Raw genomic sequence first — 55968 nt, forward strand, 5'->3', positions numbered from 1 at the left:
CTTCGGGGTGGAGGCTGCGGCCGAGCTCGGGGTGGATCTCGAGCGGACCATTGTGGTGCCCCGGCCGAAGGACTCCTGGCTGGAGGCGACCGCGGCGCTGGTCGACGTGACCACGCTGGTGCTGGTCCGGCCGACCGGACGGGTGACGCCCGCCGTGGCCGAGAAGATCGGCGCCCGGCTGCGCACCCGCGGCGCCGCGCTGGTCGCGCTGGGCGACTGGCCGAGAGCAGACGTACGCCTCCGGGCGACCGAGCCGAGCTGGGTCGGGCTGGGTGCCGGCGACGGCCATCTGCGGGCCCGGCGGATGGTGGTCGAGGCGGTGCGCGGGACGGCCCCGCCGCGGCGTACGGCGCTGTGGTTCCCGGGTCCGGACGGTGCCACCCGGAAAGTCATGGAGCCCGTCGCGGACATCGCCGACCTGCGGAAGCAGGAGTCGGCATGAGCCGCACGCTGGTGGTCTGGTGCGCCGACTGGCCGGTCGCCGCGGCGCTGGGTGAGCAGGGGCTGCCGCGCCACCTGCCGGCGGCCGTCTTCGCGCAGAACCGGGTCCAGGCCTGCAACCAGGCGGCGCGGGAGTTCGGGATCAAGCGCGGGATGCGGCGCCGGGACGCGCAGGCGCGCTGTCCCGAGGTGCAGGTGCTCGCCGCCGACGACGCCCGCGACGCGCGGGTCTTCGAGGAGGTGCTGCTGCGCCTGGAGGAGCTGCGTCCCGGGGTCATGCCGCTGCGTCCCGGGCTGGCCGCGCTGCGTTCGCCGGCCCGCTTCTACGGCGGCGAGGAGGAGGCCGGCGCCGCGATCGCCGAGTGCGTGGTCGGGCTCGGGATCTGGGACGTCCGGATCGGCATCGCCGACGAGCTCTTCACCGCCGAGCAGGCCGCCCGCAGCGCCGGTCTGCAGGAGACCTACGCGGTCCCGGCGGACGGCGGATCCACCGCCTTCCTGCGCGCCCTGCCGGTGCACGTGCTCGAGGATGCCAACGCGGTCAGCCTGCTGCAGCGGCTCGGCCTGACCACGCTCGGCGGTCTCGCCGACCTGCCGGGTGCCGACGTCAAGGCACGTTTCGGGGCGCAGGCCGCCTGGGTCCGCCAGGTGATCCACGGCGAGGGTGCGCGCCCGGTGACGGGGCGTACGCCACCACCCGAGCTCGCCACCGAGGTGGCCTTCGAGCCGCCGCTCGACTCCGCGGAGGCGGTCTGCTTCTCGGCCCGGCAGGCGGCCGAGGGGTTCGTGAAGGGGCTGGCCGCGCGGCAGGAGGTCTGCACCGAGGTGCGGATCGAGATCGTCATGGAGGACGTCCCGGACGCGGTGCGCACCTGGGCGCACCCGCGGTGGTTCTCCGCCGCCGACCTCATCGACCGGCTGCACTGGCAGCTGGCCGGGGTCAGGACAGGATCGACAGGCCCGGCCCGCAAGGGTGGCGCCGTCATGACCGTCCGCTTCGTCCCCGAGGTCGCCGTCTCCGAGGCGGTCCACGCCGACGGCCTCTGGGGCGGCACCGACGAGCGCGTCAACCGGGGCATCGCGCGGGTGCAGGGGCTGCTCGGCCACGAGGCCGTCGTCGCCCCCGTGGTCCAGGGTGGCCGGAGCCCCCGCGACCGGCAGGCGTACGTCCCCTGGGGCGACCGCCCCAGCACCCTCCGCGACCGCACGCTCCCGTGGCCGGGCTCGATCCCACCCCCGGCGCCGGCCCGGGTGCTGGCCGACCCGTGGCCGGCGGAGGTCTGCGACCAGGCCGGGCGGCCGGTCGTGGTGCTCCCGCGCGGCGGTCTCTCCGGCGACCCGGCGCGCTATCGGCCGGCGGCCGGCTCGGGATCAGCAGAGCCCTGGCAGCGGATCGCCTCCTGGGCCGGCCCGTGGCCGGTCACCGAGGCGTGGTGGGAGCCGTCGGCCGGGCGCCGGGTCGCCCGGTTCCAGCTCGTCGGGGTCGACGGCCGCGCCTGGCTGGCCACCTTCGACACCGACCACTGGCTCACCGAAGCCAGCTATGACTGAGGCAGCTATGACTGAGCCAGCCCACAGAGGAGCGCGCTGATGGGCTGGAACAACCCAGGGATCCCCTGGAAGGAGCTGGAGCGGCGGCTCTCCGGCCGCCCGCCGCGCGACCCCTACGGCGACGCACCGATCTCGCGCCGCAAGAAGCGGCTGGGCGATGAGGAGGTGCACGGGCCGGAGGGCCCGGTGGTGCCCTACGCCGAGCTCCACGCCCACTCCGACTTCTCCTTCCTCGACGGAGCGAGCTCACCCTCCGCCCTGGTCGCCGAGGCCATCCGGCAGGGGCTGCACGGCATCGCGATCACCGACCACGACGGGTTCTACGGTGCTCCGGCCTTCGCCGAGGCGGCCCAGAAGCTGGCCTCGACGAGCTCGACCACCGATGGGCAGCTGAGGACCATCTACGGCGCCGAGCTGTCGCTGGGTCTGACCAAGCCGCAGAACGGCATCGCCGACCCCGAGGGCAGCCACCTCCTGGTGCTGGCCCGGGGCGTCGACGGCTACCGACAGCTCGCCGGCGCGATCACCGAGGCCCAGCTGAGGGGCGACGAGAAGGGCCGGCCGACCTACGACCTCGACGAGCTCGCCGACCGGGCGCGAGGCGGTGACTGGCTGATCCTGACCGGCTGCCGCAAGGGCACCGTCCGCCAGGCCCTCACCAGCTCCGGCCCGATCGCCGCCGCCCGCGAGCTGCGCGCGCTCACCGACCGGTTCGGCCACGACAACGTCGTCGTCGAGCTGACCGACCGCGGCCACCCGACCGACTCCTACGACAACCACATGCTCGCCGACATCGCCCGCGAGGTCGGCCTGCCCACGGTCGCCACCAACAACGTCCACTACGCCACCCCCGAGCGCCACCGGGTCGCCGACGCGCTCGCCGCGGTCCGCGCCCGCCGCACCCTGGGCGAGATCGCCGGCTGGCTCCCGGCCGGCCCGACGGCGTACGTCCGCTCGGGGGAGGAGATGCAGCATCTCTTCCGGCGCTACCCGGGAGCGGTGGAACGCAGCGTCGAGATCGCCGAGGAGTGCGCCTTCGACCTGCGCAAGGCCACCCCGAGGCTGCCCAAGCGCGGCATCCCCGAGACCCACACGCCCGCCAGCTGGCTGCGCCACCTGACCGAGCGCGGTTTCGCGGAGCGTTATGCGCGGGCGTACGCCTCCGACCCGGAGTTCGTCGAAAGGGCCCGGGAGCGCGTCGAGCACGAGCTCGAGGTCATCGAGCGCAAGGACTTCCCGGGCTACTTCGTGATCGTGCACGACATCGTCGAGTACGCGCGGAGCCAGAAGATCCTGTGCCAGGGGCGAGGGTCGGCGGCCGCCTCCGCGGTCTGCTACGCGCTCGGGATCACCGCCATCGACCCGGTCTTCTACCGGCTGCCGTTCGAGCGGTTCATCTCCGAGCACCGCGAGGAGGAGCCCGACATCGACGTCGACTTCGACTCCGACCGGCGCGAGGAGGTGATCCAGTGGGTCTACCGCCGCTACGGGCGGCGCAACGCGGCGCAGGTCGCCAACATCGTCGGCTACCGGCCGAAGATGGCCGTACGCGACGCCGCCAAGGCCCTGGGTCACTCACCCGGCCAGCAGGACGCCTGGTCCAAGCACATCGGCTACTCCCGGGTCGAGGCGCCCGAGGAGATCGGCGTACCCGCGCCGGTGCTGGCGCTGGCCACCGAGATCCACGGGGCGCCGCGCCACCTCGGCATCCACTCCGGCGGGATGGTGCTGACCGAGGAGCCGATCGGGGAGGTGGTGCCGATCGAGCGGGCCCGGATGGAGGACCGCACCGTGATCCAGTGGGACAAGGACGCCGCCGAATACATGGGCCTGGTGAAGTTCGACCTGCTCGGGCTCGGCATGCTGGCGGCGCTCGACCACATGATGCGGCTGGCCGCGGCCCACCTCGACGAGCGCTGGACGCTGGCGACCATGCCCAAGGAGGAGCCGGCGGTCTACGACATGCTCTGCCGGGCCGACTCGATCGGCGTCTTCCAGGTGGAGTCGCGCGCCCAGATCGGCACCCTGCCGCGACTGCAGCCGCGGTGCTTCTACGACCTGGCCATCGAGATCGCGCTGATCCGGCCCGGGCCGGTCCAGGGTGGGGCGGTCCATCCCTACGTACGCAGGGCCACCGGGAAGGACCCGGTCAGCTATGCCCACGAGCTGCTGATCCCGGTGCTCGAGCGCACCCTCGGAGTGCCGCTGTTCCAGGAGCAGCTGATGGAGATGGGACGCGTGCTCGGTGACTTCAGCGTCGATGACGCCGACCTGCTGCGCCGGGCGATGGGCTCCAAGCGGGGCGTCGAGCGCATCGACTCCCTCAAGGAGAAGCTCTACCGCGGCATGCGGGCCAAAGGGATGACCGATACCACCGCCCAGGCGGTCTACACCCAGATCCTCTCCTTCGCGAACTTCGGCTTCGCCGAGTCCCACGCGCTGAGCTTCGCCAAGCTCGTCTACGCCTCCTCGTGGTTCAAGCTCCACTACCCGGCTGCGTTCCTGGCCGGCCTCCTCCGTGCCCAGCCGATGGGCTTCTACTCGCCGCAGTCGCTGACCCAGGACGCCCGCCGCCACGGTGTGGAGGTACGCCGCCCCGACCTGCTCCGCAGCCAGGCGGCCGCCGATCTCGAGCCCCTCGCGGAGGTCGAGCTCGGCACCGGTCCGGAGGTCGAGCCTGTCGAGATCACCGGGCTGGACGAGTGCCTGCACGACGGGGAGAAGACCGCCTGGGTGCCCGGCACCCCCGACCCGACCCCGGTCCACCGGCGCGACGGCAACCTCGCGGTGCGGCTGGGGCTCGACTCCGTACGCGGCATCGGCAAGGACGTCGCCGAGCGGATCGTGAAGGCACGCGAGGAGGCACCGTTCAAGGACTCCCTCGACCTCTCCCGCCGCGCCGGTCTGGAGCGGGCCCAGCTCGAGGCGCTGGCGACCGCGGGCTGTCTGGAGGTGTTCACCTCCAGCCGCCGTCAGGCGCTGTGGCAGGCGGGCTGGACCGAGAGCGAGGACCAGCTCGAAGGGGTGCGGTTCACCGCCGAGGCGCCCGCACTACCCGGCCTGGACCCGGTCGAGGAGACCCTCGCCGACCTCTGGGCGACCGGAGTCACCCCCGGCAGCCACCCCTTCGCCCATCTCCGCGCGGGCCTGACCGCGGCCGGGCTGCCGAGGATCGGCGACCTGCCCGAGGCCGAGGCCGGCCGGCGCATCACCGTGGCCGGCCTGGTCACCCACCGCCAGCGTCCGGGCACCGCCGGTGGGGTCACCTTCATCAACCTCGAGGACGAGACCGGCATGCTCAACGTCATCTGCTCGGCCGGGCTGTGGAGGCGCCACCGCAAGATCGCCGTCTCCACCTCGGTGATGCTCATCCGCGGCATCCTCGAGCGCAACGACGGCGTGACCAATCTCGTCGCCGACCGCCTCGCCCCGCTGGAGGAGATCCACCCCGAGGCGGCCCGGGCGACCTCCTCCCGCCACCGCTCCCGCGACTTCCGCTGACCCCTCAGCTCGGCGCGCGGAAGAGCTCGAAGGTCGTCCGCCGGCGCACCTCGAAGCCGAGCCGTTCGTAGACGGAGATGGCGGAGGTGTTGTCGACGGCGGCGTGCATCAGGGCGCGGCGGCCCCGGGCGTGAATGTCGGCGGTGACGGCGCGGACGAGGCGGCTGGCGAGGCCGCGGCCGCGGGCCTCGGGCGCGGTGCAGACCGCGCTGATCTCGACCCACCCGTCCGGGTGCATCCGCTGACCGGTCATCGCGACGAGCCGGCCCTCGTGGCGCAGGCCGAGGTACGTACCCATGGTGTGGGTGGACTTCCCGAACGGTCCGGGCTCGGTGCGGGCGACGAGGTCGAGCATCTCGGGGACGTCCGCATCGCCGAGCACGACCGCTTCCGGATCCTGGGAGCCGACGACCCGGGGCGTGTCGACGAGCTGGACGCCCTCACCGCCGCTGACCATCTCCCAGCCCTCGCTGCAGACCCCGCCGGCGCCGGTGATCAGCACGGTGCCGCCCGGGCCGACCACGTCGGCGAGGTCGCGCCAGGCCTGCGGGTCGTGCGGGTCGGAGACCCCCGCGAAGATGGAGACGTCGGGCCGGTAGCGCCGACCGAGGCCCGAGCCCTCGGCCAGCGCGGCGTGCACGCCGGTCAGCGAGTGCCAGGCCGGGTTGTCGAGGACGTCGTCGCGGATCAGATCTGGTCGGGAGAGGGACACATCCGGATTTTCCCCCACCGCTCCAGGCACGGTTAACCCTTTTCGCCAGGTGGATCGATAATGGATGGATGCCTTCCGCCCTGCCTCCCGGCGACCCCGCCCCCGCCGACGGCTCCCTGCCGGCCGAATCGCTGAGCACGCTGGGGGAGAAGGGCCTGGGCTTCTACGTCCATGTCCCGTTCTGCACGGTCCGGTGCGGCTACTGCGACTTCAACACCTACACCGCGATCGAGCTGGGCCCCGGCGTGAGCCGGCAGACGTACGCCGAGCAGGCGATCGAGGAGGTCCGGCTGGCGCGCCGGGTGCTGGGCCGCGACAGGCCCGTGGACACCGTCTTCTTCGGCGGCGGCACCCCGACCCTTCTCCCGGCGAGCGACCTGGTCGGCATGCTCGGCGCGATCAGGGACGAGTTCGGGCTCGCCGACGACGTCGAGGTGACCACTGAGGCCAACCCCGACTCCGTCGACCTCGACTACCTGCGCGCGCTGCGCGAGGGCGGCTTCACCCGGCTCAGCTTCGGCATGCAGTCGGCCGTCCCCCACGTGCTGAAGACCCTCGACCGCACCCACGACCCCGAGCGGGTCCCGCTGGTGGTGGAGTGGGCCCGGCAGGCCGGGTTCGAGCAGATCTCGCTCGACCTCATCTACGGCACCCCCGGCGAGTCGATCGACGACTGGCGCACCAGCCTCGAGACGGCGCTGGCCAGCGACCCCGACCACATCTCGGCCTACTCCCTGATCGTCGAGGACGGCACCGCCCTGGCCCGCCGGGTGCGGCGCGGCGAGATCGAGATGCCCGACGAGGACGACCTCGCCGACAAGTACGAGCTGGCCGACGCGATCCTCGGCAAGCAGGGCCTGACCTGGTACGAGGTCTCCAACTGGGCCACCGACGCGACCCAGCGCTGCCGCCACAACATGCTCTACTGGCAGGGCGGCGACTGGTGGGGCGTCGGCCCGGGCGCCCACAGCCACGTCGGCGGCACCCGCTGGTGGAACGTCAAGCACCCCGCTGCGTACGCGGACCGCATCGGCGCCGGGACGAGCCCGGCCCACGCCCGCGAGGTCCTGGCCGCGGAGGACCGGCGGGTCGAGCGCGTGCTGCTGGAGCTCCGGCTCGCCAACGGGCTCTCCACCGCGGCCCTCGACGAGGAGGGGCAGGCCGCGCTGCCGGAGCAGGTACGCCGCGGCCTGGTCACCGTCGCCGACGGCACGATCGTCCTCACCGACACGGGCCGGCTCCTCGCCGACGCGGTGGTCAGGGACCTGCTGCCCTGACCATTCCTGAGGAGCCCTGAGGCCGGGACGTTGGTCCTGACCGAAGGATCAGGGGTGATCCTGATTGGTCAGGAGCCTCCGACAAGGGAGAGTGGAGCCATGGCAACCACAACTCTTTCCCGTCCCAGCAACGACAAATGGATCGCCGGCGTCTGCGGTGGCCTCGGCCAGCGCTTCGGCATCGACTCGAACCTGATCCGGCTGGCGTTCGTCCTCTCCTGCCTGCTCCCCGGACCGCAGTTCATCGTCTACATCGTCCTGTGGATCATCATGCCGAAGAAGTCGGCCTACTGATCACTGCTCTCACTGCTCCACGGTCACGAAGTCGATCAGCTCTTCGACCCGGCCGAGCAGGGCCGGCTCGAGGTCTCCGAACGAGTTCACCCGGCCGAGGATGTGCTTCCACGCCCGAGCGATGTCGGCCTGATCGCGGTGGGGCCAGCCCATGTGCTGGCAGATGCCCTTCTTCCACTCGATCGAGCGCGGCACGCTCGGCCACGCCTCCAGGCCGAGGCGGGCGGGCTTGACCGCCTGCCACACGTCGATGAACGGGTGACCGACGATCAGCACGTGCTGGCCGACCGCCGAGCGTCGGATCGACTCCGCGATCCGCGCCTCCTTCGACCCCTTGACCAGGTGGTCGACGAGCACCCCGACCCGGCGCTGCGGCCCGGGCTTGAAGTCGACCAGGTGGTCGGCCAGGTCGTCGACGCCACCGAGGTACTCGACGACGACGCCCTCGATCCGCAGGTCGTCGCCCCAGATCTTCTCGACCAGCTCGGCGTCGTGACGGCCCTCGACGAAGATCCGCGACTCCCGCGCGACCCGAGCCTTGGCGTCCGTGACGGCCACCGAGCCGGAGGCGGTACGCGTCGGCTTGGCCGGCGCCGCGCGGTTCACCGGCGGCGTGAGGATGACCGGCTTGCCCTCGAGCCAGAAGCCGGGCCCGAGCGGGAACGTACGCCGCTTGCCGCGCCGGTCCTCGAGGGTCAGCGTGTGCAGGTCGCGGTCGATGCGCACGATCTCACCGACGAAGTCGGTCTCGACCTCCTCGACGACGGCGCCCAGCTCTGCGGGCGTCTCGACGGCACGCCCGTGCTTGGGCTTCTTCCAGTCACCTGCGAGGACGTCGGAGCCGTAGCGATCGTTCATCCGGAGAAGGGTAGTGACCTCAGGCGTGAGAACCGGTGAGCACGCGCCCGAGCTGCTCGAGAACCTCGTCCGGGGTGGCAGCGGCCTCCGGGAACCGGAAGGTCGTGTGGTGGCCACCGTCGATCGTGATCCAGGAGACCTCGACGCTCTCCGAGGTGAGGTGGGAGAGGCGTACGCCCACGATGTGGCGGGGTCGCAGGCCGAGCCGTGCCGAGAGCGAGTAGCGCAGGTCCGCCTGGTGCTCGTCGCTGGCGTGGGCCGCGATGCGGACCAGCAGATCGTTGGTGATCATGGACTCTCCAGTGGGGGCAGAAGCAGCGAATCGGTCTCTCTAAGGTCAGCCTAACCTAAGGCTCTCTCGATGACGAGAGGTGTGCGCTCTCTCACGGCGGAAGGCATGCGCGAGCAGCCACCGGAAACTGGTCCCTGTGTCACGAACCGGTAGGATTGGCACTCGCACAGAATGAGTGCCAGGCAGCCAGGGTGATAGGAGCGCAGATGCAGAACGAACGCAGGCTCTCCGTCCTCCGGGCGATCGTCGAGGACTACGTGAAGACGGAGGAGCCGGTCGGCTCCAAGGCTCTGGTGGAGCGTCACGGGCTGGGCGTCTCGCCTGCGACGGTACGCAACGACATGGCCGCGCTGGAGGAGGAGGGCTACATCACGGCCCCCCACACCAGCGCCGGCCGGGTGCCCACCGACAAGGGCTACCGTCTCTTCGTCGACCGGCTGACCACGGTCAAGCCGATGACCGCGGCCGAGAAGCGGGCGATAGCCGGTTTCCTCGAGGGCGCGGTCGACCTCGACGACGTCGTCAGCCGCTCCACCCGGCTGCTCTCGCAGCTGACCCGCCAGGTCGCGGTGGTGCAGTACCCGACGCTGAGCCGCTCGACGGTCCGTCACGTCGAGCTGGTCGCGCTGGCGCCCACGCGCCTGCTCATCGTCCTGATCCTCAGCACCGGCCGCGTCGAGCAGCGGCTGCTCGAGGTGACCGAGGAGGTCTCCGAGGAGACCCTGGCCTCGCTGCGCACCCAGATCAACTCGGCGGTCGCCGGCGTCGTCATCGCCGAGGCCGGCGAGGCTCTGCAGGCGATCGCCCAGCCCGCCGACCAGCCTGCCGGCGCCCCGCGTGACCCGCTCGCGGCGGCGGTGGCGGAGACCCTGATCGAGGCGATGAACGACCATCGCTCCGACGAGCGGATCTCCATCGGCGGCACCAGCAACCTGGCCCGGTTCGGTGACAGCTTCGACACCGCGGTCCGGCCCCTCCTGGAGGCGCTCGAAGAGCACGTCGTGCTGCTCAAGCTGATGGGTGAGGCGACCGCGGGTGGGCTGGTCACGGTGCGGATCGGCGCCGAGGGCCCCTATGAGGAGCTGTCGCGCACCAGCGTGGTCGCGACCGGCTACGGACCAGGTGACGAGGCGCTGGCCACGCTGGGCGTGGTCGGCCCGACCCGGATGGACTACCCCGGATCCATGGCTGCGGTGCGTGCGGTGGCGCGCTACCTCTCCCGGATCCTCGACGAGGCTTGAGCAGCAGACTCGATTCAAGAAAGATCAGCGAACTTCGATGGCAGGAAGAACGACGTTGGACCCCTATGAGCTCCTCGGTGTCGACAAGGACGCCGACGACGCAACGATCAAGAAGGCGTACCGCAAGCTGGCGCGCCAATACCACCCTGACGTCAACCCGGACGCCGAGTCGCAGGAGAAGTTCAAAGAGATCTCCCACGCCTACGAGGTGCTGAGCGACCCGCAGAAGCGGGCTGCGTACGACCGCGGCGGCGACCCGTTCAGTGGCGGCTTCGGCGCGCAGGGCGCCGGATTCTCGTTCACCGACATCATGGACGCCTTCTTCGGTGGCGCCGGTGCCGGCGGAGGTGCCGGCCGTGGCCCGCGTCCGCGCGTGCGCCGCGGGCAGGACGCTCTCATCCGGCTCGACATCGACCTGGCCGAGGCGGCCTTCGGGGTCACCCGCGACCTCAAGGTCGACACCGCTGTCGTCTGTGACACCTGTGGCGGCGAGGGTGCCGCCGAGGGCTCGCACCCGGTGCCGTGCGAGACCTGTCACGGCCAGGGCGAGGTCGCGATCGTGCAGCGCTCGTTCCTCGGCGAGATCCGCACCCTGCGCCCGTGCTCGGCGTGCAACGGCTTCGGCACCGTCATCCCCGACCCCTGCCGCGACTGCAGCGGCGAGGGCCGGGTGCGCTCCCACCGGACCCTGACCGTCAAGATCCCGCCGGGTGTCGACGACGGCACCCGCGTCCAGCTGGCCGAGCAGGGCGAGGTCGGGCCAGGTGGTGGCCCCGCAGGCGACCTCTACGTCGAGATCCACGTCGCCAAGCACCCGACCTTCACCCGGCGCGGCAACGACCTGCACTGCACCGCGAAGGTCCCGATGACCGCGGCCGCGCTCGGCACCACCCTCAACCTGCCGACGCTGGAGGCCGATCTCGACGGCGCCGAGGGCATCGACCCCGAGGACGCCTCGATCCAGATCGACCTCAAGCCCGGCACCCAGTCAGGCACCGACCACGTCCTGCGCGGCCGGGGCGTACCCGGGCTGCGCGGCGGTCGGGGCGACCTGATCGTCACCGTCAACGTGGAGACCCCCACCAAGCTCGACCTCGAGCAGGAGGCGCTGCTGCGCCAGCTCGCCGAGATGCGCGGTGAGGAGTCCGTCCAGGGCCAGCTGAAGGCGGCCCACAAGGGCGGCGTCTTCTCCTGGTTCAAGGACACCCTCAACGGGCACTGAGCACGAGCACTGAGAACGAGCACCGAGACATGACCCTTCCCGTTCACCTCGTCGAGTCGCTCGCCGGCGTACGCGTCGGTGACGACGTCGAGGTGAGCGGTGACGAGGGTCATCACGCCGTCGTCGTACGCCGCCTGCGCGTCGGCGAGGAGGTCGTCCTCACCGACGGCGCCGGCGAGGGCGTGACCGGCTCCATCACGGCCACCACCAAGAAGGCGATGACCGTACGCGTCGAGGAGATCATCCTCGGAGACGCCCCGCCCGAGCCTGCTCTCGTGGTGGTCCAGGCGCTGCCCAAGGGCGACCGCGGTGAGCTCGCCGTCGAGATGCTGACCGAGATCGGCGCCGCGCGCATCGTCCCGTGGGCGGCCACCCGCTCGGTGGCGGTGTGGAAGGGCGAGCGCGCGGTGAAGTCGCTCGCCCGCTGGCGCGCCACCGCCCGCGAGGCGGCCAAGCAGTCCCGGCGGCTGTGGCACCCCGAGGTGGAGCCGCTGGCCTCCACCGACGCCGTCGTCTCCATGATCGAGGCCGCCGACGTCGCCGTCGTGCTCCACGAGGAGGGCACCCTCCCGCTCGGCGCCGTACCCGTCATCGACGACGGCACCATCCTCGTCGTCGTCGGCCCCGAGGGCGGCCTCACCGAAGATGAGATCGCCCTCTTCGAGAAGGCCGGCGCCACCACCATCCGTCTCGGCGGCGAGGTCCTCCGCACCTCCACCGCCGGCGTAGCCGCCTCCGCCGCCCTCCTGGCCCGCACCCGCCGCTGGGCCTAACCGCCGACCCGTCAGAATTCGACGCCGAGAGGTCGGTAATCGGCGCCGAGAGGTCAGAATTCGACGCCGAGAGGTCGGAAATCGGCGCCGCACCGTCGGAAATCGGCACCCGGACGTCGATTTTCGACATCGAATGGCGCCGTCAGACGCTGACCACTCGATGTCGATATGTGACTACTCGACGTCGAGTTCCGACCATTCGGCGCCGATTTTCGACGTCTCGGCGTCAGGGTTCGACCTCTCGCGGTCAGAAACCGACTCTTCGGCGTGGTGGGTTTCTGGTTCGGGGGTGGGGGGTGACGATGGGGGCATGAGGAGCACACGTACGTTCCTGGCGCGCCGGGTCGCTGCCATCGTGTTCGCCGGCGCGCTGGTCGGGGTGGCCGCGGGGTGCGGGGGTGACGATGCCGTCGCCGAGGACCCGGAGGTCTCTACCCAGCCGTCCGACCAGCCGTCGGAGGAGCCGTCGACGCTGCCGCGTACGGCCGAGCTGATCACGCTCGCCGCACCGGCCGAGGGGGCGAAGGTGTCGGGGAGCTTCACGGCGTCGGGCAAGGCCAACTCGCCGGAGGCGAACGTGCCGTGGGAGGTCCGGGACACCACCGGCGAGCCGGTGCTGGAGGGCGCCGCGACCGCAGACGGGTGGATGGACAAGCTCTACCCGTGGACGGCGACGGTCGACGTCTCCGAGCTCGACCCCGGTACGTACCTCTTCATCGCGCGCACCGACGACACCTCCGACGACGAGGGGAAGCCGGTGGAGGAAGTCGGTGCCAGGATCACGGTCGAATAGGCCATCATCGCTACCGTGATCCTCACCGAACGGCAGCTCAACCGCACCCTCCTGCTCCGCCAGCACCTGCTGTCGCGCACCACGCTGACGGCCCCCGAGATGATCGAGCACCTGGTCGGTCTGCAGGCGCAGGAGTCGCTCTCGCCGTTCCTCGCGCTGGCTGCCCGGCTGGATTCCTTCGACCCGTATGCGCTGAGCGCCCAGCTCGAGTCGAGCGCGGTGGTACGGCTCTCCTCGCTGCGCTCGACGATCCACATGCACACCGCCGCCGACGCCGCGCTGATCCGGGCCTGGACCCAGCCGGTCCACGACTTCTACACCCAGCGGGTCGACGTCGTTCGCCCCGCGGCGCAGCTGGAGGGCTTCGTGGAGGCGGCCGAGGACGTACTCGCTCTCGGTGCCCTGCCCAACGCCGCTCTCGAGGCCGGGCTGGTCGAGCACTTCCCGGGCGTCCCGGCCAAGGCGCTCGGCCTGCGGGCGCGCAACGAGCTGCCGCTGGTGCAGCTGCCTCCTCGTGGCCTGTGGAAGGGGTCGGGCGGGCTGGTCTACGACCTGCTGCCCCGCTGGACCGGGGTGTCGCCGGTGGCCGTCGACGACGCGGTCCCCACGCTCGCCCCCGAGATCGTCCGCCGCTACCTGCTCGCCTTCGGTCCGGCGACGGCCGCCGACATCACCACCTGGTCCTCGCTGACCCGGCTGGCTCCGGTGATCAAGCGGATCGAGGGGCTGGTGACCTACCGCGACGAGGCCGGCAAGACCCTCTACGACGTCCCGGACGCGCCGCTGGCCGACGGCGAGGAGCACGCTCCGGTGCGGCTGCTGGGCAAGTTCGACAACGTCTGGCTCTCCCACGCCAACCGCGAGCGGATCACCGCCAAGGGCACCCGTAAGGAGTGGGGCATCGGGGGCGGCGGCCTGGTCATCCTCGCCGGCGGACATCTCGTCGGGCTCTGGAAGCCGGTCGACGGCAAGGTCGAGGTCGTCAAGATGCTTCGCGACCTGACCCCCGACGAGCGTGAGGAGCTCGCCGAGGAGACCGACCGGGTCGAGTCGCTGCTCGCGAGCTGACGCCACGACTATCCAGTAGGAACCGTGCCGGGCGCCCGCGTACCATGGAATCAACACCGCCGTGATGAGAAAGGGCCCGCCCGGGCATCCATGACCGATCGAGAACCAAGTCCGCTCCCGAACGAGACGTCGACGACCACGACGAAGCACACGGTGGTCGTCCCGAGCAGCGTCGACATGGTGACCGTCCTCGGCCCGGCCGACGAGCATCTCGGCATCATCGAGGCCCACTTCGACGCCGACGTGCACGTACGCGGCAACCGGATCACCCTCCACGGCGCCCCGAGCGAGATCGCGATGATCGAGCGGGTGCTGGAGGAGATCGTCCAGATCATCCGCACCGGGCAGGGCGTCAGCGGCGAGACCGTCGAGCGCGTGATCAGCATGCTCCGCGCCGACACCACGGAGAAGCCGGCCGACGTGCTGAGCCTCAACATCCTCTCCAACCGCGGCCGCAGCATCCGTCCGAAGACGCTCAACCAGAAGCGCTACGTCGACGCGATCGACAAGCACACGATTACCTTCGGCATCGGCCCCGCCGGCACCGGCAAGACCTATCTCGCGGTCGCGAAAGCGGTCCAGGCGCTGCAGTCCAAGCAGGTCAACCGCATCATCCTGAGCCGGCCCGCGGTCGAGGCCGGGGAGAAGCTCGGCTTCCTGCCCGGCACCCTCACCGAGAAGATCGACCCCTACCTGCGCCCGCTCTACGACGCGCTCCACGACATGATGGACCCGGAGCTGATCCCCAAGCTGATGGCGTCGGGGACCATCGAGGTCGCCCCGCTGGCGTTCCTGCGCGGGCGCAGCCTCAACGACTCCTTCATCATCCTCGACGAGGCGCAGAACACCACGCCCGAGCAGATGAAGATGTTCCTGACCCGCCTCGGCTTCGGCTCCAAGATCGTGGTCACCGGCGACGTCACCCAGACCGACCTGCCGTCGGGCCAGCGGTCCGGGCTGCGGGTGGTCGAGAACATCCTCGACGACGTCAAGGACATCAGCTTCAACAACCTGACCAGCCACGACGTCGTACGCCACCGGCTGGTCGCCAAGATCGTCGCCGCCTACGAGGAGCACGACGTGCAGAGCCAGGCCAAGCGCGAGCGCGCCTCGGGTGAGCCTCGATGAGCACGGAGATCATCAACGAGTCGGAGCAGGAGATCGACGTCGAGCACGTCGCGAAGCTGGCCCGGTTCCTGCTCGAGCAGCTGCGGGTGCACCCGCAGGCCGACCTCCGGATCAAGTTCGGCGACGAAGCCACGATCACCGAGCTCAACGAGCGCTACTTCGACACCGAGGGCCCGACCGACGTGCTCTCCTTCCCCGGCGACGAGCTGCTCCCGGGCCGCCTCGACGAGGAGCCCGAGGAGGGCGACCTGGGCGACATCCTCATCGCCCCGACGATCGCGGCCAAGCAGGGAGAGGCAGCCGGCCACGGCACCGTGGCTGAGATCGAGCTGCTGACCACCCACGGCATCCTCCACCTGCTCGGTTACGACCACGTGGACCCCGAAGAGCACGCCGAGATGTTCGGGCTGCAGGCCAAGCTGCTCAAGGCCTGGGGCTCCTCGGCCACCCCACCCGAGTAGGAGCTCGACCCACACTCATGGACGATGCGAGGCTGCTGATCGCAGCCGCAGTTCTGGTCCTCATCGCCGGCTTGTTCTCGGCCGCCGACGCAGCACTCAGCGCGTTCTCGCGCGCCCGGGCCGCTGAGCTGGTCTCCGAGGGCCGCGCCGGAGCCAAGCGGCTGGTGGCGGTGGTGGGCGACCCCGCCCGCTACCTCAACACCGTGCTGCTTCTCCGGATGCTCAGCGAGATCGGCGCCACGGTGCTGGCCGCGCTGTGGGCCTATGACACCTACCAGGGGAGCTGGTGGCCCACCGTGCTCATCACGACCGGGGTGATGACGGTGGTCTCCTTCGTCGTCATCGGCGTCGGACCGCGCACCCTGGGACGCCAGCACCACGAGCGCATCGCGCTCGCCGTCGCCGGCCCGATCGGTGCCATCACGGCTGTCCTCGGCCCCATCCCGAGCCTGCTGATCATGCTCGGAAACGCGCTCACCCCGGGCCGCGGCTTCCGCAAGGGGCCGTTCTCCACGGAGACCGAGCTGCGCGAGCTGGTCGACATCGCCGAGGCGACCGACCTGATCGAAGAGGACGAGCGCCGGATGATCCATTCGGTCTTCGAGCTCGGCGACACCCGCGCCCGCGAGGTGATGGTGCCCCGCGGTGACATCGTCTTCCTGGAACGCCGCAAGACGCTGCGCCAGGCGCTCTCCCTCTTCCTCCGCTCCGGATACTCCCGGATCCCGGTCATCGACGACAGCCTCGACGACATCATCGGCATGGTCTACCTCAAGGACGTCGTGGCCCGCGACTTCGAGGCCCCCGAGGTCGAGACCACCCAGCGGGTCGAGTCGCTGATGCGTACCCCCACCTGGGTGCCCGACTCCAAGCCCGTCGACGAGCTGCTCGCCGAGATGCAGCAGCACCGCCAGCACATCGCGGTCGTCGTCGACGAGTACGGCGGCACCGCCGGCCTGATCACGATCGAGGACATCCTCGAGGAGATCGTCGGCGAGATCACCGACGAGTACGACGTCGAGGACCGCGAGCCGCTCCACCTCGGCGACGGCTCCTGGCGGGTTCCCGCACGCTTCCTGGTCAGCGACCTCGAGGAGCTCATCGGCTTCCCGGTCGAGGAGGACGACGTCGACTCCGTACGCGGCCTGATGGCCAAGCATCTCGGCCTGGTGCCGATCCCCGGCTCCCGTGTCGAGGCTCACGGCCTCAGCTTCGTGGCCGAGGAGACCGCCGGCCGACGCAACCGGATCGGTACCGTACGCATCAGCGCGGTCGTCCCCGCCGAGCCCGAGCCGGACGAGGAGGACGGGCCGAGCGAGAAGAGCGACCGGTCGCGCCACGACAGGCACGACCGGCAGAAGAACGACAAGCCCAAGAACGACAAGCCCAAGAGCGACCGGTCCAAGAGCGACCGAGCCAAGACGGACAGGACGAAAGAGGCCCATGCCTGAGCAGAGTGAGCTGTCGGCCGAGGACCGCAAGCTGGTGACGCTGGCCCGCGCGACGCGCGCCCGCACCGGCGCGGCCGAAGGAGCAGCCGTACGCGACCTCGACGGCCGCACCTACGCCGCCGCGACCGTGGACCTGCCCTCGCTCCAGGTCTCCGCCGTCGGTGTCTGCGTGTCGATGGCCGTCGCCTCGGGGGCCAAGGGCCTCGAGGCGGTGGTCGTGCTGGGTGAGGCCGAGGAGGCCTCGGCGAGCGACCTGGCGATCGTCAGGGAGTTCGCCGGCGAGGACGTCCCGGTGCTGGTCGGCGACGCCCGCGGCAACCTCCGCTGAGGAGCCTCAGCGAGCGGCCCGGTGGCCGCCGGCCTCGGCGACCAGCGGCAGGGTGCCGAGCTCGATGGTGACGTGGATGCCGTCCTCGTCGCGGTAGGCGGTGAGGCCGTTCATCGTGGCCATGTCGACGCCCTTCTCGCGCATGTGCACGACGATCTGGTCGATGGCCAGCGCGAGCCGCGCCTGCGAGACGGACTTGTTGCGCCACTTGACCTGGTTCTCGGTGAAGTAGGGCGTTGCCTTCTCGGCGAGCGTCGAGACCGCGTCACGATGGGCAGCACTGGACATGAGGACCCTCCAGGGTGCGCGAGATGGGGGAGTCCGACGGGAGCAGTCGGGGCTTGTGACTGTAAGCGAACGAACACGAAAATCGAAACCCGAGATTCGCATGCGCGAGTAAAGTGCGTCGAGTGACGGGTGAGACTGGTTGGCAACGACACACCGAAGCCGTCGAACGGCTGACGAACTCCTACGAGCAGATCCCTGACGGCGCTCCCGTCAGGTTGGCCAAGCGCACCACCAACCTCTTCCGGGCCCGGGCCGCGACCACCGCGCCCGGGCTCGACGTCTCCGGGCTGGACGGCGTGATCGAGGTCGACACCGAGGCGGGCACCGCCGACGTACAGGGCATGTGCACCTACGAGGACCTCGTCGACGTCACCCTGGCCTACGGGATGATCCCCTACGTGGTGCCGCAGCTGCGCACGATCACGCTCGGCGGCGCGGTCACCGGGATGGGCATCGAGGCCACCTCGTTCCGCAACGGGCTGCCCCACGAGTCGGTGCTGGAGATGGACATCCTGACCGGCGCGGGCGAGGTCGTCACCACCACGCCCGGCGAGGACCTCTTCAACACCTTCCCCAACTCCTACGGCTCGCTGGGCTACGCCACCCGGCTCAAGATCAAGCTGGAGAAGGTGCCCGGGTTCGTGGCCCTGCGCCACCTCCGTTTCGACGACCTCGGCCTGCTCACCAAGACGATCGCGCAGATCACCGAGACCGGGAGCTACGACGGCACCCAGGTCGACGGGCTCGATGGCGTCGCGTTCGAGCCGGGGGAGTACTACCTGACCCTGGCGACCTGGACCGACCGGCCCACCCAGGCCCCGTCCGACTACACCGGCCAGCAGATCTACTACCGCTCGATCCAGGAGCGCGAGACCGACCTGCTGTCCACCTACGACTACCTGTGGCGCTGGGACACCGACTGGTTCTGGTGCTCGGGCGCCTTCGGCGCGCAGAACAAGTACGTCCGCCGCCTCTGGCCGCGGCGGCTGCGGCGCTCCGACGTCTACATGAAGCTGATCGGCCTCGACCGCAAGTTCGGCATCGCCGACAAGCTCGACGCGCGCGCCGGCCGGCTCCTGCGCGAGCGGGTCATCCAGGACATCGAGGTGCCGGTCGAGAACCTCCCGGCCTTCCTGGAGTGGTTCGACGCCGAGATCGGGATGCGGCCGGTCTGGCTGTGCCCGCTGGTCTCCCAGGGGGTCTCGACAGGCTCGACCACCGAGGGGACGAAGTGGCCGACCTACCCGCTCGAGGTGGTCCGGACGTACGTCAACGTCGGTTTCTGGGGGACGGTCCACGTCGGCCCCGGTGCCGTCAACGCTCCCAAGAACCGCGCGATCGAGTCGCGCGTGCACGAGCTCGGCGGCCACAAGTCGCTCTACTCCGAGGCGTTCTACGACAAGGAAGTCTTCGACGCTCTCTACGACGGGGACAACCTCGCCGCCGTCAAGGCGAAGTACGACCCCCGCAACCGGTTGACCGATCTGTACAGCAAGGCGGTGAAGAGACTGTGAACCATATTGCAGAGACCATCAACGAACTCTTCGACGGTGGGCTGCCGATCAAGCTCACCGCCTACGACGGCAGCGCCGCCGGTGACCTGAGCTCCGAGTTCGGGATGGAGATCCTCAACCCGCGCGGGCTCGCGTTCCTGCTGACCGCACCGGGCGACCTCGGTCTCGCCCGCGCCTACGTCAGCGGCGACCTGGCCCTCCACGGCATCCATCCGGGCGACCCCTACCCGCTGCTCTCCCTGGTCCTGGAGAAGACCGACTTCAAGCGGCCCGGTCCGCGCGAGACCATCGACCTGGTCCGTACGCTCGGGGCCAGCAACTTCGTCCCGCCCAAGCCGCCGCCGCAGGAGCACCTGCCCGCGTGGCGGCAGCGGGCCGAGAACGTACGCCACCTCTCCGGTCGTGCGCTCGGCGCGCTGCCCTGGACGCGCCACTCGCCCGAGCGCGACGCCGACGCGATCCACCACCACTACGACGTCTCGAACACCTTCTACGAGTACGTCCTGGGCCCGTCGATGACCTACACCTGCGCCCTCTACCCGACCGACGACGCCACCCTCGAGGAGGCTCAGGCCGCCAAGTACGACCTGATCTGCCGCAAGCTCGGGCTCGAGCCCGGGATGCGGCTGCTCGACATCGGCTGCGGCTGGGGCGGGATGGTTCGTCACGCCGCCAAGCACTACGGCGTCAAGGCGCTCGGCGTGACGCTGTCGCGCGAGCAGGCCAACTGGGCCCAGCGGGCGATCAAGGCCGACGGTCTCGACGACGTCGCCGAGGTGCGCTTCTCCGACTACCGCGACGTCGAGGCGGGCCAGTTCGACGCGGTCAGCTCGATCGGCCTCACCGAGCACATCGGCGTGGCCAACTACCCGAGCTACTTCGGCTTCATCAAGGGCAAGCTCCGCGACGGTGGTCGTCTGCTCAACCACTGCATCACCCGCCCCGACAACGTCTCGCGGGCGAGCGCGGGAGCGTTCATCGACCGCTACGTCTTCCCCGACGGCGAGCTGATCGGCTCGGGCACCATCGTCACCGCGATCGAGAACACCGGTCTCGAGGTGCAGCACCACGAGAACATCCGGGTCCACTACGGCAAGACCCTCACCGCCTGGAACAAGAACCTCCGCGACAACTGGGACGCCTGCGTCAACGAGGTCGGCCTCGGCACCGCCAAGGTCTGGGGCATCTACATGGCCGGCTCGCGGATCGGCTTCGAGCGCAACAACATCCAGCTCCACCACGTGCTCGCGACCAAGACGGTCGACGGGAGCTCCGGCTACCCGCTGCGCCACACCTTCTGAGCAGAGTGGGCGAAAGTGGCAGGTCGGACTGCGGTCCGGCTGCCACTTTCGCCCACTCTGTTCAGAGGTCGGGCAGCCGCCAGGTCGCTCGCATGCTCGCTGTCCCGGGCTTGGAGAAGAGCGACGCCTCCAGGAGCCCCCACCATGGCCGGATGTCGTCGACGGAGAGGTCGCGGCCGAGAGCGTCCGTCGCCGTGCGGAGGATCAGCCAGCTGTCGTGGATGACTTGGCTCGCGACCCATCCGTGGCGTACGTAACCGGACTTGGCGAGCGCTGCGTCCCGGCCCCGGTCGCGGCGGTACTGCCCACGCTCGCGGTGCTGTGCACCGTCGTACTCCTGCAGGGTCCTGGTCCCGGTGACCAGCAGATCCGCCCGCCCGATGAAGACGCCGTGGGCATCTCGGAGGTCCACCTGTGGCTCCACCTCGACCCCGCACGCGGTGTGCAGGATTCGCAGGAGGGACTCCCACGCGGACTCGGCCCGTCCGTCGCACCAGCGCAGCGCATCGCTCAGACGGCGGGAGCCGGGCCGTCCTGAGGTTGCGACGTCCTCGAGGTCGGCGAGCGTGCACTTTTTCAGGTGGAGAGCACTGTCGAGCAGCACGACCAAGTCGAGCACGCCGAGGTCGCGGGCGCATGCCAACGCTGCTTCGGCGACCGGCGCGACCCGCAGGTCATCGAGCAGGACCGCCGCCGGCGGCTGTGGGTGCCGGCTGACCCGCAGCTCGGGTCGGCGGATCCGCCGCGACGACTCATGCACCGCCACGAAGGTCGGCAGGTCGTCGGGCGGCGGTGGCAACCAGAGCCCGCGGAGCCGCATCGCGGTCAGACCTGTGAACACGGTCGAGTCGGGCAGGACCTCCGCCCAGGCCGCCAGCCCTGCTCGCCAGCGGGCGTCACCATCGAGCCCACTCGGGACGTACACGCCGTTGCCGATCCGCTCCCACCGCGGACCGCGACGCCGCGGCTGACGCTGTCGGCGTTGGCGACGAGGTGCGGTGGCGGTGTCCATGTGCTCAGCATCGCGGCGACCACCGACATACCAGCCGAACCATCCACACGAGTGGGCGAAAGCGGCAGGTCGGACGGCGGTCCGGCTGCCACTTTCGCCCACTTGCCGTCAGGCCGCAGCAGGGCCGCCGCCGATGCCGATCTCGTTGCCGTCCGGGTCGCGGAAGAGGGTCTTGCGGACCCCGTTGTCGTACGTCTCCTCCGACTCCGGCAGCAGGCCGCGGTCGGCGACGGCGGCGAGGTGGGTGTCGAGATCGTCGACGAAGAGGGTCACGAACCCGTGGCCGGCGATCGACGGCTTCTGCTCGATGTAGACGTAGCGGTGCTCGTCGGCCTCGAAGACCGCCTCGACCTCGTTCGGGTGGAACGGTGCCACACCGAACAGCTGCTCGTACCAGGGCACGGAGGCGGCGATGCTCGTCACCGGGAGCCCGGCGAAGAGGTCGGCCATCAGAACCTCCAGCGGGTGGCGCCGTAGGGCTCGACGCACTGGACCGCGTGGGCGGAGGTGGCCTCGAGGCGGTGGACGTGCCACGGCGGGGGACCGGCGGTCTGGGCGTTGAAGGACGCGGTCACCGCGTCGCGGGACTGGTCGACCTCGGCGGGCCAGCCCTCGTTCGCGCGGTAGCGCGCCGCCACCTGGGCGAGCTGGTCGCCCAGCACGCGGGTCGCGTGCCCCTCCACGACGAGGTCGAACTCGCGCACCGTGAGCGAGACGGCACAACGGGGGTCGCGGGCCAGGTTGCGGCCGCGACGGGTCTGCGGACCGGTGACGAAGTGGAACGCACCGTCGAACCAGATCGCGCCGACCGCGTTGACGTGCGGCCCGCCGTCGGCGTTGATGGTGCTCACCCAGGTCGTGTAACGCCCGGGCTCGCCCTCCTGCGACCCCGGACCCTGGTTGAACCCGGCCTCGAGCCGCGTGGTCACCTCCTCCCAGGACATGGTCGGGGCGTCGTGCATCTCGGCGAGGTTGTAGGTCTTCATGAGGTGTCTCCTTCGACTGAACAGGACTATCCACCTGCTCCACGAACGAGTCACGCCCAATTCGACAGTCGCTGATGCGGGTGGGGGAGCCCGGCGCGGATAACCTTGGGGCGATGAGTGTCAAGGCCCAGCAGTACGCCGCGGAGGTGCTGCGGCGCGAGCAGATCACGCCCCACCTCGTACGCATCGTGCTCGGCGGCCCCGGGCTGGCCGGGTTCGAGTCGACCGGGATCCCCGACGAGTGGGTCGGGCTGATCGTGCCGGGACAGTTCCAGTCGCGCTACTACACGGTGCGTTCCTGGCGAGATGGCGAGCTGACCCTCGACGTGGTCGTCCACGACGTCGGGCTGGTCACCGAGTGGGCCACTCGCCTCGACCCGGTCGGTCAGACCGTGACCATCACCGAGCCCAAGGGCTCCTACGCCGCCCCCGAGGGTGCGCAGTGGCTGCTGCTGGTCGGCGACCTGACCGCGATGCCGGCGATGGCGCGGATCGCCGAGACCACCTCGCTGCCGACCCGGATCTGGGCGGAGACCCCCGACGACCTGCCCGGATACCTCCCCGACTCGGTCGAGGTGACCTGGTCGGCGCCGCCGTCGGAGACCACCTCCGACCTGGCCGCGGCCGTGGAGAAGATCGAGTGGCCCGAGGGCGACGGCTACTTCTGGATGGCCGGGGAGTCCAGCCAGATGCGGGCGATCCGCAAGCATCTGATGCGCGAGCGGAAGCTCGACTCCCACGCCTACGACGTGATGGGCTACTGGCGCGGAGGCGGCCAGAAGCGGCAGCCGCGCGCGGTCGACCCGGGACCGGTGTGGCGTGAGGGCAAGGCCCAGGGGCTCACCGACGAGCAGATCTGGCAGCGATACGACGAGCAGCAGGAGCAGCAGTGACCGAGCCGGAGATCCAGCCAAGCCCGGCTCCGCCAGCACAGGAGTTCCGGAGCGGCTTCGTGTCGTTCGTCGGACGTCCTAACGCCGGCAAGTCGACCCTCACCAACGCGCTGGTCGGCACCAAGGTGGCGATCACCTCCGACAAGCCGCAGACCACCCGCACCGTGGTCAAGGGCATCGTGCACCGCCCCGACGGCCAGCTGATCCTGGTCGACACCCCGGGCATCCACCGGCCGCGCACGCTCCTCGGCGAGCGTCTCAACGACCTCGTCGAGGCGACCTGGACCGAGGTCGACGTGGTCGCGATCTGCTTCCCGTGCAACGAGAAGATCGGTCCCGGCGACCGTCGCATCGCGGAGAACGCCAACAAGCTCAAGAAGGGCATCAAGCGGGTCGCGGTCGCGACGAAGACCGACCTCGCCACTCCTGAGCAGATCGGCGAGCACCTGATGTCGATCCAGACCCTCGGCGCCGAGCTCGGCATCGAGTGGGCCGAGATCGTGCCGGTCTCCAGCGTCGGCGACGACCAGGTCGACCTCCTCGCCGAGCTGCTGATCAACCTCCTCCCTGAGGGCCCGCCGCTCTACCCCGACGGCGAGCTCACCGACTCTCCCGAGGAGATCATCGTCGCCGAGCTCATCCGCGAGGCAGCCCTGGAGGGCGTACGCGACGAGCTCCCGCACTCCATCGCGGTCGTCGTCGAGGAGATGCGCCTGCGTGAGGACCGGCCGGAGAACAAGCCGCTCATGGACGTGCACGCCTTCCTCTACGTCGAGCGCGACTCCCAGAAGGGGATCGTGATCGGCCACCGGGGCGCGCGGCTCAAGGACGTCGGTCAGCGCGCGCGGCTGCAGATCAAGGAGCTGCTCGGGATGCCGGTCTATCTCGACCTGCACGTCAAGATCGCCAAGGACTGGCAGCGGGATCCGCGGCAGCTGCGGAAGCTGGGGTTCTAATTGCTGCTTCGCGCTCGCTTGCGCGTAGCTTCTTCCCGCTTCCGCGTGCCTTTCTGAGGTATTTCGGCTTACGTCGGGTTTCGCCGAGTCGGCGCAAGCCGGTCCTCACTGCGTTCCGGTCCGTTTGCGCCGACTCGGCTCTTATCTGCTGGGCCCGCGGCCTTCGCTTCGCTCAGGCCGGGGCCCAGCAGATGCCGTAGTTCTGGCCGTTCTCCCACTGCTCAGAGCTGGGGAACTCCCACGACCACTCGTACTTGAGCGGGTCGTCGGCGACCTCGGCGGCGGCGGCCTTGCAGTCCTCGGCGCCGGCGCTGTTGACCTTGGACTCGCCGGGGTACTTCCCGGAGCCGAGGTCGATCACCGAGAGCGCGCGCCAGGAGTGCTTGAGCGAGCAGGGGACGCGCTTGAAGGAGTCGGACTTCGGGGAGGCGGTGCCGCACATCCGGAACGGCTCGGCGGACTTGGAGTCGCCCAGGACGCCCTTCATGTTGCCCTTGAGGGTCATCAGCGCCTTGGGGCCGGCGATGCCGATGACGTCGCAGCGGAACCAGTTGGCACCCGCCTCGGACTCCTTGATGGTCGGCGTGAACCAGACCGGGCGGAGCATCGAGAGGCGCAGGTCGTCGGTGTTGCCGCCGAGATACCTGGTGACCTTCTTCGGGCAGGCGGCCGCCACCTGGGCTGCGACCTGGTCGGAGTCGACGGCGACGAGATGGCCGTCGACGACGTTCTTCAGCCGGCCCACGGCGTAGGTCTGGGTGGTGTGCTTGCCCTTGCAATTGACCGCGTCGCCACCGGCGGTCGGGGCCAGCGCCTCGTCGTAGCTCAGGTTGTAGCAGGCGCCCTCCTTGGGGGAGGGGGCCGGCGACGCGGAGGCCGACGGGGGCGCGGCGGACTTCGACGGCTTGCTCTCGGGCTCGCCACCGCCGCAGCCGGCGAGGGCCATGGAGCCGGCGAGGGCGAGCGCCCCGCACAGCCTCAGCTTCAGCTTGTTCGCACCCATGCTCACTCCTCGGTCACGGCCCAGCAGACGGCCCAGCGGTTGCCGGCCTTCCACTCCTTCTCTCCAAACCATGTGTACCCGTACTCGAAGCTCTCCGGGTAACCCAGCCAGGCGCTCACCGAGCCACGGCAGAACTGCGACGCCTTCTTCTTCGACTCTGCCACACCGAGGAACTTGGTGCCCGGCTCGCCGAGCTTGATGGTCGTCACCGCACGCATCTTGTGATCCTCGGAGCAGGGCACCTTCGGCGAGTCGACGGTCTTGCCCTTCGCACACACCATCCAGCGGTCCTCGATGTCCTCGACCTTCTTCACCTTGAGCAGGTTGCGGGTCGTGGTGGGCAGGTCGACGTACTCGGCGCCCTGCTGGCCGCCGCCGACCACGTCGCAGCGGATCCAGCGCGCGCCCTCCTCCCAGGCCTTCTCCGACGGGCCGAAGTAGACGTGGGAGAGCATCGAGCGCATGAGCAGGCTCTGGTCGGAGCCGACGTACTTCTCCAGCAGCTTGCGGCACTGGCTGAAGGCCCACTCGTTGACCTTCTCGTCGCCGTACTCGGCGTCCTCGAACTCGTCGGGGAGCGGACCGGCGCCGAAGGTCTCGGCGTTGTGGGGCTCGTCGCACGCCACGTACTCGTCGAAGTTGTAGGCCTTGGCGACGTCCTCGTGGGTGAGGTTGCGGCACTTGCCGACCTCGGGCAGCGCCGTCGAGTCCACCTGCTTCGGGTCCTCGCCCTCGGCGGCCGCCCGGTCGCCGCCGCACCCGCTGAGCGCGAGGGCGGCGAGCACCACGAGCAGGAGGGAGAGAGACGTCGTACGTCTAGGGGTATGGCCGATCACGGGGGTCGACTCTACTGGCGGACCCTCGGGTGAGCCGAAAGCAAAGATCAGTCGAGGACGGCCGCCAGCGTCGCTCCCAGCTCGTAGGCAGCCTCGGTGTGGGGGTCCTCGACGTCACCCAGCACGTCGAGGACGTCGAAGGACTGCGACCAGCCCAGCGCACCGACGATCGACTGCACCGAGCGGATCGCGCCGGTGGTGTCGTAGCGGCCGTGCACGTAGAGGCCATAGGGCCGCTTGGCGGTCGCCCCTGCGGACTCTCCTGCGCCACCGGAAGGATCGAGGGCACCGCCCACTGCCAGGAAGGTCGAGTCGAAGAAGTGCTTGAGCGCGCCCGACATGTAGCCGAAGTTGGCGCTCGTGCCGAGCACGTAGCCGTCGGCCCCCAGTACGTCCTCGGCCGTCGCCTCCAGCGCAGGGCGGACGACGACCTCGACACCGTCGAGCTCGGGATCGTTGGCCCCCGACACGACCGCGTCGGTCAGCCGTTGCAGGGACCGGGTAGGGGAGTGATGGACGATCAGCAGCCTGGCCATGGTCACAGCCAACCAAAGTTGTCGGCGGTGAGCACGGCCTCGGTGCGGTTGGCCGCGCCGGTCTTGCCGATCGCGGCGGAGAGATGGTTGCGCACCGTGCCCTCGGAGAGGAAGAGCCGGGCGGCGATCGCGGAGACCGGCGAGCCGTCGCGGGCGGCGCGCAGCACCTCGGTCTCGCGTTGGCTCAGCGGGGACTCGCCGGCGACCAGCGAGTCGGCGGCGAGCTGCGGGTCGACGACGCGAAGTCCTTGGTGGACACGGCGCACGGCGTCGGCGAGCTGGGCGGCCGGGGTGTCCTTGACGACGAAGCCGGAGGCACCGGCCTGCAGCGCGCGGCGCAGGTAGCCCGGGCGGCCGAAGGTGGTCACGATCAGCACCCGGGTCTGCGGAGCGGTGCGCCGCACCTCGGCGGTCGCCTCGATACCGTCGAGCCCGGGCATCTCCACGTCGAGCAGCGCCACGTCGGGACGGTGATCGAGCACCGCAGTCACGACGTCGGCGCCGCTGCCGGCCTCGGCGACGACCTCCAGGTCCGGCTCGAGGCCCAGCAGTGCCGAGAGGGCGCCGCGGACGAGCGCCTGGTCGTCGGCGAGCAGCAGCCTGATCGTCACGAGGAGACCTTCCTCTCGGCAGCGGCGAGATCGGCGGTCATGACCAGGTCGAAGCCCGAGGACGTACGCGTGGTGAGCACCGCGCCCATCGCCTCGGCCCGCTCGCGCAGGCCGGCAAGCCCGGACCCCGCGCGGGCGTCGCCGGCGCCGTGGCCGTCGTCGTGGACGGTCACCGACGTCGGGGTGAGCGTGATCTCGCACCGCAGCGCGCCGGAGTGGCGGATCACGTTGGTGACGCCCTCACGGATGGTCCAGGCGAAGAGCTCGCGCAGCCCCGACGGCACCTCGTCGGCCGACTGCGGCAGCACCGGCTCGATGCCGGCCGCCTCCAGTGCGGCCCGGGCCCGGGCGAGCTCTCCGGGGAGCGTCAGCTCGCGATAGCCCTCCACCGCGCGGCGTACGTCGGCGAGCGCGTCGCGGGAGAGCCGCTCCAGGTCGGCGAGCTCCGCCTTGGCCCGCTCGGGTGCGGTGTCGACCAGCCGCTGGGCCAGCTCTGCCTTGACGGTGATGACCGTCAGCGAGTGGCCGAGGATGTCGTGCAGGTCGCGGGCGAACCGGTTGCGCTCGTCGGCGAGCGCCAGCCGGGTGTTCTCGTGCTGGGCGCTGAGGAGGGCGATGTTGCGCTGGATCACCGAACGGACGCCGAACATGGCCGCCGACGCGGCGCAGACGCCGAACGCGGTGCCGATCTGGGAGCCCCATCCCGGCACCAGGCCGGTGCACGCGACGCCGACCGCGATGCAGACGATCGGGACGAGCACGATGCGGGGCGGCAGCGTCATCACGCAGGCGACCGCGAGGTAGACCAGGCTCGCCATCCCCACCTCGCCGAGCGTGCCGATCATGACCGAGGCCAGCACGCCCAGCGCGGCGAGATAGGGCGCGACGAGCTGCGGCGGAGGCTGCTGGACGACCCGGAACAGACGGCGCGCGCGCATCCAGATCAGCATGTAGACGGCGGCGAAGACGATCGTTGCCGCGAACCCGAGGACACCCTCGGGTGTGTCGCGGGCGAGCCACCCCGCGTGCAGCGGGTTGAGCAGGAAGAAGAGCCAGAAGAAGGCGAAGCCGGGCCCGAGGATCGCCCATCGGGCGCTTCCTCGGGCAGGCTCGGAGCCGGGCGCGAGGCCCGGCTCCTGGCTGGTGTTCATGTAGGACACGTTAGTCAGACCCGGGCCGTGTCCTTGCTCATCCGCCAGGCCGCACCGGCGATGAAGACCAGGAACCAGGCGATCGCGTTGACGAGGGCGTACCAGGGCAGCTCATGGGTCAGCGGTGCCCGGGTGATCTCGGAGACGCCGTACATCGGAGTCCAGTAGGCGAGGTGGCGCACCACCGGCGCGTACTGGCTGAGCGGGATGAACAGGCCGCCCAGGAAGGAGAGCAGCGCCAGGCCGGGTCCGAGGATCTGCATGGCGTTCTCCCCGGGCACGACGTAGCCGACGAAGACGCCGAGCGCGGCGAAGGTGAGGGTGCAGAACAGCGTCACCACCATCGCGGTGACCCACACCGAGACCGGCATGTCGGCCTTCCCCTGGACCTTGCCGATGATGTTGACGGTCACGATCGCCAGCGCGCCCATGGTGAGGGCGACGACCGCCTTGGTCAGGATGTACGCCACCGGGTTCAGCGGTGTCAGGCGCAGCTGCCGCGACCAGCCGACCGAGCGCTCCAGGGCGACCATCGACCCGACGCTCGCGGCGGTCAGCGCCGCACCGTACATCGCCATCGAGATGAGGATGTAGGCCCCGACGTTGCCCTCGCCGACCGGCTGCTCCCACCCGGACTGGCCGCCGAGGGTCAGCGCCAGACCGGCTGGCAGAAGCAGGGTGAAGACCACCGTGCGCCGGTTGCGCAGCAGCCGGCGCAGCTCGATCCTGAGCAGAGTGAGGTTGAAGCCGCCGAGCGGCGGGGTGCGGCGATCGGCGACGGGGCTCATCGAAACGGGGCTCATCGAAACGGTGCTCACTGGTCTTCTCCGGTCAGGCTGAGGAAGGCTTCCTCGAGGTTCTTGGACGTGATCTCGAGATCGCGGGCCGCGGTCTCGGTGAGGAGGAAGCGCGCGACGGCGTCGCTCTCCGTGGTGTGGACGAGGATCTGCTCGCCGCGGACGTCGACGGCGTCGACCCCGTCGATCGCCCGTAGGCGCGCCTCGGTCTCGGCGCCGAAGCCGGTCACCGAGGCGCGCACGGTGCGGCCGGCGGCCAGGGCGCGGATCTCGGAGCCGGTGCCGTCGGCGACGATGCGACCGTTGGCGATCAGCACGATCCGGTCGGCGTACTGGTCGGCCTCTTCGAGGTAGTGGGTGGCGAACATGACGGTGCGGCCGCGCTCGGCGTCGGCGCGCACGGCGTTCCAGAACGTACGCCGCCCCTCGACGTCCATGCCGGTGGTGGGCTCGTCGAGCAGCAGCAGGGCCGGGTCGGGGAGCAGAGCCATCGCGAAGCGGAGCCGCTGCTGCTCGCCGCCGGAGCACTTGCCGACCTTGCGGCCGGCGATGGCCTCGATGCCGGCGTCGCGCAGGGCCTCGTCGACCGGCATCGTGTCGGCGAAGAGGCTCGCGGTGTACTCGACGGTCTCGCGGACGGTCATGTCCTTGAGGAGCCCGCCGGTCTGCATCACGGCCGAGACGAGACCGTGCGCGACCGCGTCGCGCGGCGTGCGGCCGAGCACCTGCGCGGTGCCGGTCGTGGGTCGGCTGAGACCGAGGACCATGTCGATCGTGGTGGTCTTCCCGGCGCCGTTGGGGCCGAGGAAGGCGACGACCTCGCCCTGGGCGAGATCGAGGTCGATGCCGCGTACGGCCTCGACGTGGCCGAAGCTCTTGGTCACCGCGTCGAGGCGCACCGCCGAGGTGGCGGGGGCCGTGGTGCGGGCTGGAGTGACAACGCTCATGCCGACAAGCGTGTCGCGGGGTCACCCCCGATGCCTCGTCCCTTCCTCACGAAGGTGAGGTGACAAATGTCAGCCGACCAGCCGGCGGCCGGTGACTTCCTTGGGGTGCAGCCGCACCCACAGCGGCCGGGCGCCGGCCGGCCAGGAGTGGAGGCTCTTGATCGTGTCGGGGACCTGGCTGTCGCGGTAGAGGATCTCCGCGCGGCCCTTGAACTGCACCGACCAGCCGACGTGGGTGTCGGGGTCGAGCTCGTCGACCAGCAGCGCGACCGCGCTCTCGTCGATCTGCTCGGCCATCGAGGAGTGGGCCGAGGTGCGGATCCAGACCGAGTCGTCGTGGACGACGTGGTTGACCGGGATGACGACCGGGCCTCGAGGCCCGGTCCAGCCGATCCGGGAGACCTGGGCGCCTGCCGCGAGCCGCCAGGACTCCTCGACCGTGAGCTCTTCCAGCTGGGACACGCCGTTCCTCCCCGTCGTCACTTCGGTTTTCGTCTCACCGTTGGGGATGGACCCCCTGTGCGGCAAGTCTGCCAGTTCTGTTCTGTTATTGTTACCGAGTCATGATGCGCAGCCTCCTCCTTAGCTGCCGCAGCGGGGTCTGAGAGCCGGACTCCCTCGCTGCGGAGGTTCGACGTGCGCCGGCACTCGCTCCGATCTGATGAGGAATCCATGACCAACCTGAGCAACTCCAGCAATCAGCAGAAGCCTTCGGGGATGCCCTTCGAGCGCTACCGCGCGTTCGTGCCCGTCGACGTGCCCGACCGCACCTGGCCGAGCAAGAAGATCACCAAGGCTCCGCGCTGGCTCTCCACCGACCTGCGTGACGGCAACCAGGCGCTGATCGACCCGATGACCCCGGCCCGCAAGCTGCGCATGTTCGAGCTGCTGGTCTCGATGGGCTACAAGGAGATCGAGGTCGGCTTCCCGTCGGCCTCGCAGACCGACTTCGACTTCGTGCGCAAGCTGATCGAGGAGGACCGGATCCCCGATGACGTACAGATCTCGGTCCTGACCCAGGCCCGCGAGGACCTGATCTCGCGCACCGCCGAGTCGATCGCCGGTGCCCCGCGCGCCACCATCCACCTCTACAACGCGACCGCCGAGCTGTTCCGCCGGGTCGTCTTCAACGTCTCCCCGGCCGAGTGCATCGGCATCGCCGTGCGCGGCACCGAGATGGTGATGAAGTACGCCGAGGAGTACGTCCCCGAGCTGATCGGCAGCGAGGACTTCGGCTACCAGTACAGCCCCGAGATCTTCACCCAGACCGACACCGACTTCGCGCTCGAGGTCTGCGAGCGGGTCTCGGACGTGTGGCAGCCGGAGGGCGGTCGCGAGATCATCCTCAACCTGCCCGCCACGGTCGAGATGTCCACGCCCAACACCTACGCCGACCAGATCGAGTACTTCAGCCGCGGCCTGACCCGCCGCGACGTCTCCGCGATCTCGCTGCACCCCCACAACGACCGCGGCACCGCGGTCGCGGCCACCGAGCTCGGCATGATGGCCGGCGCCGACCGCGTCGAGGGCTGCCTGTTCGGCCACGGCGAGCGCACCGGCAACGTCGACCTGGTCACCCTGGGCATGAACCTCTTCTCCCAGGGCATCGACCCGCAGATCGACTTCACCGTCGGCGGCGGCATCGACGAGATCCGCCGCACCGTCGAGTACGTCACCAACATCAACGTCCACCCGCGCCACCCCTACGCGGGCGACCTGGTCTACACCGCCTTCTCCGGCTCCCACCAGGACGCCATCAAGAAGGGCCTGGAGGACCTCGACCGGATCGCCGCCGAGGCCGGCAAGCAGACCAGCGAGATCCCGTGGGAGGCGCCCTACCTGCCCATCGACCCCAAGGACGTCGGCCGCACCTACGAGGCCGTCATCCGGGTCAACAGCCAGTCCGGCAAGGGCGGTGTCGCCTACCTGCTCAAGACCGAGCACTCCCTGGAGCTGCCGCGCCGCGCGCAGATCGAGTTCAGCCGGGTCGTCCAGCAGCGCACCGACACCGAGGGCGGCGAGGTCAGCCCGGAGGAGATCTGGTCGATCTTCGCCACCGAGTACCTCGAGCGCGAGGAGCCGTACGCCCTGGAGAGCTGGTCCTCGGTGACCGACGCCGAGGGCGGCGACGACCAGCAGGTCACCCTCCGCGTACGCGGCGAGGAGCGCACCTACAAGGGTGTCGGCAACGGCCCGGTCGCCGCCTTCGTCGACGCCCTCAAGGAGGCCGGTGCCGAGATCCGTGTCCTCGACTACGCCGAGCACGCGCTCTCCTCCGGCGGCGACGCGGCTGCTGCTGCGTACGTCGAGTGCGAGATCGCCGGCGAGATCGTCTGGGGCATCGGAATCCACGAGAACATCGTCACCGCCTCCCTGCGGGCCGTCGTCTGCGCGGCCAACCGCGCGCAGGCGGTCACGCTCCCCGCGTAGCGAAGCGAAGCGGGGAAGAGCCGAGTCGGCGCAAACGGACCGGAGCGTAGCGAGACGACCGGAGCGAGGTCGAGCGGCGAGCTTGCTCGTCCGCTCGCGCCGAGCGAGGGAGTAACCGCGCGAAGCGCGGAGGACCGGATTGCGCCGACTCGGCGGAACCAGCGCAAGGCAGACTGAGATCGACAACCGATGCGGTAGCCGAGGCGAAGCGATAGTCGTCAGCCTCGCCGCCGCTCGCTCAACCCGATCACCAGGCCGGCGGCGACGACCGCCGTGCCGAGCCAGACCATCGGCCCGGGCACGACCCCGTCCAGAGGTACGCCGAGGGCGGCGGCCGACACGGGCACGACGCCGGTCAGCAGGCCGGCGCGGCCCGAGCCGAGGCGGTCGACCGCGGTGAACCAGAGCAGGAACGCCAGCGTGGTCACGACCGCGGCGAGGTGGAGCGCGGCGAGCAGGTCGGTCGTGCCGAGCGTGGTGACGGCCGCCGGGCCCTCGGTGGCGACGCCGACCACGGCCATCCCCGCGGTCGCCATCCAGACGGAGTGGAACGAGACGCCGAAGGCGCCCAGCCGCGACAGGACGGGCACCGCCAGGAGCGTGAAACCCGCCTCGCAGACCAGCACGAGGAGCGCGTAGCCGATCCCGGCTGCGTCTGTTCTCCCGAAGCCCTCGACCAGCACGGCCCCCGCCGTCACCACGGTCGCCCCGATGACCACCCCGCGGGCCGGAAGGATCCGCGTCGCGACCGCTGGGACGATCGCGAGCAGCATCGGGACCGCGGCGACCGCGACACCGATCACGGCTGGCTCGGCATGGGCGACACCGCGTACGACACCGACGTTGAAGAGCACCAGCCCCGCGCCCGCGACTCCGGCCAGCCAGAGCCACTCGCGACGGCGTGGGCTCGGCACCCGCCAGCCGGTGACGCGCGCGACCACGAGCAGGAGGGCGGCGGCGACGGCGTACCGCACGCTCTGCAGCGTGAAGAGCGGGGCGTCGGTGATCGCCGTGGAGACCGCGACGCTGCTGCCGACGCAGGCCATCCCAGCGGCGGCGAAGACGATGCCGAGCAGCATGCCGCGGTGAGGAGTCGCGGCCGGTTCGCGCGGGACTCCGGTGTCGGGGAGGGCTTCGGTGGTCATGCCTACGAGGTTCCTCCCAGCTTGGTCCCGCGGATAGATCCAATCAGGGGGTGGCAGAGTGGACCAAGTGACGGGAGCGGACTTCCTGCAGCTCGACCGCGCCGACGTGCCGAAGGGCGGGCTGGCGGCCTGGCTCACCGCTGCGCTGCGCGAGGCGGTGGCCGACGGCCGGCTCGCGGTCGGGTCGCGGGTGCCGCCGTCACGCACTCTCGCCACCCAGCTCGGCGTCTCGCGCGGGGTGGTCGTAGAGGCGTACCAGCGGCTCACCGACGAGGGCCTGCTCTCGGCCCGCAGCGGGGGAGGGACCCGGGTGAGCGCGGTCCCCGGAGCCGTACGCCGCCTCGGCGCCGCCACCCGGCCGCCGACACCCGAGCTGGACCTGTCGCCCGGGGTGCCGGACCTCTCCGCCTTCCCGCGGGCGGCCTGGGCGAAGGCTTCTCGGGAGGCGCTCGCGGAGATCGGCAGCGCCGAGCTCGGTTACGGCGACCCGCGCGGCGTGCCGGCGCTGCGGAGGCGCTCGCGGTCTGGCTGGGCCGCACCCGCGGGATCACGGTCGCTCCCGACGAGATCCTGGTGGTCAACGGGGTCGCCCAGGGGCTGGTGCTCCTGGCTCGCTGGCTGGCGGAGCGCGGCCGCACCACGATCGGCTTCGAGGAGCCCGGCTCCTACGGCGGCCGTGTGCACCTGCAGCGGTGGGGGATGACCACCGTCCCGGTGCCGGTCGATGCCGAAGGCCTGGACGTGGCGGCACTGTCCGCCAGCGGGGTCGACGCCGTCGTCGCCACGCCCGCCCACCAGTTCCCGACCGGCGTGGTGCTCTCCCCGCAGCGTCGGCGCGACCTGGCCGAGTGGGTGCGAGCGGCGCCGCACCGGCTGGTGATCGAGGACGACTACGACGCCGAGCACCGGTACGACCGGCCGCCCGTCCCGGCCGTGAAGGTGCTCGCGCCCGACCGGGTCGTCCACCTCGGCAGCGTCTCGAAGACGCTCGCTCCGGCGATGCGGATCGGCTGGCTGATCGCCCCGTCCGGCATGCACGAGGAGCTGGTGGAAGCGCGCTACTGGCTCGATCTGGCCAGTCCTGCGCTACCCCAGGTCACCCTGGCGCGGATGCTGACCTCGGGTGCCTTCGAGCGTCATCTGCGGCTGCTCCGACCACGGCACAAGGCGCGTCGGGACGCGCTCGTCGAGGCGCTCGCCGAGCATCTGCCGATGGCCCGCGTCGGCGGGGTCGCGGCCGGACTGCACGTGCTCGCGACCCTTCCCGAGGGAATCGACGACACCGTGGTCGCGGCTGCCGCGCTGGAGGCGGGCGTCGCCGTCCATCCGTTGTCGAGGCACCGTCAGGAGGACGGACCGCCGGGGCTCGTGATCGGCTACGCGGCGATGACGCCCGACCGCCTGCGGGAGGCGGTCAGGCGGCTCGCTCCGCTGGTCCCGGAGCCGTCCTAGGACTCGATGTCGTACTTCGCGCAGAGGCCGAGCCGGCTGCCGGCCATCCATGCGGTCTTGAAGGGGGCCTTGTACTTCGTCGCCTCGGTGGGGCAGCCGCTCAGACCCTGGATGTTCGTCTCGCTCTGGTCGGGATAGGAGTCGCCCTCCATCTCGAAGGTGTCGACGACGACGTAGTCGTGCTCGGTGCCGCAGCGGACGACCTTGTCGATGGTGCTGTCGATGCAGGCCCGCAGGTCGTTCGGGAACGGGTTGGGGACCGGGTCCTCGGGAAGGTCGACCAACGGGGCCTTCTGGACGGTCACACCCACGTCACAGCGTACGTAGCGGTCGCCGTCGTTCCACGAGGTCTCGGAGGGCCAGTACCAGCTCACGATGTAGGCGGTGCGGGCGAGCGTCTCGGGCTGGAGCCCGAGGCCGGTCTCCAGTCGCGTGAAGCACGCGGCGCCGGCGGCCTCGTTGTCGTTGTAGGTCTTCACGTCGGTGGCGACGTGGAAGGTGTAGAGGGTGTGCGGATCCGTGCAGGCCACCGGCTCGGACTCGTCGACGTACTCGTTGGCCGAGGCATAGTCGAGGTCGCGGCACTCGCCGGCCTCGGGGATGTCGCTGGCACCCGGGCCGAGGAAGTAGATCAGGCCGCCGACCAGCCCGATGAGCGCGAGCGCCGCGGCGACGCCACCGATCAGCAGGCCGGTGCGCTTCTTCTTCGTCGGCTGCTGAGGTGAGCCGGTGAGCGGCAGGGTGGTGGGCTGGTCGAAGGGCGAGGCGGGGTGGCCGGTCGGTGGGCCGGTCGGTGGGCCGGTCGGAGGAGCCGTCGGGGGTGCCGGCGGGCGGGCGCCGGAGGACTGCCAGGCCGGGGGCGGGGGAGGCTGGGACGCGAACGCGGGCGCGCCCGAGGAGCCCTGGACCGCGGCACGGAGCGCGTCGCCGAACGCGCGCGCATCGGGCCAGCGGTCGTCGGCGCGAGGCTCGAGTGCCCGGCTGATGGCCTGGCTGACCGAGGCGGGGACGGGGCGTACGGTGCCGGCCTCGGGCACTCGCGAGGTGAGGCTGAGCGCGGGGGCGGGGGAGCGGCCGGCGAGCAGGGCCCAGGCGACCGCGCCGAGGGCACGTACGTCGGCGCGGTGGTCGATGGGCAGGTCGGGGTCGAGCTGCTCGGGGGCCATGTAGGACGGGGTGCCGATGTCGCGGGTGACCTCATCGAGCGAGTCGAGGGAGCGGGCCACGCCGAGGTCGGCGATCATCACCCGGCGGGCGCCGGCGGTGCCGCCGGAGGTCTCCGAGGCGAGCAGCAGGTTGGCCGGCTTGATGTCGCGATGGATCACCCCGCGCGCCTTCAGTGCCATCAGACCGTCGGCGGCCTGGGAGACGATGTCGGCGACCTCGGGCACGCCCAGCCCGCCCGGCGACCCCTTGAGCAGGTCGGCGACCGAGCCGCCGTCGGCGTACGACATCACGAAGAAGGGAATGCCGGTCGAGGTCTGGCCGATGTCGTAGACACGTACGACATGGGGTGAGTCGACCGAGCGCAGCAGCCGCGCCTCCTGGAGGAAGCGCTTGTGGATCTCCGGGTTCGACACCCAGCCGGGGGAGAGCGCCTTGACCGCGACGTGGGAGTCGAGCTCGGGGTCGTAGTAGAGCCATACGGAGGCGAACGCACCGGCGCCGATGTGGCGGATCTGCTGCAGCCGCCCGAGATGGGTCGGGAAGGTCGCGGTCATCGCTCCAGTCCCGGAGGGCCTTGCCGGTCAGTCATGCCCGAATCATGCCCTGAAACCGCGGGGACAGGCTGCGGTGACACCTGGTTCGTCCCGTTTCGCAAAGAAATCGAGACCTACTTCCCGAACCGCTCCTCGTCGCGCTTGACCGCCTCGTACTCCTCCGAGCCGATGTTCTCCCGCAGCTCCTTGGCGGACTCCCGGATCGCGTCGGAGATGATCTCGTGGACGCGAGGGTCGGCCAGACCCTCGTCGACCAGGCGGAGCACCGTGTCGGCCACGAGCCGGACGATGTCGTCGTGGAACGGGAGGTACTTCAGCTTGCCGGTCGCCTGGTCCCGGCGGATGAGGTCGATGATGAGCGTGTCGATCTCGGCGCGGTTCTCCTCGATCGCGCTGGAGATGTGGCGGGTGTAGTTGCCGGTCTGGATCACGGCGATCACCTCGTCGAGCACCGCGACCGTGATCGGCCGGCGGATCGCGTTGACGATGGTGTTGGAGAACCTGCCGACCACGTACGCCGAGACCCGGTCGCCGAAGGCACGGTCGGCCGCACGCATCAGCCGCAGCACGATGACCACCACCCGCAGCAGCCGGAAGGCGCGGAAGGCCGGGTCCGAGAGCGGGACCATGCCGAGGATCTCGTACCAGTAGAGCGCTAGGAACTTCCAGCCCATCCGGGAGCGCCGCCACCGGACGCAGAACTCGACGAAGAAGATCCCGCAGATCACATAGTCGGCGATGATCACCCGGTCGGCCCAGGCCTGGGGTACTTCCCAGAAGGTGATCCAGACCAGCAGCCCGACCGAGACGATCGCCAGTGCCAGCATCAGCCAGTCGACCACGGTGACCGGCGGTGTCGGCGCTGCGCCCGGCCGGCGGTCGTCGTGACGGCGGTCGATGCCCGTGGTACTCATGATCGGCACCCTAGGAGACTCCTCGCGCGGAGCGGTTGTGCACACGCGTCGTTGAGATGATGTTGAGCCATCATGTGGGTCTGTCGTTGCCGCGGTTGTCGGTGGCGCGCGGCAGAATGGTCCCGTGCCCCTCTACCGCGACGAAGCCATCGTGCTTCGCACCCACAAGCTCGGTGAGGCCGACCGCATCATCACCATGCTCACCCGCCACCACGGCCGGGTGCGTGCGGTGGCGAAGGGCGTGCGGCGCACCACCTCGCGCTGGGGCTCGCGCCTGGAGCCCTTCACCCACGTCGACCTGCAGTTCGCCGAGGGGCGCAACCTCGACACGATCACCCAGGCCGAGACGCTGACCCTGTTCCACACCGGGATCGGGCTCGACTACGACCGCTACACCGCCGGCACCGCGATGCTGGAGACCGCCGACCGGCTGGTCCACGAGGAGGGCGAGCCGGCGCCGCAGCAGTATCTGCTGCTCGTCGGTGGTCTGCGGGTGCTCGCCCAGGGCGACCGGCTGCCCCGGCACGTCCTCGACTCCTACCTGCTCCGCTCGCTCGCCGTGGCCGGCTACGCGCCGAGCTTCGAGGCCTGCGCACGCTGTGGGCTCGAGGGTCCGCACCGGTGGTTCAACGTGTCCATGGGTGGTGCGCTCTGCACGACCTGTCGGGTGCCCGGGTCGGCGACGCCCTCCCCGGAGACGCTGACCCATCTCGGGGCGCTGCTCTCCGGCGACTGGGACACCGTCGGCCGCGCCGAGGACCGCACCAGCAGGCAGGCGAGCGGGTTGGTCGCTGCGTACCTGGCTTGGCATCTGGACCGCAGCCTGCGTTCGCTCGAGTACGTCGAGAGATGAGGAACAGATGGCCCACTCCCACGGCCACTCCCACGGCGGGCACGATGCCGAGGTGGAGGTCGAGGACCTGCCGCGGCTGGTGCTGACCGTCTCGCTGGTGCTCGTCGCCGTCCTCACCGTCGTCGGGGTGGTGATCTGGTGGCCCGACCGTTCCGCGGTCGAGAAGCTCCAGGGCTCGCAGGAGTTCGTCGCCGACGGCGTCGTCTTCGAGACCGCCGAGGTGACCCGGGTGGCCGAGCCGTGCAGCGCCGAGGGCGCTCCGGAGGGCTGCAACACCGCGGGCGCGAAGATCACCAGCGGGCCCGACACCGGCACCGAGGTGGCGGTCGAGATCTCGACGCCGATGGCCCGCTCCGGCCTCGAGGCCGGTGACGAGGTGGAGCTCTCCCGCACCGAGAAGGAGGGGGAGGCGACGTACGCCTTCTTCGACGTGAAGCGCGGGCCGCCGCTGCTCCTGCTGGTCGGTCTCTTCGTGGTCTGCGTCGTCGCGGTGGCGAGGCTGCGCGGGCTGATGGCGGTGCTCGGGCTGGGCTTCGCGGGCGCGGTGGTGTGGCTCTTCCTGCTGCCGGCGCTGCTCTCCGGCGAGCCCGCGGCCTGGGTCGCGCTGGTCTCCTCGGTGCTGATCCTCTACGTGGTGCTCTACACGACCCACGGTCTCTCGGTGCGTACGTCGGTGGCGCTCGCCGGCACCCTGGCCGGGGTGGCGGTCACCGCCGTGATCGGCACCGTCGCGATCGGTGGCAGCCGGCTCACCGGCCTGGGCTCGGAGAGCGGTCAGACGCTCTCCTCGCTCGACGCCGCGCTCGATCTGCAGGCGCTCCTGGTCGCTGCGGTGATCATCGCCGGGCTCGGCGCGCTCAACGACGTCACCATCACCCAGGCCTCCGCGGTGTGGGAGCTGCGGGCCGCCGGCCCCAACGCGTCGCGCTGGGAGATCTTCCGCGGCGCGATGCGGATCGGCCGCGACCACGTCGCCTCGACGATCTACACCATCGTCTTCGCCTACGTCGGCGCCGCGCTCACCCTGCTGCTGGTGATCCAGCTCTACGACCGCACCTTCTTCTCGCTGCTGACCACCGAGCAGATGGCCGGTGAGATCGTCTCCACGATGGCCGCCGGCGTCGGGGTCGTGCTGGCGATGCCGATCACCACGATCATCGGCGCGATGACCGTCCCCGGCCCGGCCGATCGCGCCGAGGAGATGGAGTACGACGCGCCGCGGCGCCCGATGGTCCCGCCGCCGAGGCCGCAGGCCCCTGGCGGGTATGCGCCGACTAGGGTTGGGCCTCGTGAGCAAGCCGGTCCGTACCCCGTCGCCCCACCCGTCCGGGGCTACCCCGCCCCCGGTCCCCAAGGACCTCGTCCCGGAGCACGTGGCGATCGTCATGGACGGCAACGGCCGATGGGCCAAGGAGCGTGGCCTCCCCCGGACCAAGGGCCACGAAGAGGGTGAGTCCTCGCTCTTCGACGTCGTCGAGGGAGCCATCGAGATCGGCGTGAAGGCCATCTCCGCCTACGCGTTCTCCACCGAGAACTGGTCGCGCTCGCCCGACGAGGTGAAGTTCCTGATGGGCTTCAACCGCGACGTCATCCGCCGCCGTCGCGACGAGATGAACGAGCTCGGCGTCCGGGTCCGCTGGGCCGGCCGCGCGCCGCGGCTGTGGAAGTCGGTCATCAACGAGCTCAAGGTCGCCGAGGAACTGACGCGCGACAACACGGTGTGCACGCTCACCATGTGCGTCAACTACGGCGGCCGCGCCGAGCTGACCGACGCCATGCGGCGCATGGGTGAGGACGTACGCGCCGGGAAGCTGCGTCCGGAGAAGATCACCGACAAGACGATCGAGAAGTACCTCTACGTCCCCGAGCTCCCCGACGCCGACCTGATCTGGCGCACGTCGGGTGAGCAGCGCCTGTCCAACTACATGCTCTGGCAGGCCGCCTACTCCGAGTTCGTCTTCACCGACGTCCTCTGGCCCGACGTCGACCGCCGCCACCTGTGGCACGCCATCGAGACGTACGCCAGCCGCGACCGCCGCTACGGCGGCGCCGCCCCCAACCCCGTCTGACGGCGTCCGCCTGGTGAGACGTTTTCGGGAACTGGACGGGCACTTTGTGGACTTGTGGGGTGTTTCAGTGCCCGTCAAGTCCAGGGATACCCGGTCGACCGGGTATCCCTGGGGCTCAGCGGCACCCGGTGCAGGTCCCGAAGATCTCGAGGGTGTGGGAGACGTCGGTGAAGCCGTTCTCCTCGGCGATGGACTTGGTCCAGCGCTCGACCGCGGGGCCCTCGACCTCGACGGTGCGGCCGCAGCTGCGGCAGACGAGGTGATGGTGGTGGGTGTCGGAGCAGCGGCGGTAGATGGTCTCGCCGTCCTCGGAGCGCATCGCGTCGACGACGCCGGCCTCGGCCAGCGCGGTGAGGGTGCGGTAGACGGTGGCGAGGCCGACGGCTCCGTCGAGGCGGGAGTGGATCTCCTGGGCGGAGTGGAAGCCGTCGTACGTCCGTAGCGCCTCGGCCACCGCGAGCCGCTGCTTGGTGGGTCGCAGGGCTCCCGAGGGCTGGTCAGTGCTCGTCATAGTGCTCTCCCTCCGCACCGACGTGCGCCGCGTGCCGGTGTCCGTCGTGGATGTAGTCGACATGGTCGCCGTGCTCGACGGCCACGTGGCCGCACTTCTCGCCGTGGTGGTGCGGGTGGGCCTCGTCGACGGGGTTCTCCTCGGGTGAGGTCTCGGGGAACGGCGCCACCAGAGCCCGCCGCCGGCGCAGCCAGGCACCGATCGGCCAGACCAGGAAGAAGCCGGCCAGCGCGACCAGCACGATGCTGGGGCCGGGCTGGACGTTGGCGCCGGTGCGGGAGAGGGCGGCGGCCAGCACGAGACCGCCGACCGAGGCGACCAGGCCGGCGCCCATCGCGCCGAGGAGCGTCATCCGGAACGAGCGGGTCAGCTGCTGCACGATCGCGACCGGCACCACCATGAGGGCGGAGACGAGGAGCAGCCCGACCGTACGCATCGCGATCACCACGCTCAGCGCGGCGAGCACGGCGACGAGGATCGAGTAGAACCGCACCGGCAGGCCGGCGACCTTGGCGTAGTCGGGGTCCTGCGAGACCGCGAAGAGCTGGGGTGAGAGGCCGACGCAGATCAGGATCAGCACGACCGAGAGCGCCATCGTCACCAGCAGGTCGTCGACCGAGATCGTCAGGATCGAGCCGAAGAGGAACTCCTGGAGCCGCGAGGCGCCGGTGCCGGCGAGGCCGGTGACGAAGACGCCGCCGGCGAGACCGCCGTAGAAGAGCATCGCCAGGGCGACGTCGCCCTCGGCGTGGCCGCGCTCGCGGACGACCTCGATCACCACGGCGCCGGCGATCGCGACGACGACGGCGGTCCAGGTCGGCGAGGTCTGGGTCCACAGGCCGATCGCGACACCGGTGACGGCGACGTGCCCGATGCCGTCGCCCATCAGCGCCAGCCGTCGCTGGACGATGTAGGTGCCGACGGCGGGCGCGGCGATCCCGACGAGGAACGCCGCGATCAGCGCCCGCTGCATGAACGGGACCGAGAAGAGCTCGAGGAGAGACATGGCCTAGAGCTCCTTGAGCGGGGTGGGTACGGCGGGGTTCGGCACAGGGGCCTGCGCGTCGTCGCAGTGGACGTGGCCGGCGTCGAAGCCCTGGGCGTGGACATCGGCATCGGAGAGGGGCGGGCCGTCGTAGGCCTTGCGGCCGTCGCGCATGACGACGGCGCGGTCGATGAGCGGGGCCAGCGGTCCGAGCTCGTGAGCGACCAGCACGATCGTGGCGCCGTCGTCCTTGAGCCGGCCGAGCGCCGCGGCGAGGGCCTGCTGGTTGGGCAGGTCGACCCCGGCGGTGGGCTCGTCGAGCAGCAGCAGCTCGGGCCGACCGGCGAGCGCGCGGGCGATCAGCACCCGCTGGTGCTGGCCGCCGGAGAGCTGGGCGACGCCGCGATGGGCGTACGCAGCCATCCCGACCACCTCGAGCGCGGCCCGGATCGCGGCCCGGTCGGCGCTGCGCAGCGGCCGCAGCAGCTTGCGGTGGGTGAGCCGGCCGGAGGCGACGACCTCCCAGACGGAGGCGGGCACGCCGCCGGTCGCGGTGCTCCGCTGCGGGACGTAGCCGACCCGCGACCAGTCGTGGAAGCTCCCCAAACCGCGGCCGAAGAGCTCCAGGCGTCCGGCCGAGAGCGGGTTGAGGCCGACGAGGGTGCGTACGAGCGTGGACTTGCCAGAGCCGTTGGCTCCCATCAGCGCGACGAACTCACCACGGTTGACGGTCAGGTCGACGCCGCGGAGGACGGGGCGTCCGGACAGGGCGACGTCCCCGTGCGCGAGCTGCACGGGGACATCGGCGGGAACGGTGCTGCGGGTCCCGGATCTGGTCACTGACAACCGTTTGCCGCCTTCAGGGCGTCGAGGTTCTGCCGCATGAGGGAAAGGTAGTCCTCTCCCTCCGTCTCTGCCGAGAGACCCTCGATCGGGTCGAGCACCGCGGTCTTCAGCCCGAGGTCGCCGGCGAGGGTTTCGGCGAGCGCGGTGCTGACCAGACGCTCGGAGAAGATCGTGGTCACCTCGTGCTCCTTCGCGTGCTCGCCGATCTCGGCGAGCTGGGCCGGGTTGGGCTCGGCGTCGGGGGTGAGGCCGGCGATCGACTCGAACTCGAGGCCGTACCTCGCCAGGTAGGCGAACGCGTCGTGGGAGACCACGACCTCCTTGATCCGGCACTTCGCCAGCCCGGTCTCGAACTCCTGGTCGACCTCGGTCAGGTCCTGCGTCAGCGCCTTGGCGTTGGTCGCGTAGGCATCGGCGTTGTCGGGGTCGGCCTTCGCCAGCGCAGCGCGTACGTCCTCGGCGTAGTCGGCCATCAGCACCGGGTCGTGCCAGAAGTGCGGGTCGATGTCGCCGTGGTCGTGACCCTCCTCGTCATGGCCGTGGTCGTCCTCGGTCTCCTCGGCGGCCCGGAGCTCGACGGACTTCTCGACGTCGACGATCGTGCCCTTCACGTCCTGCTCGACCGCGTCGTCGATGGCCGGCTGGAAGCCGTGCTCAGTCAGGATCACGTCGGCGGTCTGCAGCGCGGCGGTCTGGTTGATGCTGAGCTCGAGGTCGTGCGGCTCGACGCCCGGCTTGGTCAGGCCGGTGACCTCGGCCAGGTCGCCCGCCACCCGCTCCGCGACGAACTCCAGCGGGTAGAACGCGGCCGCGACCTGCACCTTCCCCGATCCCGAGTCGCCGGAGGCGTCCTCCGACAGCGCGGCACAGCCGGAGGTGAGCAGGAGCGCGCCGGCAGCGAGGAGTGCGGCGGAACGGGAGGTGGGGGTCATGAGAACCATTCTCAGAGTTGTTGAGAATGGTTGTCAATTCCTTTCGGGATGCCGAAGAGCAGGGGTACGCCGGTCACTCTGGGCAGGTCGACCCGGTTGCAGCGCTCGGCGAGGCCTGGGTCGGCCGGCCAGGAGCCGATGATCAGGCCGGTGGGCTCGTGCCCACGGGCGCGCAGCGCAGCCACGGTCAGCTCGGTGTGGTTGAGGGTGCCGAGACCGGCCGAGGTGACGATGACGAAGCTCGTCGCCGTGCCGTCGGCGACGAGCGCGTCGGCGAGATCGAGGAGGGTGCCGCCGTCGGTGTCCAGGCGCACCAGCAGGCCGCCCGCGCCTTCGACCAGCACCAGATCGTTCTCCCTGGTCAGGGCCGAGATCGTCGGAGCGTACGCAGTGACCGCTGGGATCTCCACGCCCGCCCGCCGGGCGGCGGTGTCGGGTGCGAGCGGCTCCTCGAGCCGGGTCAGCTCGTGGACCTCGAGCCCGGTCAGCCGGTGGATCTCGGCGGCGTCGCAGTCGCCGTCGGCGGTGCCGGTCTGGACGGGCTTCACGACCGCGACCTGCTCGCCGTCCGTGCGTGCTCGCGAGGCCAGCGTCGCGGTCGCGACGGTCTTGCCGACCCCGGTGCTGGTGCCGGTGACGATGAGCACCCGGCCGGTCGTGCGGCGGTCCGGGATGCTGACCGAGGTACCTCGGTCAGCATTCGGCAACCCGCTCACCGGACCTCACCCACGATCGTGTCGATGGCCTTGACGGCCCGCTCCCATTCCTCGTCGGTGACACCGGCCCCGGCGGTGACCCGCAGCCGGGAGACACCGTCGGGGACGGACGGTGGCCGGAAGCAGCCGACGCGTACGCCCTCGGCGAGCAGGTCGGCCTGTGCGGCGACCGCTGCCTCGGGGGAGGCCATCGGCACCGACAGGACGGCACCGGCGGGGGAGGGGATGCCGAAGGCGCTGGCCAGGCCGGCGACCCGGGCGCGGATGGTGTCGGCGAGCTCGGGTCGGGTGCGCGCGATCCGTGTCGCAGCGAGCGCCGCGGCGGTGGATGCGGGGGCGAGGCCGGTGTCGAAGATGAACGGGCGCGCGGTGTTGACCAGATGGTCGATCGCGGCCGGTGGGCCCAGCACCGCCCCGCCCTGGCTCCCCAGGCTCTTGGAGAGCGTGGCGGTGACGAGCACGTCAGACCGCCCGGCGAGTCCGTTCCGGTGGACGAGGCCGGGTCCGTGCACGCCGACGCCATGGGCCTCGTCGACCACGAGCAGCGCGCCGTGCTCGGTGCACACCTCGGCCAGCTCGGCCAGCGGCGCCTCGTCGCCGAGGACGGAGTAGACGGACTCGGCCAGCACCAGGCTGCGTACGCCGGGCCGCGCTGCGAGCGCCGCCCGCACCGCCGCCACGTCGTTGTGGGGGACGACCGTCAGCTGCGCGCGGGAGAGCCGGACGGCATCGACCAGCGAGGCGTGGATGTGGGCGTCGGAGACCACGTGGGCGGAACGGTCGGCCAGCGCACCGACGACCGAGAGGTTGGCGTGGTAGCCGGTCGAGAACGCCAGCGCCGCCGGCTGGCCCAGCCAGTCGGCGAGCTCTGCCTCCAGCTGTTCGTGCAGCGTCAACGTGCCGGTGACCAGCCGGGACGCACCTGCGCCGCCACCCCAGCGCATCGCCGCCTCGGCCGCGGCGTGGCGAACCTCCGGGTGTCGCGACAGCCCCAGATAGTCGTTGCCGGCCAGGTCGACGAGGCCGTCGTCGGCGCCTCGCGGCCGCAGTCGCCGGGTCAGCCCCGCCGCCTCGCGAGCGCCGGCGGCCTCGGCCAGCCAGTCATCCCAGGGCGGGGTTGCCCCGTCGGTCGAGCCGCGAGCGCCAGCGAGCGAGTCGAGACCAACACGGTCCGTCTTGCGGGGAGGTGACTGTGTTGGTCTCGACACGCCTCCGCCCAGGGGCTCCGGCGGCTCGACCAGCGGGAGGCCGGACATCATCCCACCTCCGCAGCTGCCGCGACCGCGCGACAGATCAGCGCGAGGTCGGCGTCGGAGGTGACGTACGGCGGCATCGTGTAGATCAGGTTGCGGAACGGTCGGATCCAGACGCCCTCGCGCAGGGCCGCGTCGGTCGCGCGGACGACGTCGACCGGGCGGTCGAGCTGCACCACACCGACGGCGCCGAGGATGCGGACGTCCTCGATGCCCGGCGCTCCGGCGAGCGGTGCGAGGCCGGCGGCGAGACCCGCAGAGACCCGGGCCACGTCCTGCTCCCAGCCGCGCGCGGCCAGCAGGTCGAGCGAGGCGAGCGCGACCGCGCAGGCGAGCGGGTTGCCCATGAAGGTGGGTCCGTGCATCAGCACGCCCGACTCGCTGCGGGAGATCGAGTGCGCCACCTCGGAGGTGGTCAGCGCGGCGGCGAGGGTCAGGTAGCCGCCGGTCAGAGCCTTGCCGATGCACAGGATGTCCGGCGTGACCTGCGACGACACGAAGAGCGAACCGGTGCGGCCGAGGCCGGTGGCGATCTCGTCGAAGATCAGCACCAGCCCGTGCTCGTCGGCGATCTCGCGAAGCACGACCAGGCAGCGGTCGTCGTAGACCCACATCCCGCCCGCGCCCTGCAGCCGCGGCTCGACGACGATCCCGGCGAGCTCGTGGGCGTGGGCCGCCACGACCCGGCGTACGCCCTCGGCCCATGTCTCCACGTCGCCACCGGGAGCCGGCGGCCGATCGGCGAAGACCTGCTGCGCGAGCACGTCGGCGAACATCGTGTGCATCCCGCCGACCGGGTCGCACACGCTCATGCACCCGAACGTGTCGCCGTGGTAGCCGCCGCGCAGGCTGAGCAGGCGCGTACGCTCCGGCCGGCCGCGTCCGCGCTGGCTCTGCAGCGCCATCTTGATGGCGACCTCGACGCTGACCGAGCCGGAGTCGGCGAGGAAGACGTGCTGCAGCGGCTCCGGGGTGATCGAGACGAGCCGTTCGGCGAGCTCGATCGCGGGGGAGTGGGTCAGGCCGCCGAACATCACGTGCGCCATCCGCCCGGCCTGGTCGGCGAGCGCGGCGTCGAGCTCGGGCACCCGGTAGCCGTGGATCGCCGACCACCACGACGACATCGCGTCGATCACCGGCACTCCGGAGGTCGGGCTTGTCGAGACTCCGTCACGATCGGCCAACCACAGACGCACTCCCTCCGCACCGGTGACCAACCGAACCGGCGCCGGGTCGGTCATCGAGGTGTAGGGATGCCAGAGATGCTCCCGGTCGAAGGCGAGCAGGTCGGTTCCGCGATCAAGCGTTGGCAGCGACATCGGTCCCCGCTCCGCGACGCCGGATGACCGGACCGTCCTGCTCGTCGTGACCGCCGCAGGCGTCACCACACCCGTCTCCGCAAGACGATCCGCAACCGCCCGCGACCCGTCCGGCAGCCCGGGCGCGGTGCTCCTCGATCAGCTCGTCGAATGCGGCGTCGTCCATGCCGAGGATCACGAACCCGTTGTCGCGCAGCATCTCCAGGTCGGCCAGCGCGTCCTGCCCCTCCGAGGTCAGGTAGTCACCGAGGAAGATCGAGTTGGCGACCTGCAGCGCGGTGGCCTGCAGCGAGCGCAGGTGCATCTCACGCCCCGCTGCGATCCGGATCTCCTTGTCGGGGCAGACGAACCGCGCCATCGTCAGGATCTTCAGGCAGCGCGTGGGGGAGAGCTCCCAGGTGTTCTCGTACGGCGTCCCGTCGAACGGCATCAGGAAGTTCACCGGGATCGAGTCGGCGTCGAGGTCGCGGAGCGCGAAGAGCGCCTCGACCAGCTGCTCGTCGCTCTCGCCCAACCCTGCGATCAGCCCGGAGCACGGCGAGAGCCCGGCCGCCTTGGCCTTGCCGATCGTGTCGACGCGGTCGTCGTAGGTATGGGTCTGCACGATGTTGTCGTGGTTGGACTCGGCGGTGTTGATGTTGTGGTTGTACGCATCCACCCCGGCCGCCTTGAGCCGCTCGGCCTGCCCGCCCTTGAGCAGCCCGAGACAGGCGCAGACCTCGACACCGTCGTGGGCCTCCTTGAGGGCCGAGGTCATCTCGACGACCTTGTCGATGTCGCGCTCGGAGGGCCCGCGGCCGGAGGAGACCATGCAGACCCGGGTCGCGCCGCCGCGTAGCCCGGCGCCGGCCTGCTCGAGGGTCTCGTCCTTGGAGAGCCAGGAGTACTTCAGCACCGGCGCCTGCGACCCGAGCGCCTGGCTGCAGTAGTTGCAGTTCTCCGGGCACAGGCCCGACTTCAGATTCACCAGGTAGTTGACTTTCACGGTGTTGCCGAAGTGCTTCCGCCGCAGTCGTCCTGCCGCGGCCACGACACCCAGCAGCTCCGCATCGGGCGTACGCAGCACCGTCAGCGCCTCCTCGGCGGTGGCGGTCGCGCCCGAAAGGATCCGGTCGGCTAGCTGGTCGAAGGCTGTCGTCATGCGGGCGGCTCCTCGGGAATCGGAAACTGAACATTGTTCAGGTGAACGGCGTTCAGGTTAGGTCCGGCGGTCGCGCGTGTCGAGACCTGGTTCCGGATTCGGTCCCAGGTGTCGTGCCTAAGATCGATCCCGTGCACATCGAGACGATCCCCGGCATGGTCCTGATCGAGCACGAGATCGAGGTGCCGCTCGACCACTTCGGCGGCGATCCGGGGACCTTGACGCTCTTCGCCCGCGAGGTACGCCGCCCCGGCGATCGCGACGACAAGGACGCGCTGCTCTTCCTTCAGGGCGGCCCCGGCGGCGAGAGCCCGCGCCCGATCCAGCTGCCGACGGAGCCGGGGTGGCTGGACCGCGCGCTCCAGGACTACCGGCTGATCCTGCTCGACCAGCGCGGCACCGGACGGTCGACCCCGGTCACCGCGATGACCGGGATGAGCCCGCAGCAGCAGGCCGACCACCTGGCCCACTTCCGCGCCGACTCGATCGTCGAGGACGCCGAGCTCCTCCGTGCCCACCTCGGCATCGCCCGCTGGTCGGTGCTGGGTCAGTCGTTCGGCGGGTTCTGCTCGCTGCGCTACCTCTCGACCCACCCCGAGTCGCTGCGCGAGGTGATGTTCACCGGGGGAGTGCCGCCGGTCGGGATGCCCGTCGACGAGATCTACACCGCGACCTTCGCCCGCGCGATCGAGCTCACCGAGCGCCACTACGCCCGCTTCCCGGGCGACCGCGATCGGATGCGTGCCCTGGTCGAGCGCTGCGACGCCGGCGAGATCCGGCTCCCGCACGGTGGCCTGCTCTCCTCGCGCCAGGCGCGCACCATCGGCAACCGGCTCGGCATGGCCGGCGGCTCCGAGCAGATCCACTACCTGCTCGAGCGCGACCCCGCCGGCCTCGGCTTCGGCCACGAGGTCGCCTCGCTGCTGCCGTTCAGCGGCCACTCGCCGCTCTACGTGCTCGTCCACGAGGCCTGCTACGCCGACGGCGAGGCGACCCGCTGGTCCAGCGCGCGCGTCCAGCCTTCGGCGTACGAGGAGGACCCGACCCTCCTGACCGCCGAGCACGTCTTTCCGTGGCACCTGAGCGAGGACCCGCTGGTCGCCCCCTTCGCCGAGGCGGCCGACCTGCTCGCCGAGCGCGAGTGGCCGCGGCTCTACGACCCGAGCGTGCTCGCTTCCGTCGACGTCCCCTGCGCTGCGGCCGTCTACTACGACGACCCCTACGTCCTGCGTGAGCACTCGCTGGCGACCGCCGAGCTGGTGCCGTCCCTACGCCCGTGGATCACGAACGCACACCTCCACAACGGCGTCCATGTCTCGCCGGACGAGGTCCTCGACAAACTCATCGGCATCGTCCGCGGCGCTCCGCCATACTGACGCCATGAGTCTCCCCACGACCGCCGTCCGCGCCGCCTCCTTCGTGCTCACCATGGTCGCCGTCGGGGTGGCCTACCCCGTGCTGGCGCTGCTGGGCTACATCGGTCTCCTGATCGCCTCCGCGGTCGGCGACCTCGACGCGGGCGGACCTCTGGCTGGGCTCGTGTTCGTGATCGTCGGCGCGGTCGTCGGTGTCGTCTGCGTAGCGATCGGCGCCCCGGCGGCGCTGGCCGGCCGGGCCCTGGGCGGTGCTTGGGGAGTCGTCGCCGCGGTCGCCGTCCTGCTCGTGGCGGGTGGCGCCGCCGCGCTGCTGTGGTCGGTCGCCGACCTCGCCGGACAGCCGCTGGTCGCCGGAGCAGTCGTCGCCGTCGCCGCAGCCCCCGCCGCCCTCGCGCTCTCCCTCTCCGACGTCGTCGCCGGCAGCCTCGCCCGCCTCCGGCCGGGACGTCGGCCTGTCGTCGAGGGCTGAGCGTGACCGTCGAGGTGAGGGCGTACGACCCGGCCTGGCCGGCCCTGTTCGCCGAGGTCGCCGCAACGTTGAGGGCCGCGCTGGCCGACGGGCCGGAGGCCAGCGTCGAGCACGTCGGCTCGACGTCGGTGCCGGGTCTCGCGGCCAAGCCCGTCCTGGACATCGACGTCATCGTCGCCCCCGACGACGTCCCCGCCGCGGTCTCCGCGCTCGAGAGCGTCGGCTACCGCCACCGCGGCGACCTCGGCGTCCTTGGCCGCGAAGCCTTCCAGGCTCCCGACGACGACCCCCGTCGCCACGTCTACGTCTGCGCCGCCGGCACCCTCAACGTACGCAACCACCTCGCCGTCCGCGACGTCCTGCGCCGCCACGACGATCTGCGTGACGAGTACGCCGCCGTCAAGCTCGCCCTCGCCGCCGATCCGGCGATGGACATCGACACCTACATCGCCGGCAAGTCCGACGTCCTGCAGAAGGTCCTCGCCCTCTCCGACCTCACCGACGCCGAGCGCCGCCAGATCCTCTCGCTCAACGACGGAAGGCGCCTGAACGTGACAAAGCCCTGCACGTGAGGGGAAGTGGAGCGTCGGCTCGCACATCGGCGCGTCAGAACCGTGCACGTGCACCGTTCCGGCCTCGACAATAGAGTCTCGGCCGTGCTGCGCGCGATCATCTTCGACCTCGACGACACGCTGGTCGACCAGGAGGGAGCGGCGCGGGCCGCGGTGGTCGGGTGGGCGGCGGAGCACGGGATCTCCGGGCCGGAGGTCGTGGCGCGGTGGGAGGCGGTCTCCGGGCCGTACTATCAGCGCTATCAGCGCCGAGAGATCAGCTTCCAGGAGCAGCGGCGCGCGCGGGCGCGCGAGTTCCTCGGGGTAGACGTCGGCGACGCGGAGGCGGATGAGCTGTTCGCCGGCTACCTGACGAGGTACGAGGCGCAGTGGGTCGCCTTCGCTGACGCCGTGCCGACGCTGCGCAGGGTGCGGGAGGCCGGGCTCCGCACGATCGTCCTCACCAACGGCGAGGACGCCCATCAACGCCTCAAGCTCGACCTCACCGGTCTCGCCGAGCACGTCGATCTGCACGTCTCGACCTCGACGCTGCCGGTGAGCAAGCCCGACCCGCAGGCCTACCTGCTCACCTGCGAGCGGGCCGGGATCGCGCCCACCCAGGCGTTGATGGTGGGCAACAGCCTCGCCCACGACGTGCTCGGCCCGATCGAAGCCGGCCTCGACGCCGTCCTGCTCGACCGCCATGACGCCCACCCGGCCGCTGCTGTGCGCCGAATCGCCACGCTCGCCGACCTCGCCTGGTGACGGCGATGCACACGGTCGTTACGCATGTGACGTCTGAGGCGCCTCAGACGTCACATCAGTAACGACCGTGTGCACTCACAGCCGAAGAGCGTGCGCAGCCATCCGATAGGCGACGGCATCGGCCTCGACCCCGGGGCGCGCCGCGGCGACCTCGGCCAGAGCGAGGACGGGACGGAGCCGGGGGTCGAGGTCGGAGCTCATCGGTCGAGGTCGTCCAGCTTCATGCCGACCGGCGAGCTGCTGGGGATCTCGCCGGAGGCGACCACGGCCTTGGCCAGCGGCCGCAGCAGGGTGATCAGCTCCTCGACCTCGTCCGCCTCCAGCGTGGCGTACGCCGTCCCGGCGAGCGCGTCCGTACGCGACTCGATCTCGGCCTTGACCGCGTTGCCGGCGTCGGTGAGCGAGAGGCCGTCGTCGGCGACGAGCCCGCGCGAGCGCAGGTCGGAGGCGAGGGTGTCCCACTCGGAGTCGTGCATGTTGCGGGTGTTGGCGTAGACCGAGGGGGAGATGCCGTTGGCGAGCGCGTGGAACACGTGCGACTCCCGCCCGCCGATCCCGGCGGCGACCAGCGTCGCGACGTGGCCGTCACCGCGGTGCTCACGCAGCAGCGTGGAGGCGTCCCACAGCTGAGCCACCGGGTCGTCGTCGACGGGGAGCGAGCGCAGCGCGGCGTACAGCGGCCGGCCCTCCATCGGCGCACCGTGAGCGGCGCGCGAGGCGAGGGCGGCGGCGCGCGCGAGCTCCTCGGTGCCGACGAGGTCACCGAGGTGGCGGCTCAGAGCAGCGAGGGCTCCGGAGCGCCGCGCCTCGTGAGCGGTCTCGGGCGGGGCGTACGTCCAGGCGTCGGGGATCGCGCGGGAGACGTGCGCGAAGGCGAAGTTGTAGAAGGTGGCGTGGACGACCTCGACCGGGACGGGCCCGAGCGGCGCGGACCGGGCGGCGAAGTAGCCCATCCAGTAGCCGCGGTATCCGGCCTCCTTGAGGTTGGCGATCGGCTCGGGGGAGAAATAGCCCACCGAGTGGATCGGTTCGAGCAGCTTCCACAGACGACGTGCGTTCGGCTCCATGTCGAGCGACGTTAGCGGCCCCGCGTACGGATGACCGAGCGAATTGGCCCCGCGGGCGGCTTGGATAACAAGATGACACCACGGATACGATTTACGAGTCGTTGACGACATCCCCCTCAACACCGGGCCCGGCAGCCGGCCGGGCTCACCTCGAGCAGAGAGCATTCATCGTGGCAAAGCCGCCAGCATCCACCCTTGACCTCGTCGTCTCCCTCGCCAAGCGGCGTGGATTCGTCTACCCCTGCGGCGAGATCTACGGCGGCACCCGGAGTGCCTGGGACTACGGCCCCCTCGGTGTCGAGCTCAAGGAGAACATCAAGCGCCAGTGGTGGAAGGCCATGGTGCAGCAGCGCGACGACGTCGTCGGCCTCGACTCCTCGGTGATCCTGCCGCGCCAGACCTGGGTCGCCTCCGGCCACGTCGACACCTTCAACGACCCGCTGGTCGAGTGCCAGAGCTGCCACAAGCGGTTCCGCTTCGACCACCTCCAGGAGGAGTACGCGGAGAAGAAGGGCATCGAGGACCCCGACTCGGTCGACATCAACGAGCTCGTCGCCTGCCCCAACTGCGGCACCCGCGGAGCCTGGACCGAGCCGCGCGAGTTCTCCGGCATGCTCAAGACCCATCTCGGTGTCATCGAGGACGAGTCGGGCCTCCACTACCTGCGCCCGGAGACCGCGCAGGGCATCTTCATCAACTTCGCCAACGTGGTGACCAGCACCCGGCAGAAGCCCCCGTTCGGCATCGCCCAGACCGGTAAGAGCTTCCGCAACGAGATCACCCCCGGCAACTTCATCTTCCGCACCCGCGAGTTCGAGCAGATGGAGATGGAGTTCTTCGTCAAGCCGGGTGAGGACGAGGAGTGGCACCAGTACTGGATCGACGAGCGCACCCGCTGGTACACCGACCTCGGCATCAACCCCGACAACCTGCGCCACTACGAGCACGCTCAGGAGAAGCTGAGCCACTACTCCAAGCGCACCGTCGACATCGAGTACCGGTTCAACTTCCCGGGCAGCGAGTGGGGTGAGCTCGAGGGCATCGCCAACCGCACCGACTTCGACCTCGGCACCCACATGAAGCACTCCGGCCAGGACCTGCAGTACTTCGACCAGGCCAACAACGAGCGCTACCTGCCCTACGTCATCGAGCCCGCGGCCGGTCTGACCCGCGCGCTGATGACCTTCCTCGTCGACGCGTACGCCGAGGAGGAGGCGCCCAACGCCAAGGGCGGCGTCGACAAGCGGGTCGTGCTCCGGCTCGACCACCGGGTCGCGCCGGTCAAGATCGCCGTGCTGCCGCTGTCCCGCAACGAGGCGCTCTCGCCGAAGGCGAAGGCGCTCTCGGCCGAGCTGCGCGCCAACTGGGCCGTCGACTTCGACGACTCCCAGTCGATCGGCAAGCGCTACCGCCGTCAGGACGAGATCGGTACGCCCTACTGCGTGACCGTCGACTTCGACACTCTCGAGGACGACGCGGTCACCATCCGTGAGCGCGACACCATGAAGCAGGAGCGGATCCCGCTCGAGGGCGTGACCCGCTACTTCGCTGAGCGGCTCATCGGCGCCTGAGTCGAGTCGTTACCGCGTCGTAAACCTTGCAGGGGCGTCCTGCCGCACGATTCCGAGAGGCGTGCGGCAGGATGTCCCCATGCAACGAGCAGGTTCTGTACTCGCCGCATCCCTCACGGCTGCCGTCGTGGCCGTGTCCCTGATGGGCTGCAGCGGCACCGCGCCGAGGACCAACGCGCCGAGGCCGTCAGCGAGTGCCTCCGCCTCGACATCGCCCTCCGCGTCGGCGTCGCCGACCCCGGGCGCGATCACCGAGCAGGGCGCCGACCGCCGTCTCGGCGAGTCGGCCACGGTGGAGTGGACGCCCAAGGAGGGCGTCGACGGGAAGATCACGATCACCATCGCGCGGCTCGAGTCGACCTCCTACAAGCAGACCTTCTCCGGCTGGAAGCTCGACGAGGCGACGCTGGAGCGGGCGCCCTACTTCGTACGCGCCACCGTCAAGAACGAGGGGGACACCGACCTCGGCGGCTACGACGCCCCGCTGTGGGGCCTCGACGACGAGGGCAACCTGGTCGAGGCGGCTGCCTTCAAGGAGTCGTTCAAGCCCTGCGACGGCAAGGCGTTCCCCAAGCCGTTCGCCCCCGGCGCCACGGCCAAGGTCTGCCTGGTCATGCTCGTCCCCGACCAGGGCAAGCTGATCGGGGTCAGCTTCCGTCCCTTCGAGGAGTTCGACCCGATCACCTGGCAGGGCGACCTCACGCCGTACGCAGCGCCCAAGCCCTCACGCTCGCCCTCCGGCTCCCCGTCCTGACCTCGTCGTTCGCCGGATTTCTCCTGCTCAGGGGTGAGGTCGGACAATAGAAGGCATGTCCCTTCCTGGCCCGCTCGAGCTCGGCAGCCTGACCGTCGACACCCCCGTGGTGCTCGCGCCGATGGCCGGCGTCACCAACGCCGCCTTCCGGCGACTGTGCGCCGAGCAGGGTGCGGGGCTCTACGTCTGCGAGATGATCACCTCCCGCGGGCTGGTCGAGGGTGACCAGCACACCAAGGACATGCTCGTCTTCGACGAGGCCGAGACCGTACGCAGCGTGCAGCTCTACGGCACCGACCCGGTCTACGTCGGCAAGGCCACCGAGATCCTCTGCGGCGACTACGGCGTGGCCCACGTCGACCTCAACTTCGGGTGCCCGGTGCCGAAGGTGACCCGCAAGGGCGGCGGGGGAGCGCTGCCCTACAAGCGCGGCCTGCTCGGGGAGATCCTGGAGCACGCCGTGCGCGCGGCCGAGCCCTACGACGTACCGGTGACGATGAAGACCCGCAAGGGCATCGACGACGACCACCTCACCTACATGGACGCCGGCCGGATCGCCCAGGAGAGCGGCGCCGCCGCGATCGCGCTGCACGGGCGTACGGTCGCGCAGGCCTACTCCGGCACCGCCGACTGGGACGCCATCGCCGAGCTGGCCGCCTCGGTCGACATCCCGGTGCTCGGCAACGGCGACATCTGGGAGGCCGCGGACGCGATCCGGATGGTCGAGGAGACGGGCGTGGACGGTGTCGTCATCGGCCGCGGCTGCCTCGGACGACCCTGGCTCTTCCGTGATCTGGCGGCAGCATTCGCCGGCGAGAGTGTCAAGGTGCTGCCCACGCTGGGCGAAGTGACCGACATCATGCGACGCCATGCTGAGCTGCTCTGCGAGCACATGGGCGAGGAGCG

The 55968-nt window shown here is 70.6% G+C and carries 57 protein-coding genes and 2 pseudogenes (2 of these 59 only partly in view); 31 read left to right on the forward strand and 28 right to left on the reverse strand.

The window, feature by feature from the left end; translation table 11 throughout:
* The 3 genes in view from imuA' to IEY81_RS10875 are tightly spaced (at most 39 nt apart) and all read left to right on the forward strand, a layout consistent with a single transcriptional unit that may run on beyond the window.
* On the forward strand, positions 1-442 hold the 3' portion of the coding sequence (gene imuA' / locus IEY81_RS10865) for a DnaE2-dependent mutagenesis accessory factor ImuA' (RefSeq protein WP_229787700.1). The gene continues 248 nt to the left of window position 1, outside the view; 442 of the gene's 690 nt are visible here — the last part of the coding sequence; its start codon lies off the left edge, out of view; its stop codon occupies positions 440-442.
* Positions 439-1992, forward strand: a complete 1554-nt coding sequence (locus tag IEY81_RS10870) for a DNA polymerase Y family protein (protein ID WP_189118499.1) — start codon at positions 439-441, stop codon at positions 1990-1992. Before imuA' ends, IEY81_RS10870 begins: the two co-directional genes overlap by 4 nt.
* A gap of 39 nt (positions 1993-2031) precedes the next feature.
* On the forward strand, positions 2032-5493 hold the full coding sequence (locus tag IEY81_RS10875) for an error-prone DNA polymerase (RefSeq protein WP_189118500.1): 3462 nt from the start codon (positions 2032-2034) through the stop codon (positions 5491-5493).
* A 4-nt stretch (positions 5494-5497) separates the two neighbouring features.
* Here IEY81_RS10875 and IEY81_RS10880 read toward each other — a convergent pair whose 3' ends face one another.
* Positions 5498-6205, reverse strand: coding sequence for a GNAT family N-acetyltransferase (locus tag IEY81_RS10880; protein WP_189118501.1), 708 nt, complete (start codon positions 6203-6205; stop codon positions 5498-5500).
* Positions 6206-6273: 68 nt separating this feature from the next.
* Between IEY81_RS10880 and hemW the strand changes: the two genes are divergently transcribed.
* Both hemW and IEY81_RS10890 read left to right on the forward strand, forming a co-directional pair.
* Positions 6274-7482 (forward strand): radical SAM family heme chaperone HemW, encoded by a 1209-nt coding sequence (gene hemW / locus IEY81_RS10885; protein ID WP_189118502.1) that lies wholly within the window; start codon positions 6274-6276, stop codon positions 7480-7482.
* 99 nt (positions 7483-7581) lie between these two features.
* On the forward strand, positions 7582-7776 hold the full coding sequence (locus tag IEY81_RS10890; protein WP_189118503.1) for a PspC domain-containing protein: 195 nt from the start codon (positions 7582-7584) through the stop codon (positions 7774-7776).
* 9 nt (positions 7777-7785) lie between these two features.
* Here the strand turns inward: IEY81_RS10890 and IEY81_RS10895 are convergent, their stop codons facing one another.
* Both IEY81_RS10895 and IEY81_RS10900 read right to left on the reverse strand, forming a co-directional pair.
* Positions 7786-8634 carry a DUF3097 domain-containing protein gene (locus IEY81_RS10895; protein ID WP_189118504.1) on the reverse strand — a complete coding sequence of 283 codons (849 nt, stop codon included), beginning with the start codon at positions 8632-8634 and terminating at the stop codon, positions 7786-7788.
* A 19-nt stretch (positions 8635-8653) separates the two neighbouring features.
* A complete protein-coding gene (locus IEY81_RS10900; RefSeq protein ID WP_189118505.1) occupies positions 8654-8926 on the reverse strand; it encodes a hypothetical protein in 273 nt (90 codons plus the stop codon).
* Positions 8927-9132: 206 nt separating this feature from the next.
* Here IEY81_RS10900 and hrcA point away from each other — a divergent pair, with 206 nt between their 5' ends.
* From hrcA to IEY81_RS10945, 9 genes are all read left to right on the forward strand, one after another.
* Complete coding sequence (hrcA, locus tag IEY81_RS10905; protein ID WP_189118506.1) at positions 9133-10167, forward strand: heat-inducible transcriptional repressor HrcA; 1035 nt, start codon at positions 9133-9135, stop codon at positions 10165-10167.
* Between the two features lie 37 nt (positions 10168-10204).
* The gene (gene dnaJ, locus IEY81_RS10910) at positions 10205-11389 is read left to right on the forward strand and encodes a molecular chaperone DnaJ (protein ID WP_189118507.1); all 1185 of its coding nucleotides are present in this window, start codon (positions 10205-10207) and stop codon (positions 11387-11389) included.
* 29 nt (positions 11390-11418) lie between these two features.
* Positions 11419-12162, forward strand: a complete 744-nt coding sequence (locus IEY81_RS10915) for a 16S rRNA (uracil(1498)-N(3))-methyltransferase (protein ID WP_189118508.1) — start codon at positions 11419-11421, stop codon at positions 12160-12162.
* 310 nt (positions 12163-12472) lie between these two features.
* On the forward strand, positions 12473-12955 hold the full coding sequence (locus IEY81_RS10920) for a Gmad2 immunoglobulin-like domain-containing protein (protein WP_189118509.1): 483 nt from the start codon (positions 12473-12475) through the stop codon (positions 12953-12955).
* A gap of 15 nt (positions 12956-12970) precedes the next feature.
* On the forward strand, positions 12971-14023 hold the full coding sequence (locus IEY81_RS10925; RefSeq protein WP_189118510.1) for a winged helix DNA-binding domain-containing protein: 1053 nt from the start codon (positions 12971-12973) through the stop codon (positions 14021-14023).
* A gap of 90 nt (positions 14024-14113) precedes the next feature.
* A complete protein-coding gene (locus IEY81_RS10930; protein WP_189118511.1) occupies positions 14114-15151 on the forward strand; it encodes a PhoH family protein in 1038 nt (345 codons plus the stop codon).
* A complete protein-coding gene (ybeY, locus tag IEY81_RS10935; protein ID WP_189118512.1) occupies positions 15148-15612 on the forward strand; it encodes an rRNA maturation RNase YbeY in 465 nt (154 codons plus the stop codon). The genes IEY81_RS10930 and ybeY overlap by 4 nt, the downstream gene beginning before the upstream one ends.
* A 17-nt stretch (positions 15613-15629) precedes the next feature.
* Complete coding sequence (locus IEY81_RS10940) at positions 15630-17063, forward strand: hemolysin family protein (protein WP_189118513.1); 1434 nt, start codon at positions 15630-15632, stop codon at positions 17061-17063.
* Positions 17056-17391, forward strand: coding sequence for a cytidine deaminase-like protein (locus IEY81_RS10945; RefSeq protein ID WP_189118514.1), 336 nt, complete (start codon positions 17056-17058; stop codon positions 17389-17391). Before IEY81_RS10940 ends, IEY81_RS10945 begins: the two co-directional genes overlap by 8 nt.
* 6 nt (positions 17392-17397) lie before the next feature.
* Here the strand turns inward: IEY81_RS10945 and IEY81_RS10950 are convergent, their stop codons facing one another.
* Positions 17398-17679, reverse strand: a complete 282-nt coding sequence (locus tag IEY81_RS10950; protein WP_189118515.1) for a hypothetical protein — start codon at positions 17677-17679, stop codon at positions 17398-17400.
* A gap of 122 nt (positions 17680-17801) precedes the next feature.
* Here IEY81_RS10950 and IEY81_RS10955 point away from each other — a divergent pair, with 122 nt between their 5' ends.
* Together IEY81_RS10955 and IEY81_RS10960 are read left to right on the forward strand one after the other, a co-directional pair.
* A complete protein-coding gene (locus IEY81_RS10955) occupies positions 17802-19193 on the forward strand; it encodes an FAD-binding oxidoreductase (RefSeq protein WP_189118516.1) in 1392 nt (463 codons plus the stop codon).
* Positions 19190-20494 carry a class I SAM-dependent methyltransferase gene (locus IEY81_RS10960; RefSeq protein ID WP_189118517.1) on the forward strand — a complete coding sequence of 435 codons (1305 nt, stop codon included), beginning with the start codon at positions 19190-19192 and terminating at the stop codon, positions 20492-20494. The genes IEY81_RS10955 and IEY81_RS10960 overlap by 4 nt, the downstream gene beginning before the upstream one ends.
* Positions 20495-20555: 61 nt before the next feature.
* Here the strand turns inward: IEY81_RS10960 and IEY81_RS10965 are convergent, their stop codons facing one another.
* The 3 genes from IEY81_RS10965 to IEY81_RS10975 form a co-directional block, all read right to left on the reverse strand.
* Positions 20556-21506: a putative endonuclease domain-containing protein gene (locus IEY81_RS10965; RefSeq protein WP_189118518.1), complete on the reverse strand. Its 951-nt coding sequence runs from the start codon at positions 21504-21506 to the stop codon at positions 20556-20558.
* Positions 21507-21614: 108 nt separating this feature from the next.
* Entirely contained in the window at positions 21615-21956 is a 342-nt protein-coding gene (locus IEY81_RS10970) for a VOC family protein (RefSeq protein WP_189118519.1), read from the reverse strand.
* Positions 21956-22492 (reverse strand): pyridoxamine 5'-phosphate oxidase family protein, encoded by a 537-nt coding sequence (locus tag IEY81_RS10975; RefSeq protein WP_189118520.1) that lies wholly within the window; start codon positions 22490-22492, stop codon positions 21956-21958. Before IEY81_RS10975 ends, IEY81_RS10970 begins: the two co-directional genes overlap by 1 nt.
* Before the next feature lie 113 nt (positions 22493-22605).
* Here IEY81_RS10975 and IEY81_RS10980 point away from each other — a divergent pair, with 113 nt between their 5' ends.
* Positions 22606-23385 carry a siderophore-interacting protein gene (locus IEY81_RS10980; RefSeq protein ID WP_229787702.1) on the forward strand — a complete coding sequence of 260 codons (780 nt, stop codon included), beginning with the start codon at positions 22606-22608 and terminating at the stop codon, positions 23383-23385.
* On the forward strand, positions 23382-24341 hold the full coding sequence (era, locus tag IEY81_RS10985; protein WP_229787703.1) for a GTPase Era: 960 nt from the start codon (positions 23382-23384) through the stop codon (positions 24339-24341). The genes IEY81_RS10980 and era overlap by 4 nt, the downstream gene beginning before the upstream one ends.
* Before the next feature lie 172 nt (positions 24342-24513).
* On the opposite strand, the gene IEY81_RS10990 is transcribed toward era, so the two are convergent.
* The 8 genes from IEY81_RS10990 to IEY81_RS11025 form a co-directional block, all read right to left on the reverse strand.
* Complete coding sequence (locus IEY81_RS10990; protein WP_229787705.1) at positions 24514-25344, reverse strand: septum formation family protein; 831 nt, start codon at positions 25342-25344, stop codon at positions 24514-24516.
* A gap of 2 nt (positions 25345-25346) precedes the next feature.
* Entirely contained in the window at positions 25347-26180 is an 834-nt protein-coding gene (locus tag IEY81_RS10995) for a septum formation family protein (protein WP_189118522.1), read from the reverse strand.
* Positions 26181-26227: 47 nt separating this feature from the next.
* On the reverse strand, positions 26228-26716 hold the full coding sequence (locus IEY81_RS11000) for a flavodoxin family protein (RefSeq protein ID WP_189118523.1): 489 nt from the start codon (positions 26714-26716) through the stop codon (positions 26228-26230).
* A gap of 2 nt (positions 26717-26718) precedes the next feature.
* Positions 26719-27327: a response regulator transcription factor gene (locus IEY81_RS11005; RefSeq protein ID WP_189118524.1), complete on the reverse strand. Its 609-nt coding sequence runs from the start codon at positions 27325-27327 to the stop codon at positions 26719-26721.
* On the reverse strand, positions 27324-28478 hold the full coding sequence (locus IEY81_RS11010) for a sensor histidine kinase (RefSeq protein WP_189118525.1): 1155 nt from the start codon (positions 28476-28478) through the stop codon (positions 27324-27326). Before IEY81_RS11010 ends, IEY81_RS11005 begins: the two co-directional genes overlap by 4 nt.
* 14 nt (positions 28479-28492) lie before the next feature.
* Positions 28493-29266 (reverse strand): ABC transporter permease, encoded by a 774-nt coding sequence (locus tag IEY81_RS11015; RefSeq protein WP_229787707.1) that lies wholly within the window; start codon positions 29264-29266, stop codon positions 28493-28495.
* 26 nt (positions 29267-29292) lie between these two features.
* Positions 29293-30222, reverse strand: a complete 930-nt coding sequence (locus IEY81_RS11020; protein ID WP_189118527.1) for an ABC transporter ATP-binding protein — start codon at positions 30220-30222, stop codon at positions 29293-29295.
* Positions 30223-30291: 69 nt separating this feature from the next.
* Positions 30292-30684, reverse strand: a complete 393-nt coding sequence (locus IEY81_RS11025) for a pyridoxamine 5'-phosphate oxidase family protein (protein WP_229787709.1) — start codon at positions 30682-30684, stop codon at positions 30292-30294.
* 210 nt (positions 30685-30894) lie between these two features.
* On the opposite strand from IEY81_RS11025, the gene leuA reads away from it, so the two are divergent.
* Positions 30895-32652, forward strand: coding sequence for a 2-isopropylmalate synthase (leuA, locus tag IEY81_RS11030; RefSeq protein WP_189118529.1), 1758 nt, complete (start codon positions 30895-30897; stop codon positions 32650-32652).
* A 218-nt stretch (positions 32653-32870) separates the two neighbouring features.
* On the opposite strand, the gene IEY81_RS11035 is transcribed toward leuA, so the two are convergent.
* Positions 32871-33797 carry a DMT family transporter gene (locus IEY81_RS11035; RefSeq protein ID WP_189118530.1) on the reverse strand — a complete coding sequence of 309 codons (927 nt, stop codon included), beginning with the start codon at positions 33795-33797 and terminating at the stop codon, positions 32871-32873.
* Between the two features lie 190 nt (positions 33798-33987).
* On the opposite strand from IEY81_RS11035, the pseudogene IEY81_RS24195 reads away from it, so the two are divergent.
* Together IEY81_RS24195 and IEY81_RS11040 are read left to right on the forward strand one after the other, a co-directional pair.
* A pseudogene (locus IEY81_RS24195) lies at positions 33988-34050 on the forward strand (hypothetical protein); the annotation flags it as partial.
* 293 nt (positions 34051-34343) lie between these two features.
* On the forward strand, positions 34344-35249 hold the full coding sequence (locus IEY81_RS11040) for an aminotransferase-like domain-containing protein (RefSeq protein WP_229787733.1): 906 nt from the start codon (positions 34344-34346) through the stop codon (positions 35247-35249).
* Here the strand turns inward: IEY81_RS11040 and IEY81_RS11045 are convergent.
* Together IEY81_RS11045 and IEY81_RS11050 are read right to left on the reverse strand one after the other, a co-directional pair.
* Positions 35246-36970, reverse strand: a complete 1725-nt coding sequence (locus IEY81_RS11045) for a serine/threonine-protein kinase (RefSeq protein ID WP_189118531.1) — start codon at positions 36968-36970, stop codon at positions 35246-35248. The two genes, IEY81_RS11040 and IEY81_RS11045, sit on opposite strands and share 4 nt — an antisense overlap.
* A gap of 113 nt (positions 36971-37083) precedes the next feature.
* Positions 37084-37884 (reverse strand): ion transporter, encoded by an 801-nt coding sequence (locus tag IEY81_RS11050; protein WP_189118532.1) that lies wholly within the window; start codon positions 37882-37884, stop codon positions 37084-37086.
* Between the two features lie 124 nt (positions 37885-38008).
* Between IEY81_RS11050 and recO the strand changes: the two genes are divergently transcribed.
* The 3 genes and pseudogenes from recO to IEY81_RS11065 all read left to right on the forward strand — a co-directional run bounded on the left by recO (position 38009) and on the right by IEY81_RS11065 (position 40806).
* Positions 38009-38737: a DNA repair protein RecO gene (gene recO / locus IEY81_RS11055; protein ID WP_189118533.1), complete on the forward strand. Its 729-nt coding sequence runs from the start codon at positions 38009-38011 to the stop codon at positions 38735-38737.
* Positions 38738-39080: 343 nt separating this feature from the next.
* Positions 39081-39899, forward strand: a pseudogene (locus IEY81_RS24200) (YibE/F family protein); the annotation flags it as partial.
* 103 nt (positions 39900-40002) lie between these two features.
* Entirely contained in the window at positions 40003-40806 is an 804-nt protein-coding gene (locus IEY81_RS11065) for an isoprenyl transferase (RefSeq protein ID WP_189118534.1), read from the forward strand.
* Between the two features lie 115 nt (positions 40807-40921).
* On the opposite strand, the gene IEY81_RS11070 is transcribed toward IEY81_RS11065, so the two are convergent.
* Genes IEY81_RS11070 through bioB form a run of 8 tightly spaced genes read right to left on the reverse strand, consistent with a single transcriptional unit; the run spans position 40922 to position 48509 of the window.
* Positions 40922-41317 (reverse strand): Fur family transcriptional regulator, encoded by a 396-nt coding sequence (locus IEY81_RS11070; protein ID WP_189118535.1) that lies wholly within the window; start codon positions 41315-41317, stop codon positions 40922-40924.
* Complete coding sequence (locus IEY81_RS11075) at positions 41304-42323, reverse strand: metal ABC transporter permease (protein WP_189118536.1); 1020 nt, start codon at positions 42321-42323, stop codon at positions 41304-41306. Before IEY81_RS11075 ends, IEY81_RS11070 begins: the two co-directional genes overlap by 14 nt.
* A 3-nt stretch (positions 42324-42326) precedes the next feature.
* On the reverse strand, positions 42327-43142 hold the full coding sequence (locus tag IEY81_RS11080) for a metal ABC transporter ATP-binding protein (protein ID WP_229787711.1): 816 nt from the start codon (positions 43140-43142) through the stop codon (positions 42327-42329).
* Positions 43139-44080: a metal ABC transporter substrate-binding protein gene (locus IEY81_RS11085; protein WP_189118538.1), complete on the reverse strand. Its 942-nt coding sequence runs from the start codon at positions 44078-44080 to the stop codon at positions 43139-43141. The genes IEY81_RS11080 and IEY81_RS11085 overlap by 4 nt, the downstream gene beginning before the upstream one ends.
* Before the next feature lie 11 nt (positions 44081-44091).
* Entirely contained in the window at positions 44092-44796 is a 705-nt protein-coding gene (bioD, locus tag IEY81_RS11090; RefSeq protein WP_229787713.1) for a dethiobiotin synthase, read from the reverse strand.
* Positions 44793-46052, reverse strand: a complete 1260-nt coding sequence (locus IEY81_RS11095; RefSeq protein ID WP_189118539.1) for an 8-amino-7-oxononanoate synthase — start codon at positions 46050-46052, stop codon at positions 44793-44795. Before IEY81_RS11095 ends, bioD begins: the two co-directional genes overlap by 4 nt.
* On the reverse strand, positions 46052-47368 hold the full coding sequence (locus IEY81_RS11100; RefSeq protein WP_189118540.1) for an adenosylmethionine--8-amino-7-oxononanoate transaminase: 1317 nt from the start codon (positions 47366-47368) through the stop codon (positions 46052-46054). The genes IEY81_RS11095 and IEY81_RS11100 overlap by 1 nt, the downstream gene beginning before the upstream one ends.
* A complete protein-coding gene (gene bioB / locus IEY81_RS11105) occupies positions 47349-48509 on the reverse strand; it encodes a biotin synthase BioB (protein WP_189118541.1) in 1161 nt (386 codons plus the stop codon). Before bioB ends, IEY81_RS11100 begins: the two co-directional genes overlap by 20 nt.
* 131 nt (positions 48510-48640) lie before the next feature.
* On the opposite strand from bioB, the gene IEY81_RS11110 reads away from it, so the two are divergent.
* The 4 genes from IEY81_RS11110 (at position 48641) to IEY81_RS11125 (ending at position 51670) form a co-directional block, all read left to right on the forward strand.
* On the forward strand, positions 48641-49885 hold the full coding sequence (locus IEY81_RS11110) for an alpha/beta fold hydrolase (protein WP_229787715.1): 1245 nt from the start codon (positions 48641-48643) through the stop codon (positions 49883-49885).
* Positions 49886-49889: 4 nt separating this feature from the next.
* Complete coding sequence (locus IEY81_RS11115; RefSeq protein WP_189118542.1) at positions 49890-50354, forward strand: hypothetical protein; 465 nt, start codon at positions 49890-49892, stop codon at positions 50352-50354.
* A 2-nt stretch (positions 50355-50356) separates the two neighbouring features.
* Positions 50357-50926 (forward strand): GrpB family protein, encoded by a 570-nt coding sequence (locus IEY81_RS11120; protein ID WP_189118543.1) that lies wholly within the window; start codon positions 50357-50359, stop codon positions 50924-50926.
* An 84-nt stretch (positions 50927-51010) separates the two neighbouring features.
* On the forward strand, positions 51011-51670 hold the full coding sequence (locus IEY81_RS11125; protein ID WP_189118544.1) for an HAD family hydrolase: 660 nt from the start codon (positions 51011-51013) through the stop codon (positions 51668-51670).
* A 75-nt stretch (positions 51671-51745) separates the two neighbouring features.
* Here IEY81_RS11125 and IEY81_RS24465 read toward each other — a convergent pair whose 3' ends face one another.
* Together IEY81_RS24465 and IEY81_RS11130 are read right to left on the reverse strand one after the other, a co-directional pair.
* Positions 51746-51871 carry a hypothetical protein gene (locus tag IEY81_RS24465; RefSeq protein ID WP_268244495.1) on the reverse strand — a complete coding sequence of 42 codons (126 nt, stop codon included), beginning with the start codon at positions 51869-51871 and terminating at the stop codon, positions 51746-51748.
* Positions 51868-52737 carry an SCO6745 family protein gene (locus IEY81_RS11130; RefSeq protein WP_189118545.1) on the reverse strand — a complete coding sequence of 290 codons (870 nt, stop codon included), beginning with the start codon at positions 52735-52737 and terminating at the stop codon, positions 51868-51870. The genes IEY81_RS24465 and IEY81_RS11130 overlap by 4 nt, the downstream gene beginning before the upstream one ends.
* A 170-nt stretch (positions 52738-52907) precedes the next feature.
* Here IEY81_RS11130 and IEY81_RS11135 point away from each other — a divergent pair, with 170 nt between their 5' ends.
* From IEY81_RS11135 to dusB, 3 genes are all read left to right on the forward strand, one after another.
* The gene (locus tag IEY81_RS11135; protein ID WP_189118546.1) at positions 52908-54308 is read left to right on the forward strand and encodes a glycine--tRNA ligase; all 1401 of its coding nucleotides are present in this window, start codon (positions 52908-52910) and stop codon (positions 54306-54308) included.
* Positions 54309-54387: 79 nt separating this feature from the next.
* Complete coding sequence (locus IEY81_RS11140; RefSeq protein ID WP_189118547.1) at positions 54388-55062, forward strand: hypothetical protein; 675 nt, start codon at positions 54388-54390, stop codon at positions 55060-55062.
* Between the two features lie 55 nt (positions 55063-55117).
* Positions 55118-55968, forward strand: partial view of a tRNA dihydrouridine synthase DusB gene (gene dusB, locus IEY81_RS11145; protein ID WP_189118548.1) — the 5' portion only. Its footprint extends 286 nt past the window's final position; 851 of the gene's 1137 nt are visible here — the first part of the coding sequence; it begins with the start codon at positions 55118-55120; the stop codon falls past the right edge of the window.

This window comes from Nocardioides luteus (genome assembly GCF_014648595.1).
In the GTDB taxonomy this organism is placed as follows: Bacteria; Actinomycetota; Actinomycetes; order Propionibacteriales; family Nocardioidaceae; genus Nocardioides; species Nocardioides luteus.

Coding starts and splice junctions, on each gene's coding strand:
- IEY81_RS10870 (WP_189118499.1), top strand. CDS start 439: ATGAGCCGCACGCTGGTGGTCTGGTGCGCCGACTGGCCGGTCGCCGCG.
- IEY81_RS10875 (WP_189118500.1), top strand. CDS start 2,032: ATGGGCTGGAACAACCCAGGGATCCCCTGGAAGGAGCTGGAGCGGCGG.
- hemW (WP_189118502.1), top strand. CDS start 6,274: ATGCCTTCCGCCCTGCCTCCCGGCGACCCCGCCCCCGCCGACGGCTCC.
- IEY81_RS10890 (WP_189118503.1), top strand. CDS start 7,582: ATGGCAACCACAACTCTTTCCCGTCCCAGCAACGACAAATGGATCGCC.
- IEY81_RS10895 (WP_189118504.1), bottom strand. CDS start 8,634: ATGAACGATCGCTACGGCTCCGACGTCCTCGCAGGTGACTGGAAGAAG.
- IEY81_RS10900 (WP_189118505.1), bottom strand. CDS start 8,926: ATGATCACCAACGATCTGCTGGTCCGCATCGCGGCCCACGCCAGCGAC.
- hrcA (WP_189118506.1), top strand. CDS start 9,133: ATGCAGAACGAACGCAGGCTCTCCGTCCTCCGGGCGATCGTCGAGGAC.
- dnaJ (WP_189118507.1), top strand. CDS start 10,205: ATGGCAGGAAGAACGACGTTGGACCCCTATGAGCTCCTCGGTGTCGAC.
- IEY81_RS10915 (WP_189118508.1), top strand. CDS start 11,419: ATGACCCTTCCCGTTCACCTCGTCGAGTCGCTCGCCGGCGTACGCGTC.
- IEY81_RS10920 (WP_189118509.1), top strand. CDS start 12,473: ATGAGGAGCACACGTACGTTCCTGGCGCGCCGGGTCGCTGCCATCGTG.
- IEY81_RS10930 (WP_189118511.1), top strand. CDS start 14,114: ATGACCGATCGAGAACCAAGTCCGCTCCCGAACGAGACGTCGACGACC.
- ybeY (WP_189118512.1), top strand. CDS start 15,148: ATGAGCACGGAGATCATCAACGAGTCGGAGCAGGAGATCGACGTCGAG.
- IEY81_RS10940 (WP_189118513.1), top strand. CDS start 15,630: ATGGACGATGCGAGGCTGCTGATCGCAGCCGCAGTTCTGGTCCTCATC.
- IEY81_RS10945 (WP_189118514.1), top strand. CDS start 17,056: ATGCCTGAGCAGAGTGAGCTGTCGGCCGAGGACCGCAAGCTGGTGACG.
- IEY81_RS10950 (WP_189118515.1), bottom strand. CDS start 17,679: ATGTCCAGTGCTGCCCATCGTGACGCGGTCTCGACGCTCGCCGAGAAG.
- IEY81_RS10965 (WP_189118518.1), bottom strand. CDS start 21,506: ATGGACACCGCCACCGCACCTCGTCGCCAACGCCGACAGCGTCAGCCG.
- IEY81_RS10970 (WP_189118519.1), bottom strand. CDS start 21,956: ATGGCCGACCTCTTCGCCGGGCTCCCGGTGACGAGCATCGCCGCCTCC.
- IEY81_RS10975 (WP_189118520.1), bottom strand. CDS start 22,492: ATGAAGACCTACAACCTCGCCGAGATGCACGACGCCCCGACCATGTCC.
- IEY81_RS10980 (WP_229787702.1), top strand. CDS start 22,606: ATGAGTGTCAAGGCCCAGCAGTACGCCGCGGAGGTGCTGCGGCGCGAG.
- IEY81_RS10990 (WP_229787705.1), bottom strand. CDS start 25,344: ATGGGTGCGAACAAGCTGAAGCTGAGGCTGTGCGGGGCGCTCGCCCTC.
- IEY81_RS11000 (WP_189118523.1), bottom strand. CDS start 26,716: ATGGCCAGGCTGCTGATCGTCCATCACTCCCCTACCCGGTCCCTGCAA.
- IEY81_RS11010 (WP_189118525.1), bottom strand. CDS start 28,478: ATGAACACCAGCCAGGAGCCGGGCCTCGCGCCCGGCTCCGAGCCTGCC.
- IEY81_RS11015 (WP_229787707.1), bottom strand. CDS start 29,266: ATGAGCCCCGTCGCCGATCGCCGCACCCCGCCGCTCGGCGGCTTCAAC.
- IEY81_RS11020 (WP_189118527.1), bottom strand. CDS start 30,222: ATGAGCGTTGTCACTCCAGCCCGCACCACGGCCCCCGCCACCTCGGCG.
- leuA (WP_189118529.1), top strand. CDS start 30,895: ATGACCAACCTGAGCAACTCCAGCAATCAGCAGAAGCCTTCGGGGATG.
- IEY81_RS11035 (WP_189118530.1), bottom strand. CDS start 33,797: ATGACCACCGAAGCCCTCCCCGACACCGGAGTCCCGCGCGAACCGGCC.
- IEY81_RS11045 (WP_189118531.1), bottom strand. CDS start 36,970: ATGACCGCGACCTTCCCGACCCATCTCGGGCGGCTGCAGCAGATCCGC.
- IEY81_RS11050 (WP_189118532.1), bottom strand. CDS start 37,884: ATGAGTACCACGGGCATCGACCGCCGTCACGACGACCGCCGGCCGGGC.
- IEY81_RS11065 (WP_189118534.1), top strand. CDS start 40,003: ATGCGCCGACTAGGGTTGGGCCTCGTGAGCAAGCCGGTCCGTACCCCG.
- IEY81_RS11070 (WP_189118535.1), bottom strand. CDS start 41,317: ATGACGAGCACTGACCAGCCCTCGGGAGCCCTGCGACCCACCAAGCAG.
- IEY81_RS11075 (WP_189118536.1), bottom strand. CDS start 42,323: ATGTCTCTCCTCGAGCTCTTCTCGGTCCCGTTCATGCAGCGGGCGCTG.
- IEY81_RS11085 (WP_189118538.1), bottom strand. CDS start 44,080: ATGACCCCCACCTCCCGTTCCGCCGCACTCCTCGCTGCCGGCGCGCTC.
- IEY81_RS11095 (WP_189118539.1), bottom strand. CDS start 46,052: ATGTCCGGCCTCCCGCTGGTCGAGCCGCCGGAGCCCCTGGGCGGAGGC.
- IEY81_RS11100 (WP_189118540.1), bottom strand. CDS start 47,368: ATGTCGCTGCCAACGCTTGATCGCGGAACCGACCTGCTCGCCTTCGAC.
- bioB (WP_189118541.1), bottom strand. CDS start 48,509: ATGACGACAGCCTTCGACCAGCTAGCCGACCGGATCCTTTCGGGCGCG.
- IEY81_RS11115 (WP_189118542.1), top strand. CDS start 49,890: ATGAGTCTCCCCACGACCGCCGTCCGCGCCGCCTCCTTCGTGCTCACC.
- IEY81_RS24465 (WP_268244495.1), bottom strand. CDS start 51,871: ATGAGCTCCGACCTCGACCCCCGGCTCCGTCCCGTCCTCGCTCTGGCC.
- IEY81_RS11130 (WP_189118545.1), bottom strand. CDS start 52,737: ATGGAGCCGAACGCACGTCGTCTGTGGAAGCTGCTCGAACCGATCCAC.
- IEY81_RS11140 (WP_189118547.1), top strand. CDS start 54,388: ATGCAACGAGCAGGTTCTGTACTCGCCGCATCCCTCACGGCTGCCGTC.